Consider the following 57671-nt stretch of genomic DNA (forward strand, 5'->3'; position numbering starts at 1 on the left):
GGAAGGAGCTGCCCATGTTTGAATCCGCTGAAATCGGCCATGTGATCGATAAAGACACCTTTGAGGCCGAGGTGCCCGCCCTGCGTGAAGCGCTGTTGGAGGCGCAGTTCGAGTTGCAGCAGCAGGGCCGGTTTCCGGTCATCGTGTTGATCAATGGCATCGAAGGCGCGGGCAAGGGCGAGACGGTGAAGTTGCTCAATGAATGGATGGACCCACGGCTGATCGAAGTGCGCACCTTCGACCAGCAGACTGACGAGGAATTGGCGCGGCCTCCCGCGTGGCGCTATTGGCGGATGCTGCCGGCCAAGGGGCGCATGGGGATTTTCTTCGGCAACTGGTACAGCCAGATGCTCCAGGGCCGGGTCCATGGCGAATTCAAGGACCCACGACTCGACCAGGCGATCGCCGGTGCCGAGCGCCTGGAAAAAATGCTCTGCGATGAAGGCGCGCTGATCTTCAAGTTCTGGTTCCACCTCTCCAAGAAGCAGATGAAGGCCCGGCTCAAGGGGCTCAAGGATGATCCGCTGCACAGTTGGCGCATCAGCCCGCTGGATTGGCAGCAATCCCAGACCTACGACAAGTTCGTCAAATACGGTGAGCGGGTGCTGCGCCGCACCAGCCGCGACTATGCGCCGTGGCACGTGATCGAAGGCATGGACAGCTGTTATCGCAGCCTCACCGTCGGGCGGATCCTGCTCGACGGTTTGCGCCAGGCCTTGGACCGGTCGAAAATCAAGCCGCAAAAGGTCAGCGTGGCGCCGCTGCCCGAGCTGGACGGCCAGGTCACGCTGCTCGACAGCCTGGACATGACCCGGCGCCTGGACAAGGCCGACTACGAAGAACAACTGATCACCGAGCAGGCGCGGTTCGCCGGCCTGCTGCGGGACAAACGCATGCGCCAACATGCCCTGGTGGCGGTGTTCGAAGGCAATGACGCGGCGGGCAAGGGTGGGGCGATCCGGCGGGTCGCGGCGGCCCTGGACCCACGCCAATACAGCATCGTGCCGATTGCCGCGCCCACGGAAGAAGAGCGCGCCCACCCCTACATGTGGCGGTTCTGGCGGCATATCCCCGCGCGCGGCAAGTTCACCATGTTCGACCGCTCCTGGTACGGCCGGGTGCTGGTGGAGCGGGTCGAAGGTTTTTGCAGCCAAGCCGACTGGCTGCGGGCCTACGGGGAAATCAACGACTTCGAGGAGCAGATCGCCGACGCCGGTGTGGTGGTGGTCAAGTTCTGGCTGGCCATCGACAAGGAAACCCAGCTGGAGCGGTTCCAGGAGCGCGAGGAAATCCCGTTCAAGCGTTTCAAGATCACCGAGGATGACTGGCGCAACCGCGACAAGTGGGACGCCTACCGCGCCGCAGTGTGCGACATGGTCGACCGCACCAGCACCGAGATTTCCCCCTGGACCTTGGTGGAGGCCAACGACAAGCGCTGGGCGCGGGTCAAGGTACTGCGCACCCTTAACCAGGCATTGGAGGCGGCTTTCGAGCGCAGCGCAAAACAGGCTCGCAAGAAGAAGCGCTAGGGCGATGGGTACGCATACGCGAGGTGAATGATTGTCGCGGTCGGTTATCCAGTGGATCTATGCTCGATTCACTCTCAACCGACCAGAACAATGAGGTACAGCCATGCGTGAAGTGGTGATCGTCGACAGCGTACGGACCGGCCTGGCCAAGTCCTTTCATGGCAAGTTCAACATGACCCGTCCAGACGACATGGCGGCCCATTGTGTCGATGCCTTGTTGGCGCGCAACGACATCAACCCGGCCAGCGTCGAGGATTGCATCGTCGGGGCCGGCTCCAATGAGGGCGCCCAGGGCTACAACATCGGGCGCAACGTGGCGGTGCTCTCGCGATTGGGCATTGGCACGGCCGGCATGACCCTCAACCGCTTCTGTTCCTCGGGCCTGCAAGCCATTGCCATCGCCGCCAATCAGATCGCTTCCGGTTGCAGCGACATCATTGTGGCGGGCGGTGTGGAATCCATCAGCCTGACGATGAAAAGCGTCAATACCGACAACCTGATCAACCCACTGCTCAAGGAGCAAGTGCCCGGGATTTATTTCCCCATGGGCCAGACAGCGGAGATCGTCGCTCGCCGTTACCAGGTCAGCCGCGAGGAGCAGGACCGCTACGCCTTGCAGAGCCAGCAACGCACCGCCAAGGCCCAGGCGGCGGGATTGTTCGATGATGAAATCATCCCGATGGCGGTCAAGTACCGGGTCGAGGACAAGCAGACCGGTGCGGTGCAGATTCTTGAAGGCGTGGTCGATCATGACGATTGCAACCGCCCGGACACCACCTATGAAAGCCTGGCGGGCCTGAAGCCGGTGTTCGCCGAAGACGGTTCGGTGACGGCGGGCAACTCGTCGCAGTTGTCCGACGGCGCCTCGATGACCTTGGTCATGAGCCTGGAAAAGGCCCTGGCGCTGGGGCTCAAGCCCAAGGCGTTTTTTCGCGGTTTCACCGTGGCCGGTTGCGAGCCGGACGAAATGGGCATCGGCCCGGTATTTTCAGTGCCCAAGCTGCTCAAGGCCAAGGGCTTGCAGATCGCCGATATCGACCTGTGGGAACTCAACGAGGCGTTTGCTTCCCAGTGCCTGTACAGCCGCAACCGGCTGGAAATCGATCCAGAGAAATACAACGTCAACGGCGGCTCGATCTCCATCGGCCATCCGTTCGGCATGACCGGTTCCCGGCAAGTCGGGCATCTGGTGCGTGAGCTGCAACGGCGCAACCTGCGCTACGGCATCGTGACCATGTGTGTGGGCGGCGGGATGGGGGCGACGGGGTTGTTCGAGGCGGTGAGATAACCGCAAAAAGTATGCTTGCACAGAGCTTTTGTGGCGAGGGAGCTTGCTCCCGCTCGGCTGCGAAGCAGGCGCCAAACTGTCGATGCGGTTTATTGAATGGGGCAGGGGGCCGCTTCGCGACCCAGCGGGAGCAAGCTCCCTCGCCACAGGAGTACGGCGCTAGCTGGCGACCTGAGTCAGTTGCAGCATCCGCTGTACATACGCTTCCACCTCCCGCAACGCCTCCTCGCGATTGGCGAACGGCCCTTCCTGGGTGCCTTCCCGGGTGTTGAAGTAAAATTCGCCGTTTATTCGGCAAATCCGGTCACTGGGAAAGACCATCGCAGGGGCGAGGTCCTGAGCGCGTTTGCCAAGCATGAGGGGCTCCAAAAGGGGCGGCGGGATCAGGTTGAGTGAAGTTTAGAGGCTGGCGTGAACCGCTGCTTGGCCAGCCGATAGGCGGCCATGTGCCATGTCGGTATTGATTCAATTAATCCGCAACTGTTCCTGTGTCGCTGGGCGAATAGATGCCTAGAATGGGCGTTCTTTGTCCTGGGCTTCGAGGGTTGCATGCACATATCGTCCGGTCGCTGGGTCTACGGCTTGTTCCTCGCCCTGTTGACGGCCTTGCTCTGGGGAATCCTGCCGATCAAGCTCAAGCAAGTGCTGCAAGTGATGGACCCGGTCACGGTGACCTGGTTTCGCTTGCTGGTGTCCGGCGGTTTGCTGTTCATTTATTTGGCGGCGACCCGGCGCCTGCCCAGTCGCAAGGTCCTCGGCCCACGCGGCGGCTGGCTGGTGGCGATGGCGGTGCTCGGGCTGGTGGGCAACTACGTGTTGTACCTGATGGGCCTGAACCGCTTGAGCCCCGGCACCGCGCAATTGGTGGTGCAGATGGGGCCGATCATGTTGCTGGTTGCCAGCCTGTTTGTGTTCAAGGAGCGGTTCAGCGTGGGGCAGGGCATTGGCCTGCTGGTGCTGCTGGTCGGTTTCACGCTGTTTTTCAACCAGCGCCTGGGCGAGTTGCTGACGTCCCTGAGCGAATACACCGCCGGGGTGTTGATGGTGTTGTTGGCATCGACGGTCTGGACGTTCTACGCCCTGGGCCAGAAGCAATTGTTGACGGTGTGGAATTCGCTGCAGGTGATGATGGTGATCTACCTGTTTTGCGCGCTGCTGCTCACGCCCTGGGTGCATCCGTTGGAGGCGCTGCAATTGAGCTCGCTGCAAGGCTGGTTGTTGCTCGCGTGCTGCCTCAATACCTTGATTGCCTATGGCGCGTTTGCCGAAGCCCTGGCCCATTGGGAAGCGTCGCGGGTCAGCGCGACCCTGGCGATCACGCCGCTGGTGACCTTCGCCGCAGTGGCGATGGCGGCCTGGTGGTGGCCTGATTATGTCCATGCCGAGCAGATCAACCTGCTGGGCTATGGCGGGGCGGTGCTGGTAGTGCTGGGTTCGGCGCTGGTCGCCCTGGGCCCCTCGTTGATCGCCGGGCTCAAGGCCCGACGCGAGCGTTTGGCTGTCGGGCGTTAAACCGCGTTATCGTTCTTCGCGAGCAAGCCCGCTCCCACAGGGCATCTATGTGAGCCGTAATATTGCATACACTGAAGATCCATTGTGGGAGCGGGCTTGCTCGCGAAAGCGGCTTGGCAGGCGATAAGGATGTCGAGCCTGCCGGCCTCATCGCGAGCAGGCTCGCTCCCACAGGGGGGATGGCGTTAGCCCTGGCTACCGGCCTCCAACATATTCTCCGGCCTCACCCAGGCATCGAATTCTTCATCGGTCAGGTACCCCAGTTGCAGCGCCGCCTCGCGCAAGGTCAGCCCTTCGCCGTAGGCTTTCTTGGCGATTTCCGCTGACTTGTCGTAGCCGATATGCGGGTTCAGTGCGGTCACCAGCATCAACCCACGTTCCAGGTGCGCGGCCATCTGCTCGGCGTCCGGTTCGAGACCGGCGATGCAGTGCTGCTGGAAGTTGCTGCAGCCGTCGGCCAGCAGGCGTATCGACTGCAGCAGGTTGTGGATGATCACCGGTTTGAACACGTTCAACTGCAAATGCCCCTGGCTGGCGGCAAAACCAATGGTCACGTCGTTGCCCATGACCTGGCAGGCCAGCATCGACAAGGCTTCGCACTGGGTCGGGTTGACCTTGCCAGGCATGATGGAACTGCCCGGTTCGTTGGCTGGCAATTTCACCTCGGCGAAGCCGGCCCGGGGGCCAGAGCCCAGCAGACGCAGGTCGTTGGCGATTTTCATCAGGGTCACGGCGAGGGTCTTCAGGGCGCCGGACAAGGAAGTCAGGGGTTCATGGCCGGCCAGCGCGGCGAACTTGTTCGGTGCGGTGACGAACGGCAGGCCCGAGAGCGCCGCCAGTTCAGCGGCAATCGCTTCGCCGAAACCATGGGGTGAATTGAGCCCGGTGCCCACGGCTGTGCCGCCCTGGGCCAGTTCGCAGACGGCCGGAAGCGCGGCGCGGATCGCCCGTTCGGCATAATCGAGCTGGGCAATGAACGCCGACAGCTCCTGGCCAAAGGTGATTGGCGTGGCATCCATCATGTGGGTGCGGCCGGTCTTGACCAGCTTCATGTGGCGCGCCGCCAGTTCCGCGAGGCCGCCGGAGAGTTCGCTGATGGCCGGCAGCAATTGCTGATGGACAGCCTGGGCGGCGGCGATGTGCATGGCGGTGGGGAAGCAGTCGTTGGAACTCTGCGAGCGGTTGACGTGGTCGTTGGGGTGCACCGGGCTCTTGCCGCCGCGGGGGTTGCCGGCCAGTTCGTTGGCGCGCCCGGCGATCACCTCGTTGGCGTTCATGTTGCTCTGGGTCCCGCTGCCGGTCTGCCAGACCACCAGCGGGAATTGGTCGTCGTGCTGGCCGGCGAGCACTTCGTCGGCGGCCTGTTCGATCAGGCGGGCGATGTCGGCGGGGAGGTCGCCATTGCGATCATTGACCCGCGCGGCGGCCTTCTTGATCAGTGCCAGGGCATGCAGCACCGACAGCGGCATGCGTTCGTTGCCAATGGCGAAGTTGATCATGGAACGCTGCGTCTGGGCTCCCCAGTAGGCCTCATCCGGGACTTCAACCTGGCCAAGGCTGTCGGTTTCGATACGGCTCATCGGGTCAAACTCCTTAAAGGCTGAATGCGCAGTTTAGGCCCAGATGGGCGGCACCGGTTCCCTCAATCATCGCTCAATCCAGGAGCGGTGTGTTCGGTCCGTCAATCGGACCCGACAAGCATCGGGGTTGAGGCCCGGCGTTTTTTAGGCGCAGAATGGTCGCCCTTGGGGTTTTACCTCGCCTGTAAACAAAGGAAACTCGATGACCCGTCTTCGTGCCATCTGTACCGCAGTTGCTCTGGTGTGTGCCAGCGGCCCTGTTTTCGCCGATACCGCCAGCCACAACGCCAGCGCCGAAGCGTTCCTGACCCTGGCGCACGCTGACAAACTGGGCACTCCGGTGTACATGCAAGTGCAGCAAATGTTTGCCCAGCGCTTTGAACAGACCAAGGCCCCTGAGTCGAAAAAAGCCACCCTGGAAACCTATCAGGCCAAGGCCAATGCCGCGCTGGACCAAGCCATTGGCTGGAACAAGCTCAAGCCCGACATGGTCAAGCTCTACACCAGCAACTTCAACGAGTCGGAGCTCAAGGACCTGGTGGCTTTCTACCAATCGCCATTGGGCAAGAAAGTCCTGGAAAAAATGCCACAGCTGACTCAGCAATCGGCCCAGCTGACCCAGGCCAAGCTTGAAAGCGCGGTGCCGGTGGTCAACAAGCTGCTGGCCGACATGACGGCCGAGCTCGAGCCAAAAGCCGCTGCCCCAGCCAAGAAAAAGCCGTAAGCGGAGCCCGGTATGAGCATGCAACAACGCATCGAATCGACACTCGGGCTCTTGCAGCCCGAGCACTTGCAAGTGCTGGATGAAAGCCACATGCACAGCCGTGGCCTGCAGACGCATTTCAAGGCCGTGGTGGTCAGCCAGCAGTTCGAAGGGCTCAATCGCGTCAAGCGTCACCAGAAGGTCTACGGCACGCTGGGCGAGCTGATGGGTGAGTTCCATGCGTTGGCGCTGCACACCTACACCCCCGAAGAATGGGCGCAGATCGACGCCGCGCCGGCTTCGCCGACGTGTGCCGGTGGCAGCAAGCACTGAGCGGGCAACCTGTTATGGCCAGGAAGCTTTTGTGGCGAGGGAGCTTGCTCCCGCTGGGCTGCGAAGCGGCCCCCAAGCCAATCACCGCGTCGTGTCAGGCTGATCCCAATCAGTTTTTTGGGGCTGCTGCGCAACCCAGCGGGAGCAAGCTCCCTCGCCACAAAGGCTCTCGCTCCTAAAACCACATTGTTTTTGTTAGAATCCGCAACGCGCCGCTCACCCGGCGCGTTTTTTTTCGCATCCGGTTCACCCTTTACGAGGGTAGCCACCTGGAGAAACACCCATGACACAACCCATTGTCGTGGCGGCACTGTATAAGTTCGTCACCCTTGAAGATTACGTCGAGCTGCGTGAGCCCCTGCTCAAGGCCATGCTCGACAACGGCATCAAAGGCACGCTGCTGATCGCCGAGGAAGGCATCAACGGCACGGTCTCCGGCACCCGTGAAGGCATCGACGGGTTGATGGCCTGGCTCAAGAACGATCCGCGCATGGACGACATCGACCATAAAGAGTCGTACTGCGACGAGCAGCCGTTCTACCGCACCAAGGTCAAGCTCAAGAAAGAAATCGTCACCCTCGGCGTCGAAGGCGTGGACCCGAACAAGCAGGTCGGCACGTACGTCGAGCCACAAGACTGGAACGCGTTGATCAGCGATCCGCAAGTGCTGTTGATCGACACCCGCAACGATTACGAAGTGTCCATCGGCACCTTCGAAGGCGCCATCGACCCCAAGACCACCAGCTTTCGCGAGTTCCCCGAGTACATCAAGGCCAACTTCGACCCGGCCAGGCACAAGAAAGTCGCGATGTTCTGCACCGGCGGCATTCGTTGTGAAAAGGCTTCCAGCTACATGCTTGGCCAAGGCTTCGACGAGGTCTATCACCTCAAGGGCGGCATCCTGAAATACCTCGAAGAGGTGCCTCAGGAGGAAACCAAGTGGCGCGGCGACTGCTTCGTGTTCGATAACCGCGTGACCGTTCGCCACGACCTCAGCGAAGGGGACTACGATCAATGTCATGCTTGTCGTACCCCGGTGAGCGTAGAAGACCGCGCTTCGGAGCATTATGTGCCTGGCATCAGTTGCCCGCATTGCTGGGATAAGCTGAGCGAGAAAACCCGTCGCAGCGCCATCGACCGGCAGAAGCAGATCGAGTTGGCCAAGGCGCGGAACATGCCGCACCCGATCGGCTACAACTATAAGCAAACATCTTCCGAGGCTTGAACCATGGCGTCGCGCCTGCTCTACGTGATGGACCCGATGTGCTCCTGGTGCTGGGGCTTTGCACCGGTGGCCGAGGCATTGGTCGAGCAGGCGCAGGCCGCGGGCGTGGAATTGCACCTGGTGGTGGGCGGTTTGCGCACCGGCAGTGGTTCGGCGCTGGAGCCGACCACCCGGCGCTACATTCTTGAACATTGGCAGGCGGTGACCCAGGCCACCGGCCAGCCCTTCAAGCTTGAAGGCGCATTGCCGGACGGTTTCGTCTACGACACCGAACCAGCCTGCCGGGCATTGGTGACGGCTCGCAGCCTCGCCCCGGACTTGGCCTGGAAGCTGGTGAAGCTGATCCAGCAGGCCTTTTATGTGCAAGGCCGCGACGTCACCCACGCCAGCGTCCTGGTGGAGCTGGCCGAACAGGCCGGGTTGCCACGCATCGAATTCGCTGCCGCTTTTGACCGCGCCGACCAACACGCGGCCACCGCGGCGGATTTCACCTGGGTACAGGACCTGGGCATCGCCGGGTTCCCCACGCTGTTGGCTGAGCGCGACGGCCAACTGGCCTTGCTGACCAACGGTTATCAGCCCCTGGGCCAGTTGTCGCCGTTGCTGGGCCGATGGCTGGAGCGCGCGACCTGTGCCTGAGCGGCCGCCAGACCCATCGGCCTCGCGGCGCATCGATCGGTTGAGCTGGGCGGAAATCCGTCGCCTGGCCCTCACCCATAAAAAAGCCCTGTGGATCGCCAACGGCGTGGCCGTGCTGGCGACGCTGTGCAGCGTGCCGATCCCGTTGCTGCTGCCGCTGTTGGTGGACGAAGTCCTGCTGGGTCACGGCGATGCGGCCTTGAACGTCATGAACCATGCATTGCCAACGGCGTGGCAGAGCGCTGCTGGCTATATCGGGCTGATGTTGCTGGCGACCCTGGCCCTGCGCTGCGGCGCCTTGCTGTTCAACGTGCTGCAGGCGCGCTTGTTCGCCAGGCTGGCCAAGGACCTCGTCTACCGCATTCGCATCCGTCTGATCGAACGTCTCAAGCGAATCTCCCTGGGCGAGTACGAAAGCCTGGGCAGCGGCACGGTGGCGGCCCACTTGGTCACCGACCTGGACACCCTCGACAAATTCATCGGCGAAACCCTCAGCCGTTTCCTGGTGGCGATGCTGACCTTGGTGGGCACCGCCGGGATCCTGGTGTGGATGCACTGGAAACTGGCGCTGCTGATCCTGCTGTTCAACCCGCTGGTGATCTACGCCACGGTACAGTTGGGCAAGCGGGTCAAGCACCTCAAGAAACTGGAGAACGACAGCACCTCGCGCTTTACCCAGGCCTTGACCGAAACCCTGGACGCCATCCAGGAAGTGCGCGCCGGCAACCGCCAGGGCCATTTCCTTGGGCGCTTGGGAATGCGCGCCAAGGAAGTCCGCGATTACGCCGTGAACTCGCAGTGGAAAACCGACGCCTCGAACCGCGCCAGTGGTTTGCTGTTCCAGTTCGGCATCGATATTTTTCGCGCGGCGGCCATGCTCACCGTGGTGTTTTCCGACCTGTCCATTGGCCAGATGCTGGCGGTGTTCAGCTACCTCTGGTTCATGATCGGTCCGGTCGAGCAGTTGTTGAATTTGCAGTACGCCTTTTACGCCGCCGGCGGCGCCTTGAACCGCATCAATGAACTGCTGGCCCGGGCCGACGAGCCGCAGTACACCGGCGTCGTCGATCCGTTCAAGGGCCGTGACACCGTGGGCATCGAGATCCAAGGGTTGAGTTTCGGTTACGGCGAGGAGTTGGTGCTCGACCAATTGAACCTGTCCATCTCTGCGGGGGAAAAAGTCGCCATCGTCGGGGCCAGTGGCGGCGGCAAGAGCACTCTGGTGCAGTTGCTGCTCGGGCTTTACACGCCGCAGTCGGGCAGCATTCGTTTCGGCGGCGCCACGCAGCAGGAGGTTGGCCTGGAAACCATTCGCGAGAACGTCGCTGTGGTGCTTCAGCATCCGGCGTTGTTCAACGACACGGTGCGGGCTAACTTGACCATGGGCCGTGAACGCAGCGACGAGGCCTGCTGGCAGGCGCTGGAAATCGCCCAACTCGACGCCACGGTACGGGCGCTGCCCCTGGGCCTGGAAAGCATCGTTGGGCGTTCCGGGGTGCGGTTGTCCGGCGGGCAGCGCCAACGGCTGGCCATTGCCCGCATGGTATTGGCCAATCCTCGGGTGGTGATTCTCGACGAAGCCACCTCGGCCCTGGACGCGGCCACCGAGTACAACCTGCACCAGGCCCTGGCGCGTTTTTTGAGCGCGCGTACCACCCTGATCATCGCCCACCGGCTCTCGGCGGTGAAGCAGGCTGATCGGGTATTGGTGTTCGACGGTGGGCGAATCGCCGAAGACGGCGACCATTTGCAACTGATTGCCGAAGGGGGCCTGTACGCTCGGCTCTACGGTCATTTGCAACAAATACAGCAGCCTTGAGTTTCCGGCGGTTTTCTGCGCTTAGTATCGGAAAAAAAGCAGGCAAACCCGCTGTTTTTCCCAAATTCCACGCAAAGTCTGTCGATCCGTTCATCCATTCATTCGATGGGTCGAAAACTAGCCTAGGCTATTGAGTCAGGAGTGGAATTCTGGCGGGTGTTCGTCCGCAATACCTGTGTGCAAGGGACCTCATGAAGCAAAAGCAGACTCTCGGAACACCACGGCTGCTGGGTATCGTCTGGCCCTTTATCGCCGTTGTGCTATTTCAGGCATTGCTCGGCGGCGTCAGCCTATACGTGTTGTCTGCGGTTCGCGGCTATGTGGCGGGGGAGAGTCTCTGGTCCAAGGGGCAGAAAGACGCCATCTATTACCTCAACCTCTACGCCGACAGCCGCGATGAGGCGATTTTCCGAAAATTTCAGCAGGCCATCGCCGTGCCCGAGGGCGGCCACGAATTGCGGGTGGCGCTGGACCGTGAGCCGCCGGACCTGGAGGCCGCACGGGCCGGCATCCTCAAGGGCGGCAATCACCCGGACGATGTGTCCAGCCTGATCTGGCTTTATTTGAATTTCCGTCACTTCAGTTACTTGGAAGAAGCCATCGATCTCTGGACGGTGGGCGACGGCTACCTGATCGAATTGAATAACGTCGCCCGGCAGATGCACGGCAGCATCGCCGCGGGCCAGGCCTCGGAGGTGGACATCCGCGGCTGGAAGGCCCAGATCTTTGCGATCAATGATTCCGTGACCCCGGCTGCCAAGGCGTTCAGCGACGCACTGGGAGAGGGCTCGCGTTTCATCCTGCGGCTTCTGCTGGTGACCAATTTCGCCACCGCCCTGGGGCTGATCGTCCTGGCGCTGTTGCGTACCCATAAGTTGCTGGCCCAGCGGCAGGTGTTCGCCAATGCGCTGCAGATGGAGAAAGAACGAGCGCAGATCACCCTGCAATCCATTGGCGATGGGGTGATCACCACCGACGTGGAAGGGGCCATCGCCTACATGAACCCCGCCGCCGAAGCGATGACCCATTGGAAGGCCGAACACGCCACGGGCTTGCCCTTGGCCGCGCTGTTCAATTTGCTCGATGACAATGCCCAGACCGAAGGGCTGACCTTGATCGAGCACATCCTCAGCGGTCGACTCAGTGGCGCCAGCGAACATTCGAAACTGATCCAGCGCCTGGATGGCAGCACGGTCTCGGTCACCCTGGTGGGCGCGCCGATCCGCCATGCTGGCAAGGTCAGCGGCGCCGTGCTGGTGCTGCATGACATGACCCAGGAGCGGCAATACATCGCCAACCTGTCGTGGCAGGCCACCCACGACGCCCTGACCGGCCTGGCCAACCGCCGGGAATTCGAGTATCGCCTCGAGCAGGCCTTGCACAACCTCACTCGCCAGGTCGGTCGTCATGCCTTGATGTTTCTCGACCTGGACCAGTTCAAGCTGGTTAACGACACCTGCGGCCACGCGGCGGGAGACGAGTTGTTGCGGCATATCTGTGCCTTGTTGCAATCAGGGCTGCGGGAAAACGACACCCTGGCCCGGTTGGGCGGCGATGAGTTCGGGATCCTGCTGGAGAACTGTTCGCCGGAGGCTGCGGAAAAGATTGCCGAAGGGCTGCGCCAGACCGTGCAGAACCTGCATTTTGTCTGGAAGGGCCGGCCGTTCGTGACCACCGTGAGCATTGGCCTGGTGCACATCGCCCAGACCCCGACGACCCTGGAGGCATCCCTGCGGGCCGCCGACATGGCCTGTTATATGGCCAAGGAAAAGGGGCGCAACCGGGTTCAGGTCTATCATGCCGACGACTCGGAGTTGTCCCTGCGTTTTGGCGAGATGGCCTGGGTCCAGCGCCTGCACATGGCTTTGGAGGAAAACCGCTTTTGCCTGTACGCCCAGGAAATCGCCGCGCTGGGCCCGGGCGATCATGGTGGCGGGCACATAGAAATCCTGCTGCGCCTGCATGACGAAGCCGGGCGGATGATCCTGCCGGACAGCTTCATTCCCGCGGCGGAACGCTACGGGCTGATGACATCCCTGGATCGTTGGGTGGTGGAAAACGTCTTCAAGATCATCCGCCAGTGCCTGAATGAATCGCGACAGGGGCCCATGGCGATGTGTGCGATTAATCTGTCAGGCACCACTATCGGAGATCAGGCGTTCCTCGACTTCCTGCGTAAACAGTTCGCCGCCTACTCGATCCCGCCGGAAATGATTTGTTTTGAAATTACAGAAACCAGCGCTATTTCGAATCTCGGCAGTGCGATCCGTTTTATCAATGAACTCAAGAGCTTGGGATGTTATTTCTCGCTGGATGACTTTTGCGCCGGAATGTCTTCATTCGCTTACCTGAAACATTTACCTGTAGACTTCTTGAAGATCGACGGGAGTTTCGTAAAGGATATGCTGGACGACCCGATTAACCGTGCAATGGTCGAAGTGATCAATCACATCGGTCACGTCATGGGTAAGCGCACGATTGCCGAGTTTGTAGAAACCGCCCAGATCGAGCAGGCATTGCTGGAGATAGGGGTGGACTACGCTCAGGGGTATGTGATCGAACGCCCGCAATTGTTTACCTGCGACACGTTGCAATGTCGGCCGGCCCGGCCCCAGCCGTTGTTATTCAAGGCCCCCGGCACGTTCCGCTGAAACGCTTGTTGATCCGAGAAAATCACAATCAAAAGGAGCCCGACAGTGATCGACACATTCAACCGAACAGGCCCGCTCATGGACGCCACAAGCTATCCGAAATGGGCACAGCAGCTCATTACCGATTGCAGCGAGAGCAAGCGCCGGGTTGTCGAACACGAACTGTATCAGCGCATGCGCGACAACAAGCTCAGCGCCAAGACCATGCGCCACTACCTCATTGGTGGTTGGCCGGTCGTTGAACAGTTCGCTTTATACATGGCACAGAACCTCACCAAGACCCGCTTTGCCCGCCATCCTGGCGAGGACATGGCGCGTCGCTGGCTGATGCGCAACATTCGTGTCGAACTCAACCATGCCGATTATTGGGTCAACTGGAGCGCCGCCCACGGCGTGACCCTGGAAGACCTGCAGGCCCAGCAGGTACCGCCTGAGCTTCATGCCTTGAGCCACTGGTGCTGGCACACCAGTTCCTCGGACGCGTTGATCGTGGCCATCGCCGCGACCAACTACGCCATCGAGGGTGCCACGGGAGAGTGGTCGGCGCTGGTGTGTTCCACCGGTGTCTATGCGGCCGCCTTCGCCGAGGAAGACCGCAAGCGGGCCATGAAATGGCTGAAAATGCATGCCCAGTACGACGATGCCCATCCTTGGGAAGCCTTGGAAATCATCTGTACGCTGGCGGGGATGAACCCGAGCAAAGCCCTGCAGACGGAGCTGCGCCAGGCCGTTTGCAAGAGCTATGACTACATGTATCTGTTCCTGGAGCGTTGCATGCAACTGGAACAGTCGGAGACGGTGAGTAAGTCGTCATCCCCCCGCGAGCGCCTGGCATTGGCCGGGAGCTGATTACTACCACTACAGATAGCCACAACCTGTGGGAGCGAGCCTGCTCGCGAAGCGGTCTGACAGTCGACGGGGAGGTTGACTGCTAGGCCGCTTTCGCGAGCAGGCTCGCTCCCACAGTTGTTTTGGATGAGCGCTGTCTTGAATCGCCTTAAACCTTGTGGGAGCGGGCTTGCTCGCGAAGACTCTGGCAAATGCAACATAGTCGTAGGCTGACCCACCGCTTTCGCGAGCAAGCCCGCTCCCACAGATATTTCGATATTCTTTGCTGCCGATACTTGTCAGCCGGCCATCGCCAGTCGATTGCGCCCCTCGCGCTTGGCCACGTACAGCGCGCTGTCGACCCTGCGTAGCAGGCTTTCCGAGGATTCCCCTGGTAGCAGGGTGGCGCAGCCCAGGCTGACGGTCAGCTCGATCCGGGTGCCAGCGGCGAAGTAATCCTGGGCCTGGGCGGCATAACGCAGCCGTTCGCCGACCATGGCTGCCGCATCCCGGCTGGTATTGGCCAGCAGGATCAGAAATTCTTCACCGCCGAACCTGAACACCATGTCCACGTTGCGCAGTTGACCCTTGATCGACTCGGCCACGGCCTTGAGCACTTCGTCACCGACGCCGTGACCATGGTTGTCGTTGATGCGCTTGAAATGATCGATATCGAGCATCAGCACTGACAAGGGCTGCGAATGACGCTTGGCCATGTCGATTTCCCGCATCAGGGTCTGGTCCATGGCGATGCGGTTGCCGGTAGCGGTCAGTGGATCTCGCAGGGCGCTACGGGTGGCGGCGCGGTAGAGCAGCGCGTTGCGCAGCGGATACAGCAGCGTCGACATGATGGATTCGAGATCGCTCTGTTCCGCCTCGATGAAACGCTGGTTGCGGCGGAATACCAGTTCCCCCAGCTGTTCGCCTTCATGGCTGAGGTTGTAGCTGAGGGTGTGGTGCCCTCGTTGCCCGAACTCCAGGCGCAGGTCACTGGCTTTGTGCTGATAGGCCAACGCATCCAGGGGAACCAGTCGCTGAATTTCGCGGAAAAACAGGCCCAGGATGCGCTGTGGCTCCAGGCTGGTCTGCAGTTGCTGGCTCAGTTGTTGGCGCAATTGCGACAGACTGACAGAGCGTGCCGCAAGCGGCGATGGCTGGGCCAGGCCCAGGCGCTGCAATTTGGCGCTGTCGAAGTCGATCGCGTTGATCTGGGTGGGCGTTTTCATATGGCGTTAGCCCCTAAGCTAAATCTGTCCCGCAGGTTGGGTGTGGCGACTTTGGGCTGCGCGTCGTACTGGTCCATCAGTCCCGTAGGACAACTGATTTGAGTTTAGTCCGCTTTCCATGGCAGGCATAAGTCTCGTCTCAACGTCCATTACCTGCCGAACATGGCATGTTTGAAGAGGTTAGAGCGAAAGTCGTGCCATTCGGTTCATTTCAGTAAAAACCGATGAGGAATCAATGGATTGAAAACAGCTCGCGATAAGCTTCGGCGACGTGGGCTTGGCGGTTCGCCTGGTTTGGCATGGATCAGGGCCGGTGTCGTGACGGTAAATCGTCGCGACACCGGCCCTGATCGTTATTGCGCGTTGAACGCCTGGCCGTTGACGCCGGTGCTGTCCGGGCCCATGAGGTACAGGTAGACCGGCATGATCGCTTCGGGCGTCGGATTGTTGAGCGGGTTTTCTCCCGGATAGGCCTGGGCACGCATGCTGGTGCGGGTGGCACCGGGGTTGATGCTGTTGGCGCGCACCGGGGCGACGGTATCGACTTCGTCGGCCAGGGTCTGCATCAGCCCCTCGGTGGCGAACTTGGACACACCATAGGCGCCCCAGTAGGCCCGGCCCTTGCGGCCGACGCTGCTGGACGTGAATACCACCGACGCGTCCTTGGACAGCTTGAGCAGGGGCAGCAATGTGCTGGTGAGCATGAACATCGCGTTGACGTTGACGTGCATCACCCGCATGAAGTTCTCACCGGACAACTGTTCCAGTGGCGTACGTGGGCCGATGATCGAGGCGTTGTGCAGCAGGCCGTCCAGGTGACCGAACTCGGTTTCGATCATCGCCGCCAGTTCATCGTATTGATGCGGCAGGGCGGTTTCGAGGTTGAACGGGATCACCGCCGGCTGCGGGTGACCGGCCGCTTCGATTTCATCGTAGACCTGGGTCAGGTTGGCTTCGGTCTTGCCCAGCAGCAGGACGGTGGCACCGTGGGCGGCGTAGGCTTTCGCAGCAGCGGCACCGATCCCGCGACCGGCGCCGGTGACCAGGATCACCCGGCCATTGAGCAGATCGGGGCGGGCGGAATAATCAAACATAAAAAAACCTCAACAAAATAAAGCGGCACGATACCGTTTGTGCAGAGCAGTCATGGCCAGTGAGCTTGGTGAGCTTAGCTTGGTGAGCTTTTGTGGCGAGGGAGCTTGCTCCCGCTGGAGCGCGAAGCGGTCCCCAGGCGACGGCTTCGCCGCCGAGCGGGAGCAAGCTCCCTCGCCACTAGAGCGGTCCTCAGCTCAGCAACTGCACAATGCGTTATCCAGCACTTCACGCAGGGCCAATGGGTGATCGATCACCACATCCGCGCCCCAATGCTTGGGGTTGTCGTCCGGGTGAATGTAGCCATAGGTCACCGCGCAGGTCTTGGTGCCGGCGCTGCGGCCGGACTCGATGTCCCGCAGGTCATCGCCCACGAACAGCACGCTGGCCGGGTCCAGGTCGAGCATTTTGCACGCCAGGGTCAGCGGTTCCGGGTCCGGCTTGCTGTTTTTCACGTGGTCAGGGCAGATCAATACTTTCGAGCGCTCGGCCAGGCCCAGTTGCTGCATGATCGGTTCGGCGAAACGCACCGGCTTGTTGGTGACCACGCCCCAGATCAGGTTGGCCGCTTCGATATCGGCCAGCACCTCGGCCATGCCGTCGAACAGGTGGCTGTGGACCGCGCACCCCTTGAGGTAGCGGTCGAGGAATTCCTGGCGCAGTTCCTCGAACCCCGGTGATTCCGGGTCCATGGAAAAGGTCACCGCGACCATCGCCCGGGCGCCGCCGGAAATCTCGTCGCGTATGTGCTGGGTGTTCATCGGTGGCAAGCCACGGTCGGCGCGCATGGCCTGGCAGATGGCGATGAAGTCTGGCGCGGTGTCGAGCAGCGTGCCGTCCATGTCGAAGAGAACCGCTTTGAGACGCATCGACTTATTCCTCGCGCAAGGTCTGGATCATGTAGTTGACGTCAACGTCGGCGGCCAGCTTGTAGTGCTTGGTCAGCGGGTTGTAGGTCAGGCCGATGATGTCCTTGACCGTCAGCCCGGCCGCGCGGCTCCAAGCGCCCAGTTCGGAAGGGCGGATGAATTTCTTGAAGTCGTGGGTGCCCCGTGGCAACAGCTTCATGATGTATTCGGCACCGATGATGGCGAACAGGTAGGCCTTTGGGTTGCGGTTGATGGTGGAGAAGAACACCTGCCCACCCGGCTTGACCATGCGGAAGCAGGCGCGGATGACCGAGGACGGGTCTGGCACATGCTCGAGCATTTCCAGGCAGGTGACCACGTCGAATTGGCCGGGCATTTCTTCGGCCAGGGCTTCGGCGGTGATCTGCCGGTATTCCACGCTGACGCCGGATTCCAACTGATGCAGTTGCGCCACCGCCAGCGGGGCTTCACCCATGTCGATGCCCATTACCGTTGCACCGCGCTGGGCCATGGCTTCGCTGAGGATGCCGCCGCCGCAACCGACGTCGAGGACTTTCTTGCCGGCCAGGTTGACCCGTTCGTCAATCCAGTTGACCCGCAGCGGGTTGATGTCGTGCAGCGGTTTGAATTCGCTTTCACGGTCCCACCAGCGATGGGCCAGGGCTTCGAATTTGGCGATTTCGGCGTGGTCGACGTTGCTCATGTGCAGATCCTCGAAAAGCTTGAAAAATCAGGTGCCCCGAGCCGTGGCTCAAGGGGCGTGGTCATTCGTTGTGGCCGCTGATGCGGCAACCCCAGGCCTGGGCCGTGGCGATCAGTGTCGGTTCGTCCATCCGGGTCAGCCGGCCATCCTCCAATAACGGCTTGCCGCCTACCCACAGGTGTTTGACGCAATCGCGACCGGTGGCATAGATCAACTGCGACACCGGGTCGTAGATCGGTTGCTGGGCCAGGCCCGACAAATCGAACGCCACCAGGTCGGCGGCCTTGCCGACTTCCAGGGAGCCGACGGTCGTTTCGATGCCCAGCGCCCGGGCGCCATTGAGCGTGGCCATGCGCAGGGCCCGATGGGCATCCAGGGCCGTGGCCGAACCGGCGACGGCCTTGGCCAGCAGGGCGGCGGTGCGGGTTTCGCCGAGCAGGTCAAGGTCGTTGTTGCTCGCCGCGCCATCGGTGCCAAGGGCGACATTGACGCCGGCCTGCCACAGGCGTTCCACCGGACAGAAACCGCTGGCCAGCTTCAGGTTCGACTCCGGGCAGTGGATCACGCTGCAATTGCTTTCTACCAGCAAGGCCTGGTCTTCGTCGCTGATTTGAGTCATGTGCACGGCTTGGAAGCGTGGCCCCAGCAGGCCCAGGCGCCCGAGGCGAGCCATCGGTCGCTCACCGGTGTTATCCACAGCCTGCTGCACTTCGAAGGCGGTTTCGTGAACGTGCATATGAATGGCCGCGTCCAGTTCCTCGGCGATCACGCGGATTTTCTCCAGGTTCTCATCGCCCACCGTGTAAGGGGCGTGCGGGCCGAATGCGACTTTGATCCGCGGGTGGTGCTTGAGGTCGCCAAATAATTCGATGCCCTGACGAATGGCGTCGTCGGCGCTGGCGGCACCGGGGATCGGGAAGTCGAGGACCGGAATGGCGATTTGCGCGCGAATCCCGCTGTCGTGGACGCGCTCGCTGGCGATCTTGGGGTAGAAATACATGTCGGAGAAGCAGGTGATGCCGCCCTTGATCTGTTCGGCGATCGCCAGGTCGGTGCCGTCGCGCACGAAATCCTCATCGACCCATTTGGCCTCGGCCGGCCAGATGTGCTGTTCCAGCCAGGTCATCAAGGGCAGGTCGTCGGCCAAGCCACGGAACAAGGTCATGGCCGCGTGGCCGTGGGCGTTGACCAGACCGGGGCTGAGCAGCATGCCGGGTAGCTCACGGACTTCGGTTGCGTCACATTTCAGGGCTTCTGCCCGTGGGCCGATGAACACGATGCAGCCGTCGCGGATGCCCAGGCCATGATCCTTGAGCACTACACCGGCGGGTTCGACAGGCACCAACCAGGTCGGCAGCAATAATAAGTCGAGCGCAACGGCAGGCTTGGGCATCGTGGAACGGTTCCATGGGGTATAAAGGATGGCGAAGTATACCCGAGCGTCTTCGCGGAGGGATCGCTATAATCGGCGGCTTTTGTTCATGAGTGCGGGGTGAAGGATGCGCGATCGACTATTGGCTGCGGAGAAGGTGAAGGCCATCGATTGGCGTGATGGCGTCCTGTACCTGCTGGACCAGCGTAGCCTGCCGTTCGAGGAGAACTGGATCGCCTGCACCCGTGTCGCCGACGTGGCCGAGGCTATTGGCTCGATGGTCGTGCGCGGCGCGCCGGTCATCGGCATCAGCGCGGCGTATGGTGTTGTGCTGGCGGCGCGGGCCAGGATGGCCGAGGGCGGCGATTGGCAGGCGGCGCTGGAGGCCGATTTTGCCTTGCTGACCGAGGCCCGGCCGACGGCGGCGAACCTGTTCTGGGCGCTGGATCGGATGCGTGACCGGCTGGGGCGCTTGAAAGGGCATGCCGAGCCGCTGGCGGTATTAGAGGCCGAAGCCATCGCCATCCACGAGAGTGATCGTGAAGCCAACCTGACCATGGCCCAGCTGGGTGTCGACCTGATCCGCAAGCACCAGGGCAACGCCCAGGCCATCCTCACCCACTGCAACACCGGCGCCCTGGCCACCGGCGGTTTCGGCACGGCCTTGGGGGTCATCCGGGGTGCCTATATCGAAGGCATGGTGGAGCGCGTCTATGCCGACGAAACCCGGCCGTGGCTGCAAGGTTCGCGCCTGACGGCGTGGGAATTGGCTCGTGAGGGCATTCCGGTGACCCTCAACGCCGACTCGGCCGCTGCCCACATCATGAAAACCAAGGGAGTGACTTGGGTGGTCGTCGGTGCCGATTGCATCGCCGCCAATGGTGACGTGGCGAACAAGATCGGCACTTATCAGCTGGCAGTCTGTGCCATGCACCATGGCGTGCGCTTCATGGTGGTGGCGCCGAGTTCGATCGTCGACCTGAGCCTGGCCAGCGGTGACGACATTCCGATGGAAGAGCGCGACAGGCGCGAACTGCTGGAAGTCGGTGGCAAGGGGCTCGGCGCGGATATCGACGCCTTCAACCCGGTGTTCGATGTCACGCCGGCGGATTTGATCGATGTGATTGTGACCGAGAAGGGCATCATCGAGCGTCCGGACACCGCGAAGCTGGCGCAGTTGATGTGCCGCAAGCGGTTGCACTGAAAATTTGGGGCGCCTGATCTATCGCCTTCGCGAGCAAGCCCGCTCCCACAGTGGAATGTGTTGTGGCTGATATCTCAGGCACACAAAAATCCCCTGTGGGAGCGGGCTTGCTCGCGAATGGGCCCTTAAAGGCAACAAATACCTTGCATTTGCCCCCTGATTCTCCATCCGCAGTGCTTCTAAGCCCCTCTGATCCCATATCAGCCTGTCACCGGTCAACTAACTACGCACCATGCGCATCTGGGGGATAGGTGCGTGGCGGCTCTTGTGATAACATCCGGCGGTTTCCAAGGCCGCCTCGCGAGGTGGTCTTTACTGCGCAGATCCATGGCATAACTCGTTGATTTGTCGTAAGTCGCTGCATGGCACTTGTTCTGCAGCGGCGAGCTTCGTTCGTCCCATCTGGATGTGACGAGGTTTCACCAGAAAAAGGAATCAGGCTTCTCATGGGCGAACTGGCCAAAGAAATCCTCCCGGTCAATATCGAAGACGAGCTGAAACAGTCCTACCTCGACTACGCGATGAGCGTAATCGTCGGGCGGGCGCTGCCGGATGCGCGCGATGGCTTGAAGCCCGTGCACCGACGCGTGCTGTTCGCGATGAGCGAGCTGGGCAACGACTTCAACAAGCCGTACAAGAAATCCGCCCGTGTCGTCGGCGACGTGATCGGTAAGTATCACCCCCACGGCGACACTGCCGTGTACGACACCATCGTTCGTATGGCGCAGCCATTCTCCCTGCGCTACCTGCTGGTAGACGGCCAGGGCAACTTCGGTTCCGTGGACGGCGACAACGCCGCGGCCATGCGATACACCGAAGTGCGCATGACCAAGCTGGCCCACGAGCTGCTGGCCGACCTGCACAAGGAAACCGTGGACTGGGTGCCGAACTACGACGGCACCGAAATGATCCCGGCGGTCATGCCGACCCGTATCCCGAACCTGCTCGTCAACGGCTCCAGCGGTATCGCCGTGGGCATGGCGACCAACATCCCGCCGCACAACCTCGGTGAAGTCATCGACGGTTGCCTGGCCCTCATCGACAATCCCGAGCTGACCGTCGATGAGCTGATGCAATACATCCCTGGTCCGGACTTCCCGACCGCCGCGATCATCAACGGTCGCGCGGGCATCATCGAAGCCTACCGCACCGGCCGTGGCCGCATTTACATGCGCGCCCGCTCGACGGTCGAGGACATCGACAAGGTCGGTGGTCGCCAGCAGATCGTCATCACCGAACTGCCATACCAGCTGAACAAGGCCCGCCTGATCGAGAAGATCGCCGAGCTGGTGAAAGAGAAGAAGCTCGAAGGCATCACCGAGCTGCGTGACGAGTCCGACAAGGACGGCATGCGCGTCGTGATCGAGCTGCGCCGTGGCGAAGTGCCTGAGGTGATCCTCAACAACCTCTACGCCCAGACCCAGCTGCAAAGCGTGTTCGGCATCAACATCGTTGCGCTGATCGACGGCCGTCCGCGGATCCTGAACCTCAAGGACCTGCTGGAAGCCTTCGTCCGTCACCGCCGCGAAGTGGTCACCCGCCGTACCGTATTCGAGCTGCGCAAGGCGCGCGAGCGTGGCCACATTCTTGAAGGCCAAGCCGTTGCCTTGTCGAACATCGACCCGGTGATCGCCTTGATCAAGGCCTCGCCAACGCCATCGGAAGCCAAGGAAGCGCTGGTCAGCACGCCTTGGGAATCCTCCGCGGTGGTGGCCATGGTCGAGCGTGCCGGCGCCGATTCCTGCCGTCCGGAAAACCTCGATCCGCAATACGGCCTGCGCGAAGGCAAGTACTTCCTGTCCCCGGAACAGGCGCAAGCCATCCTGGAACTGCGCCTGCACCGCCTGACCGGCCTGGAGCACGAGAAGCTGCTGGCCGAGTACCAGGAGATCCTCAACCAGATCGGCGAGCTGATCCGCATCCTCAACAGCGCCACGCGCCTGATGGAAGTGATCCGCGAAGAACTGGAAGTGATCCGCGCCGAATACGGCGACGTGCGCCGCACCGAGATCCTCGATGCGCGCCTGGACCTGACCCTGGGTGACATGATCCCGGAAGAAGAGCGCGTGGTGACTATTTCCCACGGCGGCTACGCCAAGACCCAGCCGCTGGCCGCCTACCAGGCCCAGCGTCGCGGCGGCAAAGGCAAGTCGGCGACCGGCGTCAAGGACGAGGACTACATCGCTCACCTGCTGGTCGCCAACAGCCACACCACGCTGCTGCTGTTCTCCAGCAAAGGCAAGGTGTACTGGCTCAAGACCTACGAGATCCCGGAAGCCTCCCGTGCCGCACGCGGTCGTCCGCTGGTCAACCTGTTGCCGCTGGACGAGGGTGAATACATCACCACCATGCTGCCGGTGGAGGAATACACCGAAGGTCACTACATCTTCATGGCGACCGCCAACGGCACTGTGAAGAAGACCCCGCTGGAATCCTTCAGTCGCCAGCGCAGCGTCGGCCTGATCGCCCTGGAGCTGGACGAAGGCGACGTGCTGATTTCCGCCGCCATCACCGACGGCGAGCGTGAGGTCATGCTGTTCTCCGACGGCGGCAAGGTTACCCGCTTCAAGGAATCCGACGTCCGCGCCATGGGCCGTACCGCCCGCGGTGTCCGTGGTATGCGCCTGCCGGAAGGGCAGAAGCTGATTTCCATGCTGATCCCTGAAGAAGGCAGCCAGATCCTCACCGCTTCGGCCCGTGGTTATGGCAAGCGCACGGCCATCAGCGAGTTCCCCGAGTACAAGCGTGGCGGCCAGGGCGTGATCGCCATGGTCAGCAACGAGCGTAACGGTCGCCTGGTCGGCGCCGTGCAGGTGCTCGACGGCGAGGAGATCATGTTGATTTCCGACCAGGGCACGCTGGTGCGTACGCGGGTCGACGAAGTGTCGAGCCTGGGTCGTAACACCCAGGGCGTGACGCTGATCAAGCTGGCCAGCGACGAAACGCTGGTCGGGCTCGAGCGGGTCCAGGAGCCGTCGGAAGTCGAAGGCGAGGAGCTGGAAGGCGAAGACGGCGTGGCGCTCGACGGCACCCTCGGCGCCGATGTCGACGATGCTGTCGGCGACCAACCGCTCGACGCTGCCGCAGACGAAGAAGAACCGCAGGACTAAGCGGACACACAGGGGGCGGATGAAGATTCGCCCCCTTGTTGTTTGTTCTGTTTGAAAATTTGCGACACTGCACAGTCCCAAGGATGCTGCCCCTCTCTTGAGGCTTGTTTGATTCATTGTGGCGAGGGAGCTTGCTCCCGCTTGAGTGCGAAGCGCTCACAAAAAAAGAGGGGCCGCTGCGCAGCCCAGCGGGAGCAAGCTCCCTCGCCACGGATTCATCCATGCCTTGAATGAGCGGTAACCCCTGTGGGAGCGGTGCGGACCAAAAGATTTAAGTGACCACCAGATCAGAGCGAGATTGGATGTGAGCAAGAGAGCCTATAACTTCTGTGCCGGCCCGGCGGCGCTTCCTGAAGCGGTCCTGAAACGTGCCCAGGGTGAACTCCTCGACTGGCACGGCAAGGGCCTGTCGGTCATGGAAATGAGCCATCGCAGCGATGAGTTCGTGTCCATTGCCACCAAGGCCGAGCAGGACCTGCGTGATCTGCTGAACATTCCGTCCAATTACAAGGTGCTGTTCCTGCAGGGCGGCGCCAGCCAGCAGTTCGCCCAGATCCCGTTGAACCTGTTGCCGGAAAACGGCAGCGCCGACTATATCGACACCGGCATCTGGTCGCAGAAAGCCATCGAAGAAGCGTCGCGCTACGGTCACGTCAACGTGGCGGCCACCGCCAAGCCCTACGACTATTTCGCCATTCCCGGCCAGAACGAGTGGAAGCTGTCCAAGGACGCGGCCTATGTTCACTACGCGCCGAACGAAACCATTGGCGGCCTGGAATTCAACTGGATCCCGGAAACCGGCGACGTGCCATTGGTGGCCGACATGTCTTCGGATATTCTCTCGCGCCCTGTGGATATCTCCCGTTTCGGCATGATCTACGCCGGTGCCCAGAAGAACATCGGCCCAAGTGGCATCCTGGTCGCCATCATTCGCGAAGACCTGCTGGGGCGCGCCCGTTCCCTGTGCCCGACCATGCTCAACTACAAGGTCGCGGCCGACAACGGCTCGATGTACAACACCCCGCCGACCCTGGCCTGGTACCTGTCCGGCCTGGTGTTCGAATGGCTGAAAGAGCAGGGTGGTGTCGAAGCCATTGGCAAGCTCAACGAAGTGAAGCAGCGCACACTGTATGACTTCATCGATGCCAGCGGCCTCTACAGCAACCCGATCAACAAGACCGATCGCTCATGGATGAACGTTCCGTTCCGCCTGGCCGACGACCGTCTCGACAAGCCGTTCCTGGCCGGTGCCGACGAGCGCGGCCTGCTGAACCTCAAGGGCCACCGTTCGGTCGGTGGCATGCGCGCCTCCATCTACAACGCCGTCGACATCAACGCCGTCAATGCGCTGATCGCCTACATGGCAGAGTTCGAGAAGGAACATGGCTGATGTCTGAGCAAGAACTCAAGGCGCTGCGCCTGCGCATCGACGCCCTGGATGAAAAGGTCCTGGAACTGATCAGTGAGCGCGCGCGCTGCGCCCAGGAAGTTGCCCGTGTAAAGATGGCCTCCCTGGCTGAAGGCGAAGTGCCGGTCTTCTATCGCCCCGAGCGTGAAGCCCAGGTGCTCAAGCGTGTCATGGAGCGCAACAAGGGGCCGCTGGGCAACGAAGAGATGGCGCGCTTGTTCCGCGAAATCATGTCCTCGTGCCTGGCCCTCGAGCAGCCGCTGAAAGTCGCCTACCTGGGGCCGGAAGGCACGTTCACCCAGGCTGCGGCCATGAAACACTTCGGTCACGCGGTGATCAGCAAGCCGATGGCTGCCATCGATGAAGTGTTCCGTGAAGTCGCCGCCGGCGCGGTGAATTTTGGCGTGGTGCCGGTGGAGAACTCCACCGAAGGTGCGGTCAACCACACGCTGGACAGCTTCCTCGAACACGACATGGTGATCTGCGGCGAAGTCGAGCTGCGCATTCACCATCACCTGCTGGTGGGCGAGAACACCAAGACCGACAGCATCAGCCGGATCTATTCCCACGCTCAGTCGTTGGCCCAGTGCCGCAAGTGGCTGGACGCTCATTACCCGAACGTCGAGCGCGTGGCGGTCTCGAGCAACGCCGAGGCGGCCAAGCGGGTCAAGGGCGAGTGGAACTCGGCGGCGATTGCCGGCGACATGGCGGCCGGCCTCTACGGGCTGACGCGCCTGGCCGAGAAAATCGAGGATCGCCCGGACAACTCCACGCGGTTCCTGATGATCGGTAGCCAGGAAGTGCCGCCGACCGGCGACGACAAGACATCGATCATCGTCTCCATGAGCAACAAGCCTGGCGCGCTCCATGAGTTGCTGGTGCCGTTCCACGACAACGGTATCGACCTGACGCGGATCGAGACCCGTCCGTCGCGTAGCGGTAAATGGACCTACGTGTTCTTCATCGATTTTGTCGGCCATCACCGTGATCCGCTGGTAAAAGGTGTGCTGGAAAAAATCAGTCAGGAAGCAGTGGCACTCAAGGTGCTGGGTTCCTACCCCAAGGCAGTTCTTTAAGGGCGGATAGCAAATGAGTGGCAACTTCCTCGCTCTGGCTCAGCCAGGCGTGCAACAACTCTCGCCTTACGTTCCGGGCAAACCCGTGGACGAACTGGCCCGCGAGCTGGACCTGGATCCGGCCAGCATCGTCAAGTTGGCGAGCAACGAAAACCCGTTGGGCGCGAGCCCCAAGGCGCTGGCGGCGATCCGCGACGAACTGGCCGAGCTGACCCGCTATCCCGATGGCAATGGCTTTGCGTTGAAAAGCCTGCTGGCCGAGCGTTGCGGTGTCGAGCTGAACCAGGTGACCCTGGGCAACGGCTCCAACGACATTCTTGAATTGGTGGCGCGGGCGTATCTGGCGCCAGGTCTCAACGCTGTATTCAGCGAGCACGCGTTCGCGGTCTATCCGATCGCGACCCAGGCCGTCGGCGCGGATGCCCATGTGGTTCCGGCCAAGGAGTGGGGGCACGACCTGCCGGCCATGTTGGCGGCCATCGACGCCAATACCCGCGTGGTCTTCATCGCTAACCCGAACAACCCGACCGGCACCTGGTTCGATGCCCAGGCCCTGGATGACTTCCTCCAGGACGTGCCCGCGCATGTGCTGGTGGTGCTGGACGAGGCCTACATCGAATACGCCGAAGGCAGCGATTTGCCCGATGGCCTGGATTTCCTCGCGGCCTACCCGAACCTGCTGGTATCGCGTACGTTCTCCAAAGCCTACGGCTTGGCTTCGCTGCGGGTCGGCTACGGCCTGTCCACTGCGGTGGTGGCCGATGTGCTGAACCGCGTGCGCCAGCCGTTCAACGTCAACAGCTTCGCCCTGGCCGCCGCCTGTGCCGCGTTGCAGGATGAAGCCTACCTGGCTGAAAGCCGTCGCCTGAACGCGGCCGGCATGGAGCAGTTGGAAGCAGGCCTGCGTGAACTGGGCTTGGGCTGGATTCCCTCGAAAGGCAACTTCATCTGTGTCGACCTGGGGCGCGTCGCCGCGCCGGTGTACCAGGGGCTGTTGCGCGAAGGTGTGATCGTGCGTCCGGTGGCCAATTACGGCATGCCGAACCATCTGCGCATCACCATTGGCCTGCCGGCGGAAAACAGCCGTTTCCTCGAGGCGTTGAGCAAGGTCCTGGTTCGTGGTTGATGTCACTTCACTGCAACCTGCTGTCCCTATGATCGGTCGCCTGGTGGTAGTCGGCCTGGGGTTGATCGGCGGCTCGTTTGCCAAGGGCTTGCGTGAAAGCGGCTTGTGCCGTGAAGTGGTCGGTGTCGACCTGGATCCGCAGTCGCGCAAGCTGGCCGTGGAGCTGGGCGTGGTTGATCGCTGCGAAGATGACTTGGCAATCGCATGCCAAGGCGCGGATGTGATCCAGCTGGCGGTGCCGATCCTGGCCATGGAAAAATTGCTGGCGCGCCTGGCAACCATGAACCTGGGGCAAGCGATCCTGACCGACGTCGGCAGTGCCAAGGGCAACGTGGTGCATGCAGCCACCGAGGCTTTTGGCGGGATGCCGGCGCGTTTCGTGCCCGGTCATCCAATTGCCGGTTCCGAGCAGAGCGGGGTGGAAGCCTCCAACGCCGAACTGTTTCGTCGTCACAAGGTGATCCTCACGCCCCTGGACCAGACCGATCCGGCCGCGCTCGCCGTAGTGGACCGTTTGTGGCGCGAATTGGGCGCCGATGTCGAGCACATGCAGGTCGAGCGTCACGATGAAGTGTTGGCGGCCACGAGCCATTTGCCGCACCTGTTGGCGTTCGGCCTGGTGGATTCATTGGCCAAACGCAATGAAAATCTTGAGATCTTCCGTTACGCTGCCGGCGGTTTCCGCGATTTCACGAGAATCGCCGGAAGCGACCCGGTCATGTGGCACGACATCTTCCTCGCCAACCGCGAAGCTGTCTTGCGCACACTCGATACATTTCGCAGCGACCTCGACGCCTTGCGCGACGCGGTCGATGCAGGGGACGGGCACCAATTGCTGGGCGTTTTCACACGCGCCAGGGTGGCCCGCGAGCATTTCAGTAAAATCCTGGCCCGTCGGGCCTATGTGGACGCTATGAACTCCAACGATCTGATTTTCCTGGCACAACCTGGTGGCTCCCTGAGTGGGCGTATTCGTGTACCGGGCGATAAATCGATTTCCCACCGTTCGATCATGCTCGGCTCCCTGGCCGAAGGCGTGACCGAGGTGGAAGGCTTCCTTGAGGGCGAAGACGCCCTGGCGACGCTGCAAGCGTTTCGCGACATGGGCGTGGTCATCGAAGGCCCGCACCACGGTCGCGTGACCATCCATGGTGTCGGCCTGCACGGCCTCAAGCCTGCTCCAGGGCCGATCTACCTGGGCAACTCCGGGACCTCGATGCGCCTGTTGTCCGGCCTGCTGGCCGCCCAGGACTTCGACAGCACCCTGACCGGTGATGCTTCGCTGTCCAAGCGTCCGATGAATCGGGTGGCCAACCCGTTGCGGGAAATGGGCGCAGTCATCGAGACGGCCGCCGAGGGTCGTCCGCCGATGATCATTCGTGGTGGCAACAAGCTCAAGGGCTTGACCTACACCATGCCAATGGCCAGCGCCCAGGTGAAATCCTGCCTGCTGCTGGCGGGTCTCTACGCCGAAGGCAAGACCACCGTCACCGAACCGGCCCCGACCCGCGACCACACCGAGCGCATGCTGCGCGGCTTCGGCTACCCGGTCACGGTCGATGGCGCCACGGCGTCCGTCGAGTCTGGCAGCAAGCTGACTGCGACCCACATCGAAGTGCCGGGCGACATCTCGTCGTCGGCGTTTTTCCTGGTGGCCGCCTCGATCGCCGAAGGCTCCGACCTGGTTCTGGAGCACGTTGGCATCAACCCGACCCGTACCGGCGTGATCGACATCCTGCGCCTGATGGGCGCCGACATCACCTTGGAAAACCAGCGTGAAGTGGGTGGCGAGCCGGTAGCTGACCTGCGCGTACGAGCGGCTAAACTCAAGGGTATCGAGATTCCGGAGGCGCTGGTTCCGCTGGCCATCGACGAGTTCCCGGTGTTGTTCGTGGCGGCCGCCTGTGCAGAAGGGCGCACCGTATTGACGGGTGCCGAGGAGCTGCGGGTCAAGGAATCGGATCGCATCCAGGTGATGGCTGACGGCTTGCTCGCCCTGGGCGTCAAGTGCCAGCCAACCCCGGATGGCATCATTATCGACGGCGGCCAGATTGGCGGCGGCGAAGTCCATGGTCACGGTGATCACCGCATCGCCATGGCCTTCAGTGTTGCGTCTTTGCGCGCCAGTGCGCCGATTCGCATCCATGACTGCGCCAACGTCGCGACGTCGTTCCCGAACTTCCTGGCGCTGTGCGCGCAGGTCGGTATCCGAGTAGCACAAGAGGCACAGTCGTGAACATCAAGGCACCGGTCATCACCATCGATGGCCCAAGCGGTTCGGGCAAGGGCACCGTCGCCGGGATCCTGGCCAGGCAGTTGGGCTGGAACCTGCTCGATTCGGGCGCCTTGTACCGTCTGTTGGCGTTCGCCGCCGCCAACCATGGCGTCGACCTGACCAACGAGGAATTGCTCAAGGCGCTGGCCGCTCATCTGGATGTGCAATTCATCGCGGCGACCGACGGTCAGCTCCAGCGCATTATTCTGGAAGGCGACGAAGTCAGCGACGTCATCCGTACCGAAAGCGTGGGCGCCGGTGCCTCCCAGGTCGCCGCGCTGCCGGCGGTGCGCGAAGCCTTGCTGCAACGCCAGCGTGCATTCCAGGAGCCGCCAGGGCTGGTGGCCGATGGCCGCGACATGGGCACGGTGGTGTTCCCCGACGCGCCGCTGAAGATTTTCCTGACTGCCAGCGCCGAGGAACGGGCGCGCCGCCGATATTTGCAGTTGAAGGGCAAAGGCGAGGATGTTAGTCTGTCGAGTCTGCTAGATGAGATCCGTGCACGCGATGAGCGTGACACCCAGCGCGCAGTAGCCCCGCTAAAGCCGGCGGCCGATGCGATACAGCTGGATTCCACGGAGTTGTCCATCGATCAGGTGTTGCAACGCATCATGAGCGAGATCGCGCTTCGCGATATCGCCGGGTGACAGGAAGCTCCGCAGGGGACCAGTCATAGTCCTGCGGCGCTTCTTTTATATGAAACTAACCCACACCGTCTGGGGTGTGGAGATGGGCGTTTACTTCGCCCTAATCAACAGGAATTAAAATGAGCGAAAGCTTTGCGGAACTCTTTGAAGAAAGCTTGAAAACCCTGAACCTTCAGGCAGGCTCCATCATCACCGGCGTTATCGTTGATATCGATTACCAAGCTCGCTGGGTAACCGTTCACGCTGGTCTGAAGTCTGAAGCGCTGATCCCGCTTGAGCAGTTCTACAACGACGCTGGCGAACTGAACATCAACGTCGGTGACGAAGTTCACGTTGCGCTGGACTCGGTTGAAGATGGCTTTGGTGAAACCAAGCTGTCCCGTGAGAAAGCCAAGCGTGCTGAATGCTGGATCGTTCTGGAAGCGGCCTTCGCAGCTGAGGAAGTGGTCAAGGGCGTTATCAACGGTAAGGTTAAAGGCGGCTTCACTGTCGACGTTAACGGCATCCGTGCGTTCCTGCCAGGTTCCCTGGTTGACGTCCGTCCAGTGCGCGACACCACGCACCTGGAAGGCAAAGAGCTGGAATTCAAGGTCATCAAGCTGGACCAGAAGCGCAACAACGTTGTCGTTTCCCGTCGCAGCGTCCTGGAAGCCGAGAACTCCGCCGAGCGTGAAGCTCTGCTGGAATCGCTGCAGGAAGGCCAGCAGGTCAAGGGTATCGTCAAGAACCTCACCGATTACGGCGCATTCGTCGATCTGGGTGGCGTCGATGGCCTGCTGCACATCACCGACATGGCCTGGAAGCGTATCAAGCATCCTTCGGAAATCGTCAACGTTGGCGACGAGATCGATGTCAAGGTTCTGAAGTACGATCGCGAGCGCAATCGTGTTTCCCTGGGCCTCAAGCAACTGGGTGAAGATCCATGGGTCGCTATCAAAGCCCGTTACCCAGAAGGCACCCGCGTCACCGCTCGTGTTACCAACCTCACCGACTACGGCTGCTTCGCTGAGCTGGAAGAAGGCGTTGAAGGCCTGGTACACGTTTCCGAAATGGACTGGACCAACAAGAACATCCACCCTTCGAAAGTCGTACAAGTCGGCGACGAAGTGGAAGTCATGGTTCTGGACATCGACGAAGAGCGTCGTCGTATCTCCCTCGGCATCAAGCAGTGCAAGTCCAACCCATGGGAAGACTTCTCTGGCCAGTTCAACAAGGGCGATAAAATCTCCGGCACCATCAAGTCGATCACCGATTTCGGTATCTTCATTGGTCTGGACGGCGGCATCGACGGCCTGGTTCACCTGTCCGACATCTCCTGGAACGAAGTGGGCGAAGAAGCCGTACGCCGTTTCAAGAAGGGCGACGAGCTGGACACCGTTATCCTGTCGGTTGACCCAGAGCGCGAGCGTATCTCCCTGGGTATCAAGCAACTGGAAAGCGATCCGTTCTCCGAGTACGTTCAAGAGAACGACAAAGGCGCAATCGTTAAGGGCATCGTGAAAGAAGTTGACGCCAAAGGCGCCATCATCACTCTGGCCGACGATATCGAAGCGACTCTGAAAGCCTCCGAAATCAGCCGTGACCGCGTTGAAGACGCGCGCAACGTTCTGAAAGAAGGCGAAGAAGTAGAAGCCAAGATCATCAGCGTTGACCGCAAGAGCCGCGTAATCCAGCTCTCCATCAAGTCGAAAGACGATGCTGAAGAGAAAGAAGCAATCCAGAGCCTGCGCGAGAAGCCAGCTACTGATGCTCCTGGTCCTACCACTCTGGGCGACCTGCTGCGTGCACAGATGGAAAAACAGAACTAAGTTCTGTCAGACCATGAAAAAGGGCGACTTCGGTCGCCCTTTTTTGTGGGCTCGATTCCTTGTAGGAGCTGCCGAAGGCTGCGATCTTTCTCCAGTCGCGAAACCAACCTCCAAGCCCAGCTGTCTCTTTCTTTAAGCGTATCAGCCATCTATCAAGGTTGGACCACAGATGTCATGGTTCCCCCTGAGCAATGTGGGAGCGAGCCTGCTCGCGATAGCGCCAGATCAGGCACCACCCAGTCGAGCGATAGATATTTAAGGAGATGAATGAACAGACTCATCCTGATCTTCGCAATACTGACATTGGCAGGTTGCACCACAAGTGCCAAGACCCACGCAGTGCGTGGTGTCAGCGGTATTGAAGTCGACTGTTCAGGGTTGGGCTCTGGCTGGGAGAAGTGCCATAAGAGAGCCGCAAGAGAGTGCAAGGGCGCAGGCTACAAGGTCATTACCCGATCCGACGACGCGAAGGATAACGATCAATACCCCTTTGGTTTTAATCCGGCTGGCTATCTGACTCGCACGATGTTGCTCATCTGTCGATAGTTTGAGAAAAACTCCTGGGCCTGCATGGAAAGAAGCGACAAGGGAGCAAAGAAGAATGTCAATACTTGGGCTGTTCAAATCCCTCCGGTCATGCTAAAACCTTTTCAAGCGATTTTCCTAGCTGCTTGAAAAAGAAGGGAAAAATATGACGAAGTCGGAGTTGATCGAACGAATTGTCACCCATCAAGGGCTACTCTCATCCAAGGATGTGGAGCTGGCTATCAAGACCATGCTTGAACAAATGTCCCAGTGCCTGGCTACGGGTGATCGTATTGAAATCCGTGGTTTCGGCAGCTTTTCTCTGCATTACCGCGCCCCGCGGGTAGGTCGCAATCCAAAGACCGGCCAGTCCGTCAGCCTTGATGGAAAATTTGTTCCTCATTTCAAGCCAGGCAAAGAGCTTAGGGATCGGGTGAATGAGGAGGAGGGGGATGAGCTCTGACGGAGCGCTAAGACAAAGGAGTTCTCATGCGGAGCTTTAAACGCCTGGCCCTTGTTGTACTTGCGCTGCTCGTGGCCTCGGCAGTCGTCCTGTTTGTGCTTGAAAACAACCAGTCGGTCGCATTGCTGTTTCTGGGCTGGTCATCACCGCAACTTCCTGTTTCAGTTTGCGTGCTAGTGTCACTTCTCGCTGGTATGATGGTTGGCCCGTTGCTCGCGTGGTTCATGGGGGCGCGTAGGCGATCGAAATAAATGGATGTGTGAGCCCAGGGGTCTTGGTAAGGATCACTGTCTACAATTTTTTCTGACTTTGGGTGCGTTTTGTTCGTATTTAATCTAGCTCAGTGTGCCGCTGTGTCCGACGCGGCTTTGCCCGTCTTGCCTTTTAATGCGTTTGGTGTGTACGCGAACGCGATGCCAAGCGAGGCTTTCCATGCAAAATGATCGTATTGATGCGCGTCGCGATGACGAAATTGATCTGATCGAGCTGGTCCGGGGCCTCTGGGCTCAGAAAGGGTTGATTTTGGGTGTCACTCTTTTGGTTGCTGTTGGCGCGGGTCTTTATGCGTTTCTCAGTAAGCCTGTCTATGAAGCCAAGCTTTTTATCATGCCGCCTACTCAGAATGGTATAGCTGAGCTCAACTATGGCAGGGGTAAAAGTAGCGAGCTCGACATCTACTCCATAGACCACGTCTACGAAGTTTTTGCTCGTAACTTACAAGCAGAATCACTTCGTCAGAGGTTTTTCAACGAGGTTTACCTTCCATCATTGAGCGAATCGCAGCGAGAAGGGGCGCTCGACCAGGTCTACGTGCGTTTTTCACGCGAACTGGTCATCAAGCAGCCCGGTAAGGATTCTCCGGATCGTTATTTAGTCGCTGTGAAAAACGAAGATCCCGTTCGCGCCACAGAGTGGGCCAAAACGTATGTGAAGCTCGCCAGCGAAGCGGCCGAATCTGAGCTTATCAAGAACGTAACGGCAGAAGCGTCGGTTAGGGCACGGAATCTGGAACAGCGGATTATCAGCTTGCGGGAAAACGCCCAGCGCATTCGAGAGGATCGGGTACAGCAGCTACGTGAAGCCTTAAATATCGCCCAGGCAATTGGTCTCACGACACCCAGCGTGAATTCTACGGCTGCGGTTGATATTACGGTCGAAACAGGAAACAAGCTGGATTATCAAAGGGGTAGTAAAGCGTTGTCTGCGGAGGTAGACGCGCTGCAGGCACGCTCTTCCGATGATGCGTTTATTCCTGATTTGCGATCGCTTCAGATGCGATACTATTTTTATAGCAAATTGAACATCGATCCTGAGAGCATCTCAGTCTACCGCCAAGACGGCACAGTAGAGCTGCCGGAGAGTCCCATCAAGCCGAAGAAGATGCTGATCCTGCTCTTGGGTGTGATAGGTGGCGTTTTGCTAGGCTGTTCTGTCGCGTTGCTTCGTATCTTGTTCAGTCGAAGTGACAAGAATCTGGTTTAAGCGTTGTTCATAAGGGGGCTGGACATAGTGTAAGCGCCCCTCAGCGACGGTGCGGGTCGAGTGTTCTGGAGATTGCGCTCGTATATATTCAGTCGGCAGTGACTATTATTCTACAGTGGTAGATTTCAATGCTGCGCTAACTACCAATTTAAAGTGGATATGAAATTGAATAATCAAAACTTTGAAAGTGTAAAACTTGGAATCGTAGGCTTGGGTTACGTGGGGCTGCCTCTTGCCGTGGAGTTTGGCAAGCACTATTCCGTTTTGGGTTTCGATATCAGTGAGCGTAGGATTGAAGAGCTGAGTGGAGGTCGAGATTCGACGCTTGAAGTCAGTGAGCAAGAGCTGGGCGAAGCTAAGAATCTGCAGTTCTCCACCAGTGTGGAGAAACTTAGTAATTGCAATATCTTCATAGTGACCGTTCCAACGCCCATAGATCAGTATAACAATCCGGATTTGACTCCGTTGTTGAAGGCATCTGAGACTATTGGGAGTGTGTTAAAAAAAGGTGACGTAGTAATTTACGAGTCAACCGTGTATCCCGGGGCAACCGAAGAGGATTGCGTCCCAGTTTTAGAGCGTGTATCAGGCCTGAAATTTAATTCGGATTTCTACGTTGGATATAGTCCTGAAAGGATCAATCCAGGCGATAAAGAGCATCGTGTCACCACGATCAAGAAAGTGACGTCGGGCTCCACGCCGGAAGTGGCCACCAAAATTGATAATCTGTATAAAAAAATTATCATTGCTGGAACACATAAAGCCAGCTCAATAAAAGTCGCTGAAGCTGCTAAAGTCATCGAGAATACTCAGCGAGATCTGAACATCGCGCTAATCAATGAGTTGGCGATTATTTTTAATAAGCTGGGCATTGACACGGAGTCTGTCCTGAAAGCCGCAGGAACCAAGTGGAACTTTTTACCGTTTCGTCCAGGTTTGGTGGGCGGTCACTGTATTGGCGTAGATCCTTACTATCTGACGCACAAAGCACAGTCCATCGGGTACCATCCGGAGATTATCCTGGCCGGCCGGCGCCTTAATGACAGCATGGGAGAATACGTCGTTTCCCAACTCGTGAAGGCGATGGTTAAGAAACGCATACACGTGGACGGTGCGCGAGTATTGATAATGGGGCTTACGTTTAAAGAGAACTGCCCGGATTTAAGAAATACGCGAGTTATCGACATCATTAGTGAGTTGGCTGACTATAATATCGTTGTCGACGTTTTTGATCCATGGGCAGCGGCTGAGGAGGCAGAGCATGAGTATGGAATTAAGCTGCTTTCCACGCCCGCCCCAGATTCGTATGACGCAATTGTTCTGGCTGTCGCGCACTCTCAGTTTGCCGATATGGGGCCTCGTCACATTCGCTCATTAGGCAAGGCAAATCACGTGCTTTATGACCTTAAATATCTGCTTGATAATGATGAGTCGGATATCCGACTTTAATTATACGTGTCTATTGTTTTGCAGAATGAATTTGGAGGTCGTATGAGTCGATACAATGAGCTGGTTGCCACTCTCCCGAAGAGCCCGCGTGTATGGCTCATTACTGGTGTTGCGGGGTTTATAGGTTCTAACCTGCTTGAGACGCTATTAAAACTGGATCAGAGCGTCATTGGCCTTGATAACTTTGCTACTGGCCATCAGCGAAATCTCGATGAGGTCAAGGGCGAAGTTTCAGCTGATCAATGGGCTCGTTTCACGTTAAAAGTTGGAGACATCCGCACTCTGGATGATTGCCGAAACGCGTGCGAAGGCGTCGATTATGTACTCCATCAAGCGGCGTTGGGCTCTGTTCCCAGATCATTGGCCGATCCCATTCTTACTAACGCATCTAATATAGACGGCTTTTTGAATATGTTGGTCGCTGCCCGTGATGCGCGGGTAAAAAGCTTCACTTATGCGGCGAGTAGTTCTACTTATGGCGATCATCCAGCTTTGCCAAAAGTCGAAGACGTCATCGGTAAGCCTCTTTCACCCTATGCCGTAACGAAATATGTTAATGAGCTGTATGCCGATGTTTTTTACAAGAGCTATGGTTTCAACACGATCGGCCTGCGTTATTTCAATGTGTTTGGAAAAAGGCAAGACCCGAACGGAGCCTATGCTGCCGTAATACCTAAATGGACCGCTGCGATGATTTTGGATGAGAGCATCAATATCAACGGAGATGGTTCAACAAGCCGAGATTTTTGTTTTATCGAGAACGTTGTTCAGGCCAATCTTCTGGCTGCAACCGAAGAAAAAAGCCATGCTTTGAATAATGTTTACAATGTGGCGGTGAATGCACGAACGAGCCTGGAAGAGCTGTTTTCCATGTTGAAGGCTATGTTGGCAGATTTGGGCGTAAATTATGCAAAGGAGCCTGTATATAAAGACTTCAGGGCTGGAGATGTCCTGCATTCTCAGGCAAGTATCGAAAAGATCAAAAATAATTTGAGCTACGCTCCCGATTATAGTGTCGCTGAGGGCTTGAGAGTGGCAATGCCTTGGTATCTGAAAAACGTATGATGGGCGCTGCTTTGATGTCTCGATTAGAAATGTATCCAGTCATTCTAACTTTGGAAGAGTTGTCTTCAGCAAGTATGGTTTGATGCACTCTGATGATGGGGTTGTGACTGTCAGCTGTAAATTGCACGATTCATTCTTGGTTGATGTAAGAGTGCATGGTCTTCAACTGGATATATTTTTAATTTGACAGTTTATGTGGGGGAGGAATGAGTCGGATACTGCTAATTGTAGTCAATGACCCTCGGTATTTTTTGTCGCACCGATTGCCGATAGCCAAGGCAGCCCAAGGGAAGGGCTATGAAGTGCACGTTGCGAGCATTGCGAGCCCTTTGTCAGGAAAAGTTGTTGAAGAAGGCTTTATTTATCACACGATCAAGTTAGAGCGCGGCGGTACCAACCCATTCCTTGAGTTCTTTGCGATGATATCGTTCGTGAGATTGCTTTGGCGTCTACGGCCGACTCTTTTGCATTTGGTGACGACTAAACCGGTTCTTTATGGGGGGATGGCTGCTCGCCTCGCTCCTGTCGGAGGGGTTGTATCCGCCATCGCTGGCATGGGCTCTGTGTTTATTGGAAGAGACTTGCGGTCGAAAGTTCTGTCGTTTGTTTTGAGACGTATGTATCGATTAGCGCTGGGCACTCACAATCTTCGGGCGATCTTTCAGAACCCTTGCGACCGCGCCCTGGTGATGAAGATGAGCGGCTTGGATGCTGATAAGGCGGTGTTGATTCGTGGTTCGGGGGTCCATCTGGCTTCTTATCCGGTTTTGCCAGAGCCAATCGGCACGATAACCGTTACGTTTGCAGGACGATTCCTTAGGGACAAGGGTGTCCATGAATTTATCAAGGCCGCCCAATTAGTCAAACGTCGTCAGAACGATGTGATCTTTCAACTGGTTGGTGACGTGGATGAAGGCAACCCAACCAGCCTTTCCGGTGCTGAGGTAGAGGCCCTGACAGTCGAAGGGAATGTACGTGTACTCGGTTATCAGAGTGATCTGGCCAAGATATTTTCTCGTTCGCATATTGTAGTCTTGCCCTCTTATCGAGAAGGATTACCAAAAGTCCTGATCGAGGCTGCGGCCTGTGCGCGGCCTGTTGTCACGTCTGACGTTCCCGGCTGTCGTGATGCTATTATAGCGGGAGAAACCGGACTGCTTGTGCCGGTTAAAGACGCCGAAGCATTAGCCATCGCGATTGAGAAGTTGGTTTCGAATGCAGAGTTAAGGCATGACATGGGTCGTGCTGGAAGAAAATGGGCGGAGCGTGAGTTCGCCATTGAGAATGTGGTGAAAGTCCATTTGGATGTCTATCAAACACTTGAGGCTGAATCTTGAACTTGCCAAAGAGCATAGTTATAACCGGCGCAACAGGATTCGTTGGTCGGGCTCTAGTCGAAAAACTGCAAGGTAATTCAGATTATAAGCTGACGTTGTTGGTTCGAAAACAGGTTGACTGTTTTTTATCAGGTGTAGATCAGGTTGTCGTGCCGTCGGAGAAGCCCTTTCAGCGTCCTTTATCTATTAGTAAGGGGGCGACTGTTATTCATTTGGCGGGACGGGCACACATATTAGATGATAAATCCGAAAGTCCTCTGCATGAATTCAGGCTCGTTAATGTTGAAGCTACAATTGACTTGGCGCGTCAAGCAATGGAGGCTGGAGCCAAAAGATTCATTTTCGTTAGCTCTATCGGGGTTAACGGTTCTGTAACATATTCCGTTCCATTTAATGAGGATGCAGCTCCACAACCGCATGCGGACTATGCTGTATCCAAACTAGAAGCTGAATGTGCATTGCGCGCTCTGGTAGAAAAAAGTTCGATGGAGTTGGTGGTTATTCGGCCACCGTTAGTCTATGCAGCGAATGCCCCAGGCAATTACCAACGTTTGATGCGTTTGGTGTCCAAGGGCTTGCCTTTACCCCTCGGTGCTATAAAAAATCTTAGAAGCCTAATTTCGCTGGAAAACCTGGTTGACTTTATTTGTCTTTGCATCGAACACCCAGCAGCGGCTAACGAGCTGTTTCTAGTGTCAGATATCAGGCCGGTGTCTACAAGCGAGATGATAACCGCGCTGGCCCAGGGCATGGGATTGAAACCTCGGCTCATTTCGGTACCTGATTTTTTGCTCCGTACTGGTGCTAGGGTCTTCCGGAAACAATCAATCTACACGCAGCTATGTGGTTCATTAGTTATTGATTCATCGAAGGCTCGTGACCTGCTGGGTTGGACTCCGCCCATCTCGGTGATTGATGCGCTGCATCAGTCAGGACGTAAATATATGATGCAGAAAAAGTTAGATGTTTAAGCATAGGCGTGTTCTGTAATGAAAATATTTGTTTTGCTTTTGCTCAGCACCGGTGCCTCATTGGTATTAACCTGGATTTTACGCTCGTATGCCATTCATAAGAACATTATCGACATCCCGGGGGGGCGTAGTTCACACACCATACCCACCCCCCGGGGGGGCGGCTTGGCATTTGTCATTGTCTTTCTCTTGGCGCTGCCGCTACTTGCAGGCAACGGTTTTCTGTCTTGGTCCGCGGCGTGGGCGATGTTGGGAGCGGGTATCGGGGTCGCCGTTCTCGGCTTTCTGGACGACCACGGTCACATAGCAGCTCGCTGGAGGTTGCTTGGCCATTTCTCAGCTGCAATTTGGGCGTTATGTTGGCTAAGTGGTCTGCCCACGATTAACTTGTTTGGTCATGAGTTTGCGTTGGGTTGGTTTGGACACGTACTGGCGGTCGTTTATTTGGTGTGGATGCTCAATCTCTATAACTTCATGGATGGTATCGATGGTATCGCTAGCGTGGAGGCGATATGCGTTTGCCTCGGCGCATGTGTCATTTACTGGTTGGGTGGATTTAACGGCCTTATCGTGGCGCCGCTGATGTTGGCGATGGTAGTCGTGGGGTTTCTTTACTGGAATTTCCCCCCTGCACGTATCTTCATGGGCGATGCGGGCAGTGGGTTCCTAGGGATCATCCTTGGGCTGCTTTCCTTGCAAGCCGCTTGGGTTTCTCCGAAGCTTCTATGGGTGTGGCTGATTTTACTCGGTGTCTTTATCGTGGATGCTACCGTCACCCTTATGAGGCGCCTTCTGCGGGGCGACAAGGTATACGAAGCTCATCGCAGCCATGCCTATCAGTTCGCCTCACGCCAGTACGGGCGTCATTTACCAGTGACGCTCGCCGTCGGTGCCATTAATCTATTCTGGCTCCTACCCCTGGCCGCTTGTGTCGTATGGTGGAATGTCGATGGAGGGTTAGCGCTGACGGTGGCTTATGCGCCGCTGGTGTTCCTGGCTGTTAGATTTCATGCCGGGGAGCTCGAGAAGGTATGACGCCAGACTGATGGATGGTTTTTTCTGTTTGGCAATTGTCCAATGGACAACGGATTCACAACGTACTTCAGTAATGGATGCATTAGAGCCCGGTCAGGGTGCGTGAAGGTAGTTATGGATAAAGTAAGAACAGCGTTGCTGGGGCTGCCCAGACGTCATAAGCGGGCAATCCAGGTGACCACGGATGTGGTTTTAGTCTGGGCCGCGCTCTGGTTGGCTTTTGTCGTCCGGTTAGGTATTGACGTATGGGCGACCCCCATCGAGACCCATCTCTGGCTTTTTGCGTCTGCCCCGGTGATCGCGATTCCAATTTTCATTCGCTTCGGAATGTACCGCGCGGTGATGCGCTATTTCGGCAATGATGCGTTGATTACCATCTGCAAGGCCGTCAGTCTTTCGGCATTGCTATTAGCGCTTGTGGTGTATTGGTACAGCAACCATACGACCTTGGTACCGCGATCTATCATTTTCAATTTCTGGTGGCTGAGCCTCATCATGCTTGGAGGCCTGCGCTTGATGATGCGGCAATATTTTCTGGGTGATTGGTTCTCCGCAGCCCAGCATGTGCCATTTGCGAATCGCGATGATGGCCTGCCCAAGGTTGCGATTTACGGTGCGGGTGCGGCGGGCAACCAGCTCGTCGCCGCACTGCGTATGGGGAGGGTGATGAGGCCTGTCGCATTTATTGATGATGATCGGAGTATCGCTGACCGGGTTATCGCCGGATTGCAAGTTTATCAGCCCAAACATATCCAGAAGATGATTGACGCGACCGGCGCGCAGGAAATCCTGTTGGCCGTTCCTTCTTCGTCACGCGGTCGTCGTAGGGAAATCCTGACATTGCTGGAGGGGTTCCCGTTACACGTTCGCAGTGTTCCGGGATTCATGGATCTGGCAAGCGGCCGGGTCAAGGTGGATGACATCCAAGAGGTGGACATCGCGGATTTACTTGGGCGTGATTCCGTACCGGCCCAGGCTGATCTGTTGGAGCATTGTATAGCAGGGCAATCGGTATTGGTGACCGGTGCCGGCGGGTCAATCGGCTCTGAATTGTGCCGCCAAATCCTGGCCCTTCAACCCACTACACTGTTGCTTTATGAGCATAGCGAATTCAATCTTTATAGCATTTTGTCTGAACTTGAACCCCGAATAGCCCGGGAGTCCTTGTCTGTAAGGGTGTTGCCGATTCTAGGATCGGTACGGGATGAGAACAAATTGCTGGACGTGATGAAGACTTGGAGCGTCAACACGGTCTATCACGCTGCGGCTTACAAGCATGTGCCCATGGTAGAGCATAATATTGCGGAAGGCGTTCTGAACAACGTAATCGGAACGCTTAATACCGCGCAGGCCGCATTGCAGGCTGGCGTGTCAAATTTTGTGCTTATTTCTACTGACAAGGCAGTTCGACCCACCAATGTGATGGGCAGTACGAAGCGACTCGCGGAGCTGACTTTACAAGCCCTCAGTCGAGAGCTGGCCCCCGTATTATTTGGCGACAGGGCAAACGTCTCACGGGTCAATAAGACCCGCTTCACTATGGTTCGATTCGGTAACGTACTGGGCTCTTCCGGTTCAGTAATTCCCCTGTTTCACAAACAGATCAAATCCGGGGGGCCTCTGACCGTTACGCACCCCAAGATCACGCGCTATTTCATGACAATCCCTGAAGCCGCTCAGTTGGTAATCCAAGCGGGCTCCATGGGGTTGGGTGGGGACGTATTTGTTTTAGATATGGGCGAGCCGGTAAAAATCATCGAGCTAGCAGAAAAAATGATCCACCTGTCAGGTCTAAGTGTCCGCTCTGAAAAAAATCCCCATGGGGACATTTCGATAGAATTCACTGGCCTGCGTCCTGGAGAGAAGCTCTACGAAGAGCTGCTGATCGGCAACAACGTTGTCGCGACTCAACACCCTATGATCATGAGCGCCAATGAGGATCACCTGCCTTGGGAGCTGCTGAAGGCCAGCTTGACCGAGCTGCTCGCTGCCATTGACCGTGATGATTACGCCAGGGTTCGACAGTTGCTTAGGGATACGGTGAGTGGATATGCCCCGGATGGCGAGATTGTCGATTGGATTTATCAACAGCGTCGCCTTGAGCCTTAACATATCTGACATGTTGTAACGTGCAGGTTTTTGACAGCCTTTCACCATCGCTAATATTTGAGAAGCAGCTTCGGAAAGCTGCTTTCTCTTAACGATGTCATGGAGCGTCATCAATGCTTAGAGGAAACTAGTAGGTAGGCGCCGTTGTAATTTATGAAGCCCACTTCTAGGCCTACTGCGTTGAGCAATGCTCCAGCCCTTCCTTCAGGTTAGACAGAGCCGGTACGTTCAGTCCTATAGTATTTTGTGCAGGCCCAAAGCGGTCGTTTGAGGTGGTTTGATCCGGCCTCGCCATGCCGTGGGCTGACCGCAGATCGACTTTTTCAAGAATCATTCCAATTATCAAGCCCGGCCTGGCCTCCGAACGGTGCAAGGATTTTGCGCACACAGCGATCCGTGTCTGGAGAAAATCGTAGATACCATCCTTCAGATGGACAGTTTCCGCATAAAAAGGCACGATGTGTCGTTGACTGAGCGCGTATTGAGAGCTTCTGGCATACTCTAGGCCGGAAATCATCAAGCGATTTGCAGTTTGTATTGTGTACTGTTTTGCTTGATAAATAAGTTTGTAGTAAATACAAGGATTGACTTTGAAGACAAAAGCAATAAGTACGGCCAATGAAAAAAGTAGAAGTGGTTTTTTTTGGTTGTTATTGGGGACCGCTGGTCAAAACGCCGTACAGCTCATTTCAATTCTCATTCTAGCTCGAATCCTGACGCCAGCAGAATTTGGGGTCGTTGGCATTGGTGCCGCCATCATTGCGTTTTTGAGGATTTTTTCTGAGGTCGGAGTAGGGCCTGCTCTGGTTCAAAAAGAAGAAATATCCTCGGTGGACATCAAAACAGCCAATTCGATGTCTTTGCTATTGGGCGTCATTCTGGCCATCTCTTTATATTTTTCAGCTGAAAGTTTTTCACTTTTTTTTAGTATGCCGGAGCTGACGGAAGTATTGAGAACACTGGCCTTGATGCTGCCTGTCATTTCATATTCTGTGGTAGGGCAATCGTTGCTTCAACGACGCTTCGAATTTAAGAAGTTGTCGAGTGTTACGTTTTCAAGTTATCTGGTTGCTTACGGCGGCGTTTCGGTTTACATGGCGCTGCATGGATATGGCATGTGGTCCTTGGTTGCTGCATTCTGGATTCAGTCGATAATTTTTCTGATATTGATACTGATACTGTGCAGGGATGCCGCGAAGGTCGGTTTTAGCTACCCCAGCGCCAAGGGGATGCTGGACTTCGGCGTAGGCTACTCGATGGCCCGGCTCTGTAACTATGCCGCAGGCCAGGGGGATAACCTCGTTGTAGGTAAGCTCCTCGGCGCCGAGTCGGTTGGGCTCTATGGGCGGGCCTATCAAATCATGTCCATGCCCGCGATCTTATTTGGCAGCGTAGTGGATAAGGTGTTTTTTCCACTGATGGCAAAAATGCAGAATAATAATGAGGCGCTCGAAAGGCTATACCTCTCTTCGATTTATTTTTCATTGCTTATATTTGTATATCTGAGCGGTTATATCTACATTTTTTCCGATCAACTGATAGGTGCTCTCTTCGGTGATGGATGGGGTGAGGTAGCAAAACTGATAGAGGTTATGTCAATCGGTTTGTATTTCAGAATCGGCTATAAATTTAGCGATTGCTTAACGATGGCGGTTGGGAAAGTCTATGCCCGTGCGGGTATTCAATTCCTTTACGCTCTCTCTGTTGTGGTACTCGTGGTGTTGGGAAGTGGGTGGGGATTGATAGGCGCCTCGATAGGTGTGGTGGTGGCGATAGTTCTCAATTATCTGATGATGATGATGCTTGTCTGGAGAATATTGAACTTTAACGTGGGCGTAGTATTCCTTCGTCACCTCAAAGTGCTTGGTTTGTTTTCAGTCTCGCTTCTGATTTTCCTGTTTTTAAATCGGTTGATTGATATTAAAAGTCCGCTCTTGGGGTTCGTTGTGTCTAGTCTGATTTATGCCGCTTCATTCGGAGTGGTGTTGGTCGTATTTGCAAGGTACCTGAAAGACGAGTTTGGAGTTCTCAAGCTTGTTGCCAAGCGATGAACGTGGTGAATGATGAATAGTTTATTTTCGAAATTGCAAGTGTTTCTGTTTGGCATTTTCATGCTTTGTCTCATCGGTGTGATTGACTCTATTCCGGTCATAGTCACGTTGGTGTATTTTTATACAGGGATAATCGTTTTCCTTTACGCAAAAAAAGGCGTGGCGGATCCAAGGGTATTTCCTTTGGCCTTTATGTCCGTGTATTTTACGTTTTTCCCGTTGCGTGCTTATTTGTATGGCTCGGAAAATCTACCATTCGATGAGGGCGTTTTGATCCTCAGTTTGCGGTTGCAATTTATTGCAATGCTGGTTTTTGTTGCGGTCTCAAATTTGTTGGTTAGTAACGTGCGACAAGTAGGGATTTCAACATTCTGTTCTCAACAGGTTCGTAGTACGTCTTCGGAACGGCTGTTGTTCGTCTTTATGCTGCCCTTTGTTTTTTATTCATTGGTCATCATCCTGACTTCGGAAGCGACGTCAAAGCGCGAAGTGCTGGACAGTTTTTCTTCTGTAAAAACAATCAGTGACTTTTCGATATTGATACTTACTGTTCTTGTGTTTCTGCGCGCGGCAAGAATAGGACGCTTTTTTTACAAAGATTTGTTCTTGATGCTTTATTTGGTGTTCTGCGTGTTCTATGTGTTGTTGACTGGAGAGCGCGACAGTCTGTTCAAGTTATTATTCGGTTTTATGATCATATATTATGATCGGCGTGGGAATTTTAATTTTCTGAAGATGATCGCTATCTTTGGTGCGCTTTTGTTTGTTGTTCCAGTGTCCCAGTATTTTAAAAGCGTTTTACTGTCGGGTACGGTAAATTTTGATCGCTTTGGTGGAGATTTGATTCTGTATAGCGAATTCATGTCTTCTTCGCGTAATTTCTATTCCCTATTGGTTTTCGATGCTAGCCAAAATATTTCATTCCTGCTCAGTGACGTGGTGCGTGCCTTTGTACCGACCGCATTGCTGGGTGATTACGGTATGCAAAGTACCGTCGCTTGGTTTGATCGTGTGTTTAGGCCTGAGCACGGATTTGATGGCACGTCAGGTTGGGGCTTTACAATAGTGGGATTTGGTTACATAGTCGGCGGTCTGGCGGGTATTGTTCTGATAATGACGTTTTATGCATGGCTGCTCGCATTTCTTTATAACCGCCGATGGCGCTCACTTTACTGGTATGCGTTTTATATCCTCGCGCTTGCAGCCTTTGTATACGCGCTGCGGGCAGATCTGGCCAACTTGCTATCTCAGGTTTTCAAAATATCCGGGCTGTGTGTTCTGTTTGTTTTTATGGCGCATTATTTGTTAAGGCGGCCTTCTGGAAGCGGTGATCTTAATAAGGGGGAATTATGAACGGTAGAATGCTTTTCAAGTATTTCTCTTTCTTGATTTGGGTTGTTTCAGCTTGCTTTAAGATGCTGCCCTCATTCGTCGCCTGGTTTTTGTGGGATCTCGTCTCACCCTTTGGTGGTAAGGTCGCGGTTTTGCTGCGGTATTGTATTGTTTCAGGTCGTGCCAAGCACTTTGGGAAAAATATCTATTTTGGAAAGACAGTAGTTCTGAAAAATCCCGCAGAGTTTTCAGTGGGTAATAACGTTTCGATACATGATTCCTGCTATTTGGATGCTATTGGTGGATTGAAGATAGGGGCTGATGTGTCCATCGCGCATCAAACGTCTATCATTACGTTCAATCACACTTGGTCGGATATGAGTCAGCCTATAAAATATAACCCGATAGAAAAAGCCCCCGTCATCATTGAAGATGACGTTTGGATCGGCTGCGGCGTGCGTATCCTGCCCGGCGTTGTCATTGGCAAACGCTCCATCATTGCAGCGGGTTCCGTTGTCACAAACGATGTGCCCCCCGGCGTCATAGTTGCGGGAGTGCCGGCGAAAATTATCAAGAGTATCGTATGAAGCGCGTGTTGTTTGTTCATGACCATATTTTCAAATACCGTGGTAATGCGTATTACTCCGGGGGAGGGCTGCCTGCTGCCATATGGCCCCGCTACCTGCAGGTTTTTCCTTCACTTACCGTCGTTGGACGGGATGGTGGAACTCTTATCGAAGGGGAAGAAGGGTATACCCTGTCTTCCGCAAGTGGAGTCGATTTTTGCTTGCTTCCTGGTATTTCAAATTTAAAGAGTTTGCTTTTAGGCCATGCTGGTGTGGAGGCCGTTTGCCGATCTCTGGTGGCTGACTCCGAAGGCGTGATCGCACGTCTTCCAAGTCGACTGGGTCACTTGTTTGTTAAAGAGGCTAAAAGACAAGGAAAACCCTACGCAGTGGAGGTGGTGGGATGCGCATGGGGTTCGTTGTGGGACCATGGTAGTTGGAAAGGAAAGTTTCTGGCGCCGATAGAAGCTCTGAAAACTCGGCAGGCGGTAGCTTCGGCGCCGTTTGCTCTATACGTCACAGAGAAATTTCTACAAAAACGCTACCCATGCAAAGGAGGGGTCACTACTTTTTGTTCCAATGTGAACATTCAGCCTGTTGCTGATGAGGTGTTGTTTGCCCGACAACGCCGTATTGAATCACATAAAACAAAAGTTGTTATCGGCTTAATCGGAAATTACTCATCCAAATACAAAGGGATTGATGTGGCCATTCGCGCAATGGCGTTGGCAGATGAAAAGCTTCCTGAATGGGAATTTCAGGTAGTCGGTTCAGGCGATGCGAGCGCCTATATCGATTTGGCTCATAAGCTCGGCGTGGATGAAAAGGTCAAGTTTGTCGGTACGAAACCTTCGGGCAGCGCGATATACGAATGGCTTGATACTGTCGATTTGTATCTGCAGCCTAGTTTTCAGGAAGGGTTGCCTCGCGCTTTGGTCGAAGCCATGAGTCGCGGTTGTCCGGCCGTTGCTACTTCAATAGCAGGTATACCCGAGTTGTTAAAGGATTCCGAGATGATCGCGGCGGGTGACCACGCGACGCTGTCGAGCAAGATTCTTGCATTGCTTCAGGATAACGGAGCGATGTTACGTTTGGCGCGGGAAAATTTCGAAAGAGCCCAGTCATACTACCAACCGGTATTGGATACCCGACGTACGACCTTCTGGTCTTCTTTCGGGCAATACATCGGGTCCAATCGTAACCGACCCATAAACCGCACCTAGAGAGCGCGCTTGCCGTGGAGCCGAGGCTTGCAGTTCCACGACGACAAGGCATCGTAATTTTGACCGAGGATGCCTGTGGCGGGCGCTCCAGTGCGTGGCGCAGCCACGCATAAGACTCTGCAATTGCACCTATCTGTCACAGCGACTCTCACTAACGAAGCAAGTCAGGATTATCCCTCACTATTGAACTACCTATAAGATTGGATCCGGTAACATTCAGGTGGTTTTTGTCTCGATAGAGAAGATGACCATTGCGAGTCATGCCGCATTGCCCATTTCGGCAAACGTATTGACTAATAGGTACATATTTAACGCGCGGCTCTCTCTGCACGACATTAAGCAGTTGCTTTCGGTATATGTCGAATTCTTTATTGGCAGTGGCCAAGGGAATGGAACATTCATTTTTTAGGACCCGAGCTTTCGTGATGCACTTCTTAGGGTCGAATGGAAACCTAGGCACGTCGTCGAATAAATACACCTCTTTGCCGCTAGCCAGCAGCCTCTCAACCGAGGCGAAAAGCTCATCTTCAACAGTCGAACCTACGGGAACTTGATTAAGACGTTTTATCCAATGCATCGTGATGATTATTTTTTCTGGTCCATCCTCACTCGCGAGAAAGTCATAGACTTCCTTGAATTCTGTATTGCTCACAAAGGGTGGGCTTGCCTTAATATAATATGCGACGTTTAGATTTGGTAATGCCTTTGCCATGCCGTTAAATAAATGTTCGGCATGACTATCCCCAATGATCGCCACGTCAATTTTAGAGTCGGCCTTTGACTGCATGCATCTCACATGGCGTTCGTGAATCAGTGCGACACTTCTAATGCTGGGCTCTGAGCACACCTGATAATTATCGGTAAGATAGTTAAAGAACTGCTCGTGCCCAATCTCTCCAGCTATTTCTTTGCCCGGTCTAAGTTGAGTGGCGCCGCCGGTATATACATAAAAGCCCAGGGTGCCAACTATCAAGCCCAACGAGGCAAGCATTCCAACCACGCTTCTGCGCTCGGAATGTCTTATTGGCGTTTCAACATATTTATATGTTGTCCATGCAAGCATTACCGCGACCGCTATTGCGCCCCCCCTGTAGCCAGAATTTGGAACCTCGCCGCCCGTCAAAGTGGCAAACGACAAGAGGGGCCAGTGCCAAAGATAAAGTGGGAAGCTGAGTAAGCCTATCGATACGAATAATTTGCTACCCAGTATGTTTCGATTTAACCAGGACCCTTCTGCCGGACCAATAAGTAACAAAGAGATCGCCACAGGCAATACCGCCCAGAAACCCGGGAATTGTTTGTTCTTATCAATAAAAATGAAACCAAACATCAGCAGAGCGAGCGCGCCGACAGAACTCGCCTCAATCATCCACACCGGAATCGTGCGAGCGGTATTGCCCCGTTTAAAATATGCATATCCGTAGACTAGTAACCCTCCTGACGCAAGCTCCCAAAACCGCGTAAGTGGTGAGTAAAAAGCACCCGCAGGATCAGAATCAACCATTACGACGCTGTAAATAAAGGAGGCAAGGATCAGCGCGGGAATTATAGCTAAGGAAGTCTTCCTGAATGTCCATCCCATCCAAACTACTACGGGCCAAATCAGATAAAATTGCTCTTCAACTCCAAGGCTCCACAAATGAAGGAGTGGCTTCATTTCAGCGGCCGAATCGAAGTAGCCGGACTCGCTCCACAAATTCAAATTTGCTACAAAGCCTATGCCTGAAGCAACGTGTTTACCAAGCTGTTTGTACTCTGGGTCAAATAAAAAGTACCAACCAAATCCCATGCAACAAAAGAGGACTAGGATTAACGCCGGAAACAATCTACGGATGCGCCTCGAGTAAAAACTCAGGATGTTTAACCTGCCCTTTGCAGCGCCATTCAATAGAATTCCGGTAATTAAATATCCAGAAATAACGAAGAACACATCTACGCCGATAAAGCCGCCAGGGATAATAGTCGGAAACGCATGGTATAGTACGACGGCCATAACGGCGATCGCGCGTAATCCGTCAATATCTGGTCTATACCGAAGGGATGGTTGCATGAGGGCGTGGGGCCTTGACGTAATGGTATGGAGTGTCCGCATGAATGTGCGCGGCCGCCGAGTTTAACCTCATGAAAAATAAGTAGCAAACCGGTACCGACGGAGGTCTTGCGTGTGTATTTGATCACTGGATCTGCGTCGGCGTGATGGCCAGTGTTTATCGGCTTCTTCCCGAAATCATATATTTGCGCACCGAAGACGCAGGTTCGCTCCTGTTCAGACAGCTTGATTTCGCCAGCATCACTCATACCGTGCCCGGACTGGAAGAGAGACCCTCTCGCAGGGCTTGGTGCGGTGATGCAGGGTGCGGGAGTCTGTGGCTGGCCTTCTAACTCAAAAAGATTCTATAAAAACAGAGATCTCGGTATCATGCGCGCTTTAAAAATGAAAGGTAACGGCGGCAAATGAACCTAAAGCGAATTAATGAGATAGATCTGCTCCGGTTCATAGCTGCTATGTCGGTCGTTTTTTTTCATTATACATTTCGGGGCTACGCCGCCGATGACAGGTCGCTCCTGCCTTATCCGTTATTAGCACCTGTAGCAAAATATGGTTATTTGGGTGTAGAGCTGTTTTTCATGATCAGCGGTTTTGTCATCATGATGACCGCCGGGGGGGAGGGTTTCAGGAAATTTTTGATATCGCGGGCGGTCCGCCTTTATCCGGCGTTCTGGGTGTGTTGCTCAATAACGTTTGTGGTGACGCTTGCTTTGGGTGGGGATCGTTTTTCTGCGACAGTTCCTCAGTACCTTGGCAACTTGACGCTGATGGGCGATTTTTTCGATATTCGTCCAATTGACGGCGTGTATTGGTCGTTGTTTATCGAGATCCGTTTTTATTTCCTGATAGCGCTCGTTATGCTTTTTCGAAAACTTCATCGAATAGAGGCGCTACTGTGTGTTTGGCTCGTGTTGTCCGTAGCGCTTGAATTCACCGATGCCAGAGGGTGGCGGAGGTTTTTCATTACCGAATACTCAACTTACTTTATTGCCGGGGCTATGTTTTATCACGTGTGGCTGAGCGGCGCTTCGAAGTTGAGATGGGCGACGATAATCAGCTCGTGTGCGTTCGCTATTTATCAAGGTGTTAATATGCTGCCTAGGTTGGAGCGCCACTATCACGTTGACTTTAACGCTTTTATAGTGGCTACGATAATTTTTATCTGTTATGTAGTCATGGGTTTGGTTGCCAAAAAGAAGATGGGGTGGGTGGCGGGGCGGAGATGGGTGGTGCTGGGCATAATTACATATCCACTCTATTTGCTTCATCAAAATGTTGGCTTTATGGTCTTTAACGCACTCTATCCGGCTGTCAATCCGCATTTGTTACTATGGGGGACAATGGCACTTATGATTGCCATGTCCCTGTTTATTCATGTTGTGTTTGAAAGGGCTATGGCGCGGCAGCTAAGACGCGTTCTAGACCACAGTAGTAATAAAATTGCGGTGCTGTTTACGGGAGGTTTTGAGCGATTGAAATCATACCGGCCGAAATGACATCATCGCCTGACCCTATGCTTCGGTAGTGGATTTTGGCGGTGCTCGAAGGTTCGACATCCCGGCGTTCAGGACTTGGTGAGCGACCGGCTCGAAGTTGATGACATCCAGGAAGTGGATGCTGCGGACCTTCTTGGACGCTATGCGGTTCTTGCGTGACTTGATCTACTGGAGCATTGCATGACGACGCCATTCAAGCTGGCGGAATTGCTGATCGCCATCGAGCGGGATGATTGACCACCAGAGACCGTGAACTGCTTCGCGATACCGTCAGTGGTTACGCTCCGGACGGTGAGATTGTCGACTGGATCTACCAGCAACGCCGTCTCGAACCCTGATTATTACACACGCCGTAACGTACACATTTTTGACAGCGACACATCATCGCCTAAGTTTGAGAGGCAGCTTCGGAAAAGCTGCTTCTCTCTTAACGATGTCATGGAGCGTCATTTATGCGTACAGGCTACTTCTACTCTTTGATTTTTGCCTTTCTGACCAGCGTCTCGATTGCTGCTATCGCTGCCCCAGTGGTCAAACCCGAGTCGGTCGCCACGTCTCAGGCCGTGGAGCAGCCAGCCAAAACCCAGGGCGCCAAGGTGGATTTAAACGGGGCGGATGCTGCAACGTTGCAGCGCGAGCTGTCAGGCATAGGGAAGGGCAAAGCCGAAGCGATTGTTGCGTATCGGGAGAGTAATGGGCCGTTCTCTTCAGTAGAGGAGTTGCTGGAGGTCAAGGGTATCGGCAAGTCGATTCTCGACAGGAACCGTGACAAGCTGGAAGTGAATTGAGTTTGTAATTGTAAGAGGCCGGTCGAATAGACTGGCCTTTTTGCCAGCTGGTGTTTGCAAATTCCGAAGGCTTTTCCGTGGTTGGCACAAATAATGACTATCTACAGCCAATCGATTGTTCAACAATCCAAGGCCTTCATCCATGACCAACACTCTCTCCCTCGCCGACCAGATCACTCTGGAGCTACGCGCCGACATCATTGGCGGCCGCCTGCTGCCAGGCATGGCGTTGGTAGAGAACAACCTGGTATCGGCCTACAACGCTTCGCGCAATACCATCCGCGAAGCGTTACACCGCTTGGGCCAGGAAGGCCTGACCCGTTACGTGCGCAACAAAGGGGTAATGGTCCGCAGGCTCGGTGTCAATGACGTGCGAGATCTGTTCAAGGTCCGTCGCACCTTGGAGCTTCAGGCCATCCTAGGCAGCCAACCATTACGCGAGTATCAGTCAGACCGGATGCTCGAAGCACTCGAGGCGGCGGATCTGGCTCGGGAGCGTGAAGACTGGCGTTCGGTCGGTACTCATGGCCTGGCGTTCCATCAGCACATCGTTGGTTTGATGCGCAGTCCGTTGCTGGATGAGTTCTTCACTAATGTGGTCGCACAACTGCGCCTGGTGTTTAGCTCCGCACCCGATGAGGCACGTTTTCAGGCGCCGTGGCTGGCCCGTGACCGGCGCATTCATGATTGGCTGGCCGAAGGCGACAAGTCGACGGCTCACGAAGCGATGAGCCTTTACCTCGACGATTCCGAGCAACTGCTATTGCAGATGCTGGCTCCCACCCACCACCCCTGATCAAGGACCCGCGCCATGTACAAAGACTACCCAGCCGCCTACCAGGTCAGCAAAGGTTCAGCCCTGCAGGTGGACAAACCCTTCTACGACCGTATCCGCACCCAGCAGGACAAACGCAGCCTGATCGAGCAGTTCGAAGTGCCCATCCGCACTGGCCACGCCTGGCACGTGCCCGCCGGGCATGTGTTCCGCGTCACTACCCCAGTGGGGCCGCAAGTGGGGGACTTCAACGTCTGGAATGCCCATGACCCGCGGGAGCGCCTCTGGGCGGCGCGCACCCGTCAGCTTCAGGGCGCTCATGTCAGCACCCATGATCGGTTGTGGTCGAACCTGCCATTCCTGCGGCCGTTGGTGACCATCACCGACGACAGCCTGGCCGGCTACGGCATCGATGAGCATGGTGGACGATTGCATGATCTGCTGGGTACGCGCTGTGATCCCTATGTAAACAAGATGCTGACCGGGGAGGATTTCCATCATCACTGCCATTCGAACCTGACCCGTGCGGTGTTGCCCCACGGCCTGACTGAGTTCGACGTGCATGATGTGCTGAATATTTTCCAGTGCACAGGGCTCAATCATGACGACATGTACTTCATGAAGGCCTGTCCGGCGCAGAAGGGTGATTACCTGGAGTTTTTTGCCGAGATCGATTTGTTGTGTGCCTTGTCCACCTGCCCGGGTGGTGACCTGTCGCTGGCGATGTGGGGGCCGGACGCGCAGGATCCTCTCAGCGTCTGCCGCCCGCTGGGTGTGGAGATCTATCGGTTGGAGGATTCATTGCTGGAGGGCTGGAGCCAGCCTGAGCGGGCCGCGTACAAGGGGCTGCATGGCTTGCATATTGCCAAGGCGGATTGGGAAAAATAGCACCGCGTTTTGCTATCGGGTGCCTGCTTGTGTGGCGAGGGAGCTTGCTCCCGCTGGGCTGCGCAGCAGCCCCAACGGCCAAAACTCGATTTAGCCTGACACTCCGCGCCAGCAGGGTTAGGGCCGCTTCGCGCCCCAGCGGGAGCAAGCTCCCTCGCCACAAAAGCACTAAACAAAAGCACTAAGCAAGCCAGGTAATCAACGATCCTTGGCTTCTTTCGCATCCATTTCCGCATTGCGCTCGGCAACACGCTTGCGTTGTTCGTCCGTGAGTTCGACTTTGTTGGCCGTGTCGCGCAGCATCATCAGGCCTCCCACGATCGAGCCGATTGCGACAATCAGAATCAACCAGGCATACCAGGGCATAGGGCTCTCCTTGAGGGCGCGATGGACAGACGAACGTTTCGCCAATCCATCGCACTTACCACTTATGAGCGAATGTTGTTCGCAGTGGTTCAATACTACGCCCGTTCGGCCGGCTTCACCTCACAGCCCGGTCAGCATCGCATCGGCGGGAGCATCCGCACGCAGTTGTGCGGTGAGGACGAAGTAGACAAAGCCCACCGCCATGAAGCCAAGGAAGATCAGCCCGATCAGCGCGTTGAACCAGGCCATCGCCACCAGGCACACCACCGCCAGCACCAAGGCGATCCCCGGCACGATCGGGTAACCCGGTGCGCGGAAAGTACGTTCCAGGTTGGGTTCGGTTTTGCGCAGCTTGAACAGGCTGAGCATGCTCATGATGTACATGACGATGGCACCGAACACGGCCATGGTGATCATCGCGGCGGTGAGGGTCATGCCGCCGAGGTTGATCAGGCCGTCGCTGTAGATCGCGGCAATGCCGATCAGTCCGCCGGCGATGATGGCCCGGTGCGGGGTCTGGAAGCGTGACAGTTTGGCCAGGGAGGCGGGCAGGTAGCCGGCGCGGGCCAGGGCGAAGAACTGCCGTGAGTAGCCGAGGATGATGCCGTGGAAACTCGCCACCAGGCCGAACAGGCCGATCCACACCAGCATGTGCAGCCAGCCGGAGCTTTCGCCGACCACGGTTTTCATGGCTTGGGGCAGGGGATCGTTGATGTTCGACAGGGTACGCCAATCGCCGACGCCGCCAGCCATGAACATGACGCCCATTGCCAGGAACACCAGGGTCAGGATGCCGCTGATGTAGGCCTTGGGAATCGTGCGTTTCGGGTCCTTGGCTTCTTCGGCGGCCATGGCCGCGCCTTCGATGGCCAGGAAGAACCAGATGGCGAAAGGAATCGCGGCGAACATGCCAGCGATGGCCGGTGCGCCGAACACATCTGAGCCGGCCCAGCCGTTGAGGGCGAAGCTGCTGAAACTGAACGCCGGGGCCACGACGCCCATGAACACCAGCAGTTCGGCCACCGCCAGTACGCAGACAACCAACTCGAACGTCGCGGCCAGTTTGACCCCGAGGATGTTCAGGCCCATGAACACGATATAGGCGCCGACGGCGGCGTGTTTTGGGTCCAGCGCTGGGAACTGCACGTTCAGGTAGGCGCCGATGGCCAGGGCAATCGCCGGCGGGGCGAAGACGAATTCGATCAGTGTAGCCAGCCCGGCAATCAACCCGCCTTTCTCGCCGAAGGCGCGACGGCTGTAGGCAAACGGCCCCCCGGCATGGGGAATGGCGGTGGTCAGTTCGGTGAAGCTGAAAATGAAGCAGGTGTACATGGCCGCCACCATGAAGGACGTCACCAAAAAGCCCAGTGTCCCGGCCACGCCCCAGCCGTAGCTCCAGCCGAAATACTCGCCGGAAATCACCAGGCCGACGGCAATGCCCCATAAATGCAGGGTGCCCAGGGTGGGTTTGAGTTGTGTGTTCATCGGTGGCTCCCCTCGATCCATAGCAAAAGCGCTAGGGAGGGCTGTGCAGCGGGCGTGCCAGGCTGGCGGGGGCGGTCGTAATGGGTGGAATCGTGTCGTATCGGGGATGTTCGCTGCTTTATGTGCCCCTGTTGTGCGCCAGTTGAGGGCGTTGGCGCTGATGATGCCGCCTTCGCGAGCAAGCCCGCTCCCACACTGGACTTGCGGTGAACAGTCGATTTCATGCACACCACAAATCCTTGTGGGAGCGGGCTTGCTCGCGAAGAGGCCCTCCCGATCACCGCCATAACAACGCGATAAATACATTCTTTACAGATTCTTTATCCCCCAATCCCGCTCTCGATCTCGCTCCTTTACAGCCTCCCTGCAGACAATCACTCCCCACACGGCACGACGCCGTATCACGGAGAAATCCCATGAGTGTTCTGGACGGGGTGTCGCTGCTGCTGGCAGTGGCGCTGTTCATTTATCTGCTGGTTGCGCTGTTGCGCGCCGATCGGAACTAGGAGCGGTTATGCACGGTTATGACTTCGGGCTGATCCTCGCCTTTTTCGCCCTGGTGCTGGTTCCGGCGCCGTTCCTGGGGCGGTTTTATTACCGAGTGATGGAAGGCCAGCGTACGTGGCTTTCGCCGATTCTCAGCCCGGTGGAGCGCGGTTGCTATCGCCTGGCCGGTGTCGACGCCACCGTTGAGCAGAGCTGGCAGAAATACACCCTGGCCTTGCTCGCGTTCAACCTGGCGGGTTTTGTCTTGCTGTTTGCGATTCTGCTGCTGCAGGGATATTTACCCCTCAATACCGACCAACTGCCCGGCATGGAGTGGACCCAGGCTTTCAACACGGCCGTGAGCTTCATGACCAACACCAACTGGCAGTCCTACAGCGGTGAAGCGTCCCTGAGCTACCTGAGCCAGATGGTCGGCCTGACCGTGCAGAACTTTGTCAGCGCCGCCACCGGCCTGGCCGTGCTGGTGGCGCTGTGTCGCGGCATCGGGCGCAAGTCCGCCACGACGCTGGGTAACTTCTGGGTCGACATGACCCGCGCCACCCTCTATGGACTGTTGCCGCTGTGCCTGCTGCTGGCGTTACTCCTGGTCTGGCAGGGCGTGCCGCAGACCTTCGCCCACTATGTGCATGGGCTCACGCTGCAGGGTGCCGACCAGGTCATCCCGCTAGGGCCGGCCGCCAGCCAGATCGCCATCAAGCAACTGGGTACCAACGGCGGCGGTTTCTTCGGCGTCAACTCGGCGCACCCCTTCGAAAACCCGACGGCCTGGAGCAACCTGTTCGAAGTCGCTTCGATCATCCTGATTCCTGCCGCGCTAGTGTTCACCTTCGGTCATTACGTCAAGGACCTGCGCCAGAGCCGCGCGATCATCGCCTGCATGTTGGCGCTGTTCCTGATCGGCGGCGCCACGTCACTGTGGGCCGAATACCAGCCCAACCCGGCCCTGGACAACCCGGCCGTCGAACAAACCGCACCGCTGGAAGGCAAGGAAACCCGCTTCGGTACCACCGCCACCGTGCTGTGGTCGGTGACCACCACGGCCGCGTCCAACGGCTCGGTCAACGGCATGCACGACAGCCTCAACCCGCTCAGTGGCATGGTGTCGCTGGTGAACATGATGGTCGGCGAGGTGATCTTCGGCGGCGTCGGGGCCGGGCTCTACGGGATGCTGTTGAACGTGCTGATCGCGGTGTTCCTGGCCGGCTTGATGATCGGTCGCACCCCGGAATACCTGGGCAAGAAGCTGGGCGCCCGAGAGGTGCAACTGTTGGTCGCAACGCTGCTGGTGATGCCCGTCAGCGTGCTGGTGCTGGGTGCCGTCGCCGCCAGCCTGCCCGGGCCGGCCGCGGCGGTGAGCAACCCTGGCGCCCATGGTTTCAGCCAGTTGTTGTACGCCTACACCTCGGCGGGGGCGAACAACGGTTCGGCATTCGCCGGGTTCGGTGCCAATACACCCTTCCACAACCTGATGCTGGGCCTGGGCATGCTGATCGGCCGGTTCGGCTACATCCTGCCGGTGCTGGCGTTGGCCGGCAGCCTGGCCTTGAAGAAGACCGCGCCGATTGGCCAGAACAGCTTTCCCACCCACGGCCCGCTGTTCGTGACCCTGTTGACCGTGACCATCCTGCTGGTCGGCGGCTTGACCTTCCTGCCGACCTTGGCGCTGGGGCCGATTGCCGAGCACC

48 protein-coding genes (1 of these 48 only partly in view) are annotated in these 57671 nt (G+C 57.0%); 38 read left to right on the forward strand and 10 right to left on the reverse strand.

Going from position 1 to position 57671, the window contains the following annotated elements; genetic code table 11:
* Nucleotides 1–14: 14 nt before the first annotated feature.
* Complete coding sequence (gene pap, locus HU767_RS04560) at nt 15–1529, forward strand: polyphosphate:AMP phosphotransferase (protein WP_186704703.1); 1515 nt, start codon at nt 15–17, stop codon at nt 1527–1529.
* 103 nt (nt 1530–1632) lie between these two features.
* On the forward strand, nt 1633–2817 hold the full coding sequence (locus HU767_RS04565) for a thiolase family protein (RefSeq protein WP_186728639.1): 1185 nt from the start codon (nt 1633–1635) through the stop codon (nt 2815–2817).
* A 159-nt stretch (nt 2818–2976) separates the two neighbouring features.
* Here HU767_RS04565 and HU767_RS04570 read toward each other — a convergent pair whose 3' ends face one another.
* Complete coding sequence (locus HU767_RS04570; protein WP_186704705.1) at nt 2977–3174, reverse strand: DUF6316 family protein; 198 nt, start codon at nt 3172–3174, stop codon at nt 2977–2979.
* Between the two features lie 192 nt (nt 3175–3366).
* Here HU767_RS04570 and HU767_RS04575 point away from each other — a divergent pair, with 192 nt between their 5' ends.
* Nucleotides 3367–4329 (forward strand): DMT family transporter, encoded by a 963-nt coding sequence (locus HU767_RS04575; protein ID WP_186728640.1) that lies wholly within the window; start codon nt 3367–3369, stop codon nt 4327–4329.
* 185 nt (nt 4330–4514) lie between these two features.
* On the opposite strand, the gene HU767_RS04580 is transcribed toward HU767_RS04575, so the two are convergent.
* The gene (locus tag HU767_RS04580; protein WP_186728641.1) at nt 4515–5909 is read right to left on the reverse strand and encodes a class II fumarate hydratase; all 1395 of its coding nucleotides are present in this window, start codon (nt 5907–5909) and stop codon (nt 4515–4517) included.
* A 202-nt stretch (nt 5910–6111) separates the two neighbouring features.
* On the opposite strand from HU767_RS04580, the gene HU767_RS04585 reads away from it, so the two are divergent.
* The 7 genes from HU767_RS04585 to HU767_RS04615 all read left to right on the forward strand — a co-directional run bounded on the left by HU767_RS04585 (nt 6112) and on the right by HU767_RS04615 (nt 14128).
* Nucleotides 6112–6633 carry a DUF2059 domain-containing protein gene (locus HU767_RS04585; protein ID WP_092167494.1) on the forward strand — a complete coding sequence of 174 codons (522 nt, stop codon included), beginning with the start codon at nt 6112–6114 and terminating at the stop codon, nt 6631–6633.
* A 12-nt stretch (nt 6634–6645) separates the two neighbouring features.
* A complete protein-coding gene (locus HU767_RS04590; protein WP_014337210.1) occupies nt 6646–6945 on the forward strand; it encodes a BolA family protein in 300 nt (99 codons plus the stop codon).
* Nucleotides 6946–7228: 283 nt separating this feature from the next.
* The gene (locus HU767_RS04595; RefSeq protein ID WP_186704708.1) at nt 7229–8170 is read left to right on the forward strand and encodes a rhodanese-related sulfurtransferase; all 942 of its coding nucleotides are present in this window, start codon (nt 7229–7231) and stop codon (nt 8168–8170) included.
* Nucleotides 8171–8206: 36 nt separating this feature from the next.
* A complete protein-coding gene (locus HU767_RS04600; RefSeq protein WP_186704752.1) occupies nt 8207–8809 on the forward strand; it encodes a DsbA family protein in 603 nt (200 codons plus the stop codon).
* Complete coding sequence (locus HU767_RS04605; RefSeq protein ID WP_186704709.1) at nt 8802–10628, forward strand: ABC transporter ATP-binding protein; 1827 nt, start codon at nt 8802–8804, stop codon at nt 10626–10628. The genes HU767_RS04600 and HU767_RS04605 overlap by 8 nt, the downstream gene beginning before the upstream one ends.
* Before the next feature lie 191 nt (nt 10629–10819).
* Complete coding sequence (locus HU767_RS04610) at nt 10820–13279, forward strand: EAL domain-containing protein (protein ID WP_186704710.1); 2460 nt, start codon at nt 10820–10822, stop codon at nt 13277–13279.
* A 45-nt stretch (nt 13280–13324) separates the two neighbouring features.
* Nucleotides 13325–14128: an iron-containing redox enzyme family protein gene (locus tag HU767_RS04615; RefSeq protein WP_186704711.1), complete on the forward strand. Its 804-nt coding sequence runs from the start codon at nt 13325–13327 to the stop codon at nt 14126–14128.
* A gap of 278 nt (nt 14129–14406) precedes the next feature.
* On the opposite strand, the gene HU767_RS04620 is transcribed toward HU767_RS04615, so the two are convergent.
* The 5 genes from HU767_RS04620 to HU767_RS04640 form a co-directional block, all read right to left on the reverse strand.
* Nucleotides 14407–15333, reverse strand: coding sequence for a GGDEF domain-containing protein (locus tag HU767_RS04620; RefSeq protein ID WP_186704712.1), 927 nt, complete (start codon nt 15331–15333; stop codon nt 14407–14409).
* A 353-nt stretch (nt 15334–15686) separates the two neighbouring features.
* Complete coding sequence (locus tag HU767_RS04625) at nt 15687–16427, reverse strand: YciK family oxidoreductase (RefSeq protein WP_186704713.1); 741 nt, start codon at nt 16425–16427, stop codon at nt 15687–15689.
* Nucleotides 16428–16622: 195 nt separating this feature from the next.
* On the reverse strand, nt 16623–17294 hold the full coding sequence (gene mupP, locus HU767_RS04630; RefSeq protein WP_186704714.1) for an N-acetylmuramic acid 6-phosphate phosphatase MupP: 672 nt from the start codon (nt 17292–17294) through the stop codon (nt 16623–16625).
* 4 nt (nt 17295–17298) lie between these two features.
* A complete protein-coding gene (ubiG, locus tag HU767_RS04635; RefSeq protein ID WP_063322361.1) occupies nt 17299–17997 on the reverse strand; it encodes a bifunctional 2-polyprenyl-6-hydroxyphenol methylase/3-demethylubiquinol 3-O-methyltransferase UbiG in 699 nt (232 codons plus the stop codon).
* Between the two features lie 61 nt (nt 17998–18058).
* Nucleotides 18059–19390 (reverse strand): TRZ/ATZ family hydrolase, encoded by a 1332-nt coding sequence (locus HU767_RS04640; protein ID WP_186728642.1) that lies wholly within the window; start codon nt 19388–19390, stop codon nt 18059–18061.
* A gap of 106 nt (nt 19391–19496) precedes the next feature.
* Here HU767_RS04640 and mtnA point away from each other — a divergent pair, with 106 nt between their 5' ends.
* The 22 genes from mtnA to HU767_RS04750 all read left to right on the forward strand — a co-directional run bounded on the left by mtnA (nt 19497) and on the right by HU767_RS04750 (nt 47631).
* A complete protein-coding gene (mtnA, locus tag HU767_RS04645; RefSeq protein ID WP_186704716.1) occupies nt 19497–20573 on the forward strand; it encodes an S-methyl-5-thioribose-1-phosphate isomerase in 1077 nt (358 codons plus the stop codon).
* A 446-nt stretch (nt 20574–21019) separates the two neighbouring features.
* Nucleotides 21020–23683 (forward strand): DNA gyrase subunit A, encoded by a 2664-nt coding sequence (gene gyrA, locus HU767_RS04650; protein WP_186728643.1) that lies wholly within the window; start codon nt 21020–21022, stop codon nt 23681–23683.
* A gap of 304 nt (nt 23684–23987) precedes the next feature.
* Entirely contained in the window at nt 23988–25073 is a 1086-nt protein-coding gene (gene serC, locus HU767_RS04655) for a 3-phosphoserine/phosphohydroxythreonine transaminase (protein ID WP_186704718.1), read from the forward strand.
* A complete protein-coding gene (pheA, locus tag HU767_RS04660) occupies nt 25073–26167 on the forward strand; it encodes a prephenate dehydratase (protein ID WP_003199233.1) in 1095 nt (364 codons plus the stop codon). Before serC ends, pheA begins: the two co-directional genes overlap by 1 nt.
* A 13-nt stretch (nt 26168–26180) precedes the next feature.
* Nucleotides 26181–27293, forward strand: coding sequence for a histidinol-phosphate transaminase (hisC, locus tag HU767_RS04665; RefSeq protein ID WP_186704719.1), 1113 nt, complete (start codon nt 26181–26183; stop codon nt 27291–27293).
* A gap of 28 nt (nt 27294–27321) precedes the next feature.
* On the forward strand, nt 27322–29529 hold the full coding sequence (locus HU767_RS04670) for a bifunctional prephenate dehydrogenase/3-phosphoshikimate 1-carboxyvinyltransferase (RefSeq protein ID WP_186704720.1): 2208 nt from the start codon (nt 27322–27324) through the stop codon (nt 29527–29529).
* Nucleotides 29526–30215: a (d)CMP kinase gene (gene cmk, locus HU767_RS04675; protein ID WP_003183882.1), complete on the forward strand. Its 690-nt coding sequence runs from the start codon at nt 29526–29528 to the stop codon at nt 30213–30215. The genes HU767_RS04670 and cmk overlap by 4 nt, the downstream gene beginning before the upstream one ends.
* A 119-nt stretch (nt 30216–30334) precedes the next feature.
* Complete coding sequence (rpsA, locus tag HU767_RS04680) at nt 30335–32023, forward strand: 30S ribosomal protein S1 (protein WP_186704721.1); 1689 nt, start codon at nt 30335–30337, stop codon at nt 32021–32023.
* A 267-nt stretch (nt 32024–32290) separates the two neighbouring features.
* Nucleotides 32291–32569, forward strand: a complete 279-nt coding sequence (locus HU767_RS04685; protein WP_186704722.1) for a hypothetical protein — start codon at nt 32291–32293, stop codon at nt 32567–32569.
* Between the two features lie 145 nt (nt 32570–32714).
* The gene (gene ihfB, locus HU767_RS04690) at nt 32715–33011 is read left to right on the forward strand and encodes an integration host factor subunit beta (RefSeq protein WP_003199243.1); all 297 of its coding nucleotides are present in this window, start codon (nt 32715–32717) and stop codon (nt 33009–33011) included.
* Between the two features lie 26 nt (nt 33012–33037).
* A complete protein-coding gene (locus HU767_RS04695) occupies nt 33038–33262 on the forward strand; it encodes a LapA family protein (protein ID WP_186704723.1) in 225 nt (74 codons plus the stop codon).
* Nucleotides 33263–33443: 181 nt separating this feature from the next.
* The gene (locus tag HU767_RS04700; protein ID WP_186704724.1) at nt 33444–34493 is read left to right on the forward strand and encodes a Wzz/FepE/Etk N-terminal domain-containing protein; all 1050 of its coding nucleotides are present in this window, start codon (nt 33444–33446) and stop codon (nt 34491–34493) included.
* Nucleotides 34494–34658: 165 nt separating this feature from the next.
* Nucleotides 34659–35942, forward strand: coding sequence for a Vi polysaccharide biosynthesis UDP-N-acetylglucosamine C-6 dehydrogenase TviB (gene tviB, locus HU767_RS04705; RefSeq protein ID WP_225917542.1), 1284 nt, complete (start codon nt 34659–34661; stop codon nt 35940–35942).
* 42 nt (nt 35943–35984) lie between these two features.
* The gene (locus HU767_RS04710; protein WP_186704726.1) at nt 35985–37007 is read left to right on the forward strand and encodes an NAD-dependent epimerase/dehydratase family protein; all 1023 of its coding nucleotides are present in this window, start codon (nt 35985–35987) and stop codon (nt 37005–37007) included.
* Nucleotides 37008–37213: 206 nt separating this feature from the next.
* The gene (locus HU767_RS04715) at nt 37214–38344 is read left to right on the forward strand and encodes a glycosyltransferase family 4 protein (protein WP_186704727.1); all 1131 of its coding nucleotides are present in this window, start codon (nt 37214–37216) and stop codon (nt 38342–38344) included.
* Nucleotides 38341–39315: an NAD-dependent epimerase/dehydratase family protein gene (locus tag HU767_RS04720; RefSeq protein WP_225917543.1), complete on the forward strand. Its 975-nt coding sequence runs from the start codon at nt 38341–38343 to the stop codon at nt 39313–39315. Before HU767_RS04715 ends, HU767_RS04720 begins: the two co-directional genes overlap by 4 nt.
* 18 nt (nt 39316–39333) lie before the next feature.
* Nucleotides 39334–40350: a glycosyltransferase family 4 protein gene (locus tag HU767_RS04725; protein WP_186704728.1), complete on the forward strand. Its 1017-nt coding sequence runs from the start codon at nt 39334–39336 to the stop codon at nt 40348–40350.
* A 114-nt stretch (nt 40351–40464) separates the two neighbouring features.
* On the forward strand, nt 40465–42459 hold the full coding sequence (locus HU767_RS04730) for a nucleoside-diphosphate sugar epimerase/dehydratase (RefSeq protein ID WP_186704729.1): 1995 nt from the start codon (nt 40465–40467) through the stop codon (nt 42457–42459).
* 590 nt (nt 42460–43049) lie between these two features.
* Nucleotides 43050–44510 carry a lipopolysaccharide biosynthesis protein gene (locus HU767_RS04735; RefSeq protein WP_186728644.1) on the forward strand — a complete coding sequence of 487 codons (1461 nt, stop codon included), beginning with the start codon at nt 43050–43052 and terminating at the stop codon, nt 44508–44510.
* 12 nt (nt 44511–44522) lie between these two features.
* A complete protein-coding gene (locus tag HU767_RS04740; RefSeq protein WP_186728645.1) occupies nt 44523–45863 on the forward strand; it encodes an O-antigen polymerase in 1341 nt (446 codons plus the stop codon).
* Nucleotides 45860–46429 (forward strand): acyltransferase, encoded by a 570-nt coding sequence (locus tag HU767_RS29040; protein ID WP_272971935.1) that lies wholly within the window; start codon nt 45860–45862, stop codon nt 46427–46429. Before HU767_RS04740 ends, HU767_RS29040 begins: the two co-directional genes overlap by 4 nt.
* The gene (locus HU767_RS04750; protein ID WP_186728646.1) at nt 46426–47631 is read left to right on the forward strand and encodes a glycosyltransferase family 4 protein; all 1206 of its coding nucleotides are present in this window, start codon (nt 46426–46428) and stop codon (nt 47629–47631) included. The genes HU767_RS29040 and HU767_RS04750 overlap by 4 nt, the downstream gene beginning before the upstream one ends.
* A 151-nt stretch (nt 47632–47782) precedes the next feature.
* Here HU767_RS04750 and HU767_RS04755 read toward each other — a convergent pair whose 3' ends face one another.
* On the reverse strand, nt 47783–49723 hold the full coding sequence (locus HU767_RS04755) for an acyltransferase family protein (RefSeq protein WP_346343456.1): 1941 nt from the start codon (nt 49721–49723) through the stop codon (nt 47783–47785).
* A gap of 362 nt (nt 49724–50085) precedes the next feature.
* Here HU767_RS04755 and HU767_RS04760 point away from each other — a divergent pair, with 362 nt between their 5' ends.
* The 4 genes from HU767_RS04760 (at nt 50086) to HU767_RS04775 (ending at nt 53628) form a co-directional block, all read left to right on the forward strand.
* Nucleotides 50086–51177 carry an acyltransferase gene (locus tag HU767_RS04760; RefSeq protein WP_186728648.1) on the forward strand — a complete coding sequence of 364 codons (1092 nt, stop codon included), beginning with the start codon at nt 50086–50088 and terminating at the stop codon, nt 51175–51177.
* 452 nt (nt 51178–51629) lie between these two features.
* Complete coding sequence (locus HU767_RS04765; RefSeq protein ID WP_186728649.1) at nt 51630–51965, forward strand: helix-hairpin-helix domain-containing protein; 336 nt, start codon at nt 51630–51632, stop codon at nt 51963–51965.
* A 142-nt stretch (nt 51966–52107) separates the two neighbouring features.
* Nucleotides 52108–52761, forward strand: coding sequence for a GntR family transcriptional regulator (locus HU767_RS04770; protein ID WP_186728650.1), 654 nt, complete (start codon nt 52108–52110; stop codon nt 52759–52761).
* A 15-nt stretch (nt 52762–52776) separates the two neighbouring features.
* Entirely contained in the window at nt 52777–53628 is an 852-nt protein-coding gene (locus HU767_RS04775; protein WP_186728651.1) for a DUF1989 domain-containing protein, read from the forward strand.
* Nucleotides 53629–53826: 198 nt separating this feature from the next.
* Here HU767_RS04775 and HU767_RS04780 read toward each other — a convergent pair whose 3' ends face one another.
* Both HU767_RS04780 and eat read right to left on the reverse strand, forming a co-directional pair.
* Entirely contained in the window at nt 53827–53994 is a 168-nt protein-coding gene (locus HU767_RS04780) for a DUF2897 family protein (protein WP_003183831.1), read from the reverse strand.
* 120 nt (nt 53995–54114) lie between these two features.
* Entirely contained in the window at nt 54115–55479 is a 1365-nt protein-coding gene (gene eat, locus HU767_RS04785; RefSeq protein ID WP_186704738.1) for an ethanolamine permease, read from the reverse strand.
* A 416-nt stretch (nt 55480–55895) separates the two neighbouring features.
* On the opposite strand from eat, the gene kdpF reads away from it, so the two are divergent.
* Together kdpF and kdpA are read left to right on the forward strand one after the other, a co-directional pair.
* Nucleotides 55896–55985, forward strand: a complete 90-nt coding sequence (gene kdpF / locus HU767_RS04790) for a K(+)-transporting ATPase subunit F (protein ID WP_003218754.1) — start codon at nt 55896–55898, stop codon at nt 55983–55985.
* Between the two features lie 8 nt (nt 55986–55993).
* On the forward strand, nt 55994–57671 hold the 5' portion of the coding sequence (gene kdpA, locus HU767_RS04795; protein WP_186704739.1) for a potassium-transporting ATPase subunit KdpA. 17 nt of this gene lie beyond the right edge of the window; the window shows 1678 of its 1695 coding nt (coding positions 1–1678); the start codon lies at nt 55994–55996; the stop codon falls past the right edge of the window.

It is taken from the genome of Pseudomonas sp. SWRI179 (genome assembly GCF_014268705.1).
Lineage (GTDB): Bacteria > Pseudomonadota > Gammaproteobacteria > Pseudomonadales > Pseudomonadaceae > Aquipseudomonas > Aquipseudomonas zanjanensis.

What these genes read in the sequence shown, in the direction of transcription:
- HU767_RS04750 (WP_186728646.1), top strand. Translation starts at nt 46,426, where the DNA reads ATGAAGCGCGTGTTGTTTGTTCATGACCATATTTTCAAATACCGTGGT.
- HU767_RS04760 (WP_186728648.1), top strand. Translation starts at nt 50,086, where the DNA reads ATGAACCTAAAGCGAATTAATGAGATAGATCTGCTCCGGTTCATAGCT.
- gyrA (WP_186728643.1), top strand. Translation starts at nt 21,020, where the DNA reads ATGGGCGAACTGGCCAAAGAAATCCTCCCGGTCAATATCGAAGACGAG.
- HU767_RS04685 (WP_186704722.1), top strand. Translation starts at nt 32,291, where the DNA reads ATGAACAGACTCATCCTGATCTTCGCAATACTGACATTGGCAGGTTGC.
- HU767_RS04770 (WP_186728650.1), top strand. Translation starts at nt 52,108, where the DNA reads ATGACCAACACTCTCTCCCTCGCCGACCAGATCACTCTGGAGCTACGC.
- HU767_RS04730 (WP_186704729.1), top strand. Translation starts at nt 40,465, where the DNA reads ATGGATAAAGTAAGAACAGCGTTGCTGGGGCTGCCCAGACGTCATAAG.
- HU767_RS04600 (WP_186704752.1), top strand. Translation starts at nt 8,207, where the DNA reads ATGTGCTCCTGGTGCTGGGGCTTTGCACCGGTGGCCGAGGCATTGGTC.
- HU767_RS04670 (WP_186704720.1), top strand. Translation starts at nt 27,322, where the DNA reads ATGATCGGTCGCCTGGTGGTAGTCGGCCTGGGGTTGATCGGCGGCTCG.
- HU767_RS04580 (WP_186728641.1), bottom strand. Translation starts at nt 5,909, where the DNA reads ATGAGCCGTATCGAAACCGACAGCCTTGGCCAGGTTGAAGTCCCGGAT.
- pheA (WP_003199233.1), top strand. Translation starts at nt 25,073, where the DNA reads ATGTCTGAGCAAGAACTCAAGGCGCTGCGCCTGCGCATCGACGCCCTG.
- HU767_RS04610 (WP_186704710.1), top strand. Translation starts at nt 10,820, where the DNA reads ATGAAGCAAAAGCAGACTCTCGGAACACCACGGCTGCTGGGTATCGTC.
- HU767_RS04765 (WP_186728649.1), top strand. Translation starts at nt 51,630, where the DNA reads ATGCGTACAGGCTACTTCTACTCTTTGATTTTTGCCTTTCTGACCAGC.
- HU767_RS04775 (WP_186728651.1), top strand. Translation starts at nt 52,777, where the DNA reads ATGTACAAAGACTACCCAGCCGCCTACCAGGTCAGCAAAGGTTCAGCC.
- HU767_RS04595 (WP_186704708.1), top strand. Translation starts at nt 7,229, where the DNA reads ATGACACAACCCATTGTCGTGGCGGCACTGTATAAGTTCGTCACCCTT.
- HU767_RS04570 (WP_186704705.1), bottom strand. Translation starts at nt 3,174, where the DNA reads ATGCTTGGCAAACGCGCTCAGGACCTCGCCCCTGCGATGGTCTTTCCC.
- kdpF (WP_003218754.1), top strand. Translation starts at nt 55,896, where the DNA reads ATGAGTGTTCTGGACGGGGTGTCGCTGCTGCTGGCAGTGGCGCTGTTC.
- HU767_RS04740 (WP_186728645.1), top strand. Translation starts at nt 44,523, where the DNA reads ATGAATAGTTTATTTTCGAAATTGCAAGTGTTTCTGTTTGGCATTTTC.
- eat (WP_186704738.1), bottom strand. Translation starts at nt 55,479, where the DNA reads ATGAACACACAACTCAAACCCACCCTGGGCACCCTGCATTTATGGGGC.
- HU767_RS04575 (WP_186728640.1), top strand. Translation starts at nt 3,367, where the DNA reads ATGCACATATCGTCCGGTCGCTGGGTCTACGGCTTGTTCCTCGCCCTG.
- hisC (WP_186704719.1), top strand. Translation starts at nt 26,181, where the DNA reads ATGAGTGGCAACTTCCTCGCTCTGGCTCAGCCAGGCGTGCAACAACTC.
- ubiG (WP_063322361.1), bottom strand. Translation starts at nt 17,997, where the DNA reads ATGAGCAACGTCGACCACGCCGAAATCGCCAAATTCGAAGCCCTGGCC.
- HU767_RS04640 (WP_186728642.1), bottom strand. Translation starts at nt 19,390, where the DNA reads ATGCCCAAGCCTGCCGTTGCGCTCGACTTATTATTGCTGCCGACCTGG.
- HU767_RS04695 (WP_186704723.1), top strand. Translation starts at nt 33,038, where the DNA reads ATGCGGAGCTTTAAACGCCTGGCCCTTGTTGTACTTGCGCTGCTCGTG.
- mtnA (WP_186704716.1), top strand. Translation starts at nt 19,497, where the DNA reads ATGCGCGATCGACTATTGGCTGCGGAGAAGGTGAAGGCCATCGATTGG.
- HU767_RS04755 (WP_346343456.1), bottom strand. Translation starts at nt 49,723, where the DNA reads ATGCGGACACTCCATACCATTACGTCAAGGCCCCACGCCCTCATGCAA.
- HU767_RS04625 (WP_186704713.1), bottom strand. Translation starts at nt 16,427, where the DNA reads ATGTTTGATTATTCCGCCCGCCCCGATCTGCTCAATGGCCGGGTGATC.
- ihfB (WP_003199243.1), top strand. Translation starts at nt 32,715, where the DNA reads ATGACGAAGTCGGAGTTGATCGAACGAATTGTCACCCATCAAGGGCTA.
- HU767_RS04585 (WP_092167494.1), top strand. Translation starts at nt 6,112, where the DNA reads ATGACCCGTCTTCGTGCCATCTGTACCGCAGTTGCTCTGGTGTGTGCC.
- pap (WP_186704703.1), top strand. Translation starts at nt 15, where the DNA reads ATGTTTGAATCCGCTGAAATCGGCCATGTGATCGATAAAGACACCTTT.
- HU767_RS04715 (WP_186704727.1), top strand. Translation starts at nt 37,214, where the DNA reads ATGAGTCGGATACTGCTAATTGTAGTCAATGACCCTCGGTATTTTTTG.
- HU767_RS04620 (WP_186704712.1), bottom strand. Translation starts at nt 15,333, where the DNA reads ATGAAAACGCCCACCCAGATCAACGCGATCGACTTCGACAGCGCCAAA.
- HU767_RS04590 (WP_014337210.1), top strand. Translation starts at nt 6,646, where the DNA reads ATGAGCATGCAACAACGCATCGAATCGACACTCGGGCTCTTGCAGCCC.
- HU767_RS04710 (WP_186704726.1), top strand. Translation starts at nt 35,985, where the DNA reads ATGAGTCGATACAATGAGCTGGTTGCCACTCTCCCGAAGAGCCCGCGT.
- rpsA (WP_186704721.1), top strand. Translation starts at nt 30,335, where the DNA reads ATGAGCGAAAGCTTTGCGGAACTCTTTGAAGAAAGCTTGAAAACCCTG.
- HU767_RS04725 (WP_186704728.1), top strand. Translation starts at nt 39,334, where the DNA reads ATGAAAATATTTGTTTTGCTTTTGCTCAGCACCGGTGCCTCATTGGTA.
- HU767_RS04780 (WP_003183831.1), bottom strand. Translation starts at nt 53,994, where the DNA reads ATGCCCTGGTATGCCTGGTTGATTCTGATTGTCGCAATCGGCTCGATC.
- mupP (WP_186704714.1), bottom strand. Translation starts at nt 17,294, where the DNA reads ATGCGTCTCAAAGCGGTTCTCTTCGACATGGACGGCACGCTGCTCGAC.
- HU767_RS04700 (WP_186704724.1), top strand. Translation starts at nt 33,444, where the DNA reads ATGCAAAATGATCGTATTGATGCGCGTCGCGATGACGAAATTGATCTG.
- HU767_RS29040 (WP_272971935.1), top strand. Translation starts at nt 45,860, where the DNA reads ATGAACGGTAGAATGCTTTTCAAGTATTTCTCTTTCTTGATTTGGGTT.
- HU767_RS04565 (WP_186728639.1), top strand. Translation starts at nt 1,633, where the DNA reads ATGCGTGAAGTGGTGATCGTCGACAGCGTACGGACCGGCCTGGCCAAG.